We start from the raw sequence: 42,175 nt of genomic DNA on the forward strand, positions 1-42,175 counted from the left end.
CTATTCACTGCATTTGTTTGGGGTAAATATATATCTCTATAAGACCCACCCCGGGCATATGTCTGGATGGCTACGCGCATACTTTGTCGAGTCGCTTGCAGTCGGCATATTGATCGGTTTCAGCGCGGACAAAAGTAGCATGATCTATTCAATTGCGAATGGGTTGACAGGGGGTGTGATAATAGCCCTGTCTCTTCGGGTTAAACTACCCAGCCGTCCGTCAATGAATACAAAGGCTCTGTTGATTGGTGTGGTGTTTGCTGCGGTCGCTGTCGTCTTAACCCGGTACTGACCCAAGGACACTGGGTGTACTATTGGCCTTGGCTTTTGGTTGCGGCGCACGATGATTCTCGGCCATTTCTTGACTTAACCACCAAGACTTGGGCTGGCCCAACATTCTCCTCAATGGCCGCTGTAATTCAGTTGGTCAGCGCATCCAGTGCATCAGCGGTAACGGCTATGGGCTCGAAACTGCCCTCGGAGCGAGCACAGCATTGCCCCTAACGCTTTTTTGTTGATCCAACTGACGGCCCAATCCTGTCGTTGCTTAAGCAGCGCTCCGCTGCGCTGCTGCTTCCCCATTGCGGTCCTTCGGCAACCCTTGTCTTATGCCCCCTCTTCATAGCGCTTTCGTTCTGCATCCGTGGCATTACGCCACTCCGCGCGAAGTAGGTCCATTCGCCGAGGAATACTGTTTTCGAGAACCTCCGCCTCAATGATCCGTTCTGTCCGAAAGTAACGAAAGCCTTCTCGCATCTCGCACCATGCAGCGATGATGCGGCTGGTGTCCCGATAACCCAGCAGTATGGGCCAGATCACACGACGAGTTTGTTGGCCTGAGTGGTCCGAATATTTCAGAGCTATTTTTTGGCGGCGTCGAATGGCCAGACGAATGGCCGCGGCGCCGAGTACTTCAACCGGCTGCGCGACGGGCGCAACGCTTACGGCCGGCTGAAGAAACGACGTCCGGTACTTGTCAGGTGCGACAGCTTCCAGCTTGGTGATTAGCTTCTCAGCCGCCAGCGCAAGCTCGGGTTCGCCTCGCGTCTTGACCCACAACACGCCAAGCGTAACGGCCTCGATTTCGTCCGGGGTCAGCATCAGCGGTGGCATATGAAAGCCGGGCTCCAACACATAGCCGACCCCGGCCTCGCCATTGATCGGCACGCCCTGGCCCATCAGCGCAGCAACATCGCGATACACCGTACGCTTGGTCACGCCCAGTTCTTCACCAATAGACTGGGCAGAGATCGGGCCTTTGGCACGCCTCAGGATCTCGATGACTTCAAATAGCCTGTCGCCGCGCCTCATGTGATCTCCTTTCGATGAAACAGAGCATACTGACAGTATGCTGACAACACGCTGTCAGCATAGGCGCGGTAGAAGCAGGAAAAACATTATAAAATGGAGATCAGAAGATGGGACATTTCATTGCTCTAACCCTCGCCGCTGTTATGCCAACAGCACTCGTTGCGGAGTCGGCGGAGCAGCGGGGAACTGCGCCGATCATGGCCATGGGCGCCTATGTGCCGACCGACAACATGGAGGAATCGGAGGCCTTCTACCGCGCCCTGTTCGACAGTGAACCGACAATCGGGCTACCCGAATTCGTGGCGTTCGATGTGGCTGGTGGCTGGTTCGCAATCGTGTCACGGGACAAGTACGCACCGGGGTCCGAGGCAGGTTCGGGTGCGGTTCCCTACCTGCAATCCGCCGATCTGGAGGTCTTGCACGCCCGCGCCACCTCTGCCGGTGTGACCGCGCCGGAGATCATCGAAGAGCCGGGCATCCACTTGCTTAAGATCACCGACCCCAACGGTCAGTTGATCGAGTTTTTCAGACTGACCGGTCAGTGACGCTCACAAGACTCAGCACAATCTCAAAGGACATCCCACCATGCAAATGAACTACTTCGTCGTCGGTACCAACGACATGGCCGCCGCAACGCACTTCTATGACCAGCTTTTTGGTCAATTAGGCCTAAAGCGCGTCTCGCCCACCGACAGAATGACTTACTGGCTCGGACCTAATTTTGCCTTTGCAGCTGCCATCCCGTTCGACGAAAAACCCGCCACGAATGGCAACGGAACCATGGTCGGCTTCAGCGTCGGGTCGGCTGAAGAGGTCGTAAGGCTGCACGCATTGGCCATCGAGCTTGGTGGCACGAGCGAAGGCGAACCGAACCAACGTGGACCGCGCTTCTCGGCCTACGTCAGGGATCTTGACAGCAACAAGATTTGCCTCTCCGCCTAATGCAGGTCGCAAACGCACTTTCCGATTGAATGGAGAAGACTTTGAAACTCGTTCTTTTGGGCGCGAATGGGCGGACAGATAAGCTTGTGCTCGTAGCTGTGCACGCACGGGACATGGAGGTCACAGCGGTCGTTCGTTCTGCAGTCAAAACGACCGATCTACGACACCCAAGATTGCACGTGGTGGTCGGTGATCACTATGATCCTGAGTTTCTCGCATCAGTGTTTCGCGACCACGGCGCCGCTGTTTCGGCCATGGGCGGTGAGCTGCCAACAAAAGCCGCCACTTCTGTGTATTTCCGATCTTCTTACGCCATCGTCGAAGCGGCGTCGGCGACCAGACTCAAGCGGGTCTTGGTGACTTCAACGGCTTTGCTATTTCCAGACCAAACGCTGCTCGGAAAGCTCCTTCGTTTCGTTGTGCCGAACGTTGTACGCAGCGCCGATCGCATGGAGGATATCTTGAAGAACTCTGGCCTAAACTGGACCTCGGCCCGCGCGGGATTTCTCAAAAACCCGGTGTGACGGCATACCGTGCCCAAAGAGATGCTTTTCCCGAAAACAGAACAGCAGTTTCCCTGTTGGCACTTGAACAATTCCTGATTGATGCCATCTCGGACCCTGAGACCCAAGGGGCGGCATACGGCGTGGGTTCTGTCGCAAACTTTTCAGATGGCAGAGCATTAGTGGAATTGGTGAGCGGTTTACCCTGCCAGTTGGGCGAACTGCTGAAACGGACGGAGGCCGGGTGTGAATTGGCCTTTGCGGATCATGTTGACCATTTCTATGCCTGCCAGGACAGATGCGGCTGAAGCGAAAGATTTGAATCCCAGCATGGGTCTGATCCTTCGTTTGATGAAACGGTGATCTTGTTCAATGATGTTAATGAGGTATTTCTGCCTGAACATTTCGATCGGGATCGGGCAGCCATAGCTCTTGAGCATCTTGTTGATCGCCTTGATACCAGCTGTATTGGCTCCACTTTTGTCGATGACGATCTTGCGCGGTAGACCGTTCACCTCACCCGCACCATCTGCGGTTGCTGCCAGGAGATTGTCACCGACGCGCAGGCAAGTTTTGCCACCGAATTTGATAAGTGTACCTGCACATGCGGTGCCAACTTCAAAGATGACGCTGCCAATGGTGCGTGGAACAAAGAAGTCCTTGATAAAGAAAAAGGAACGGATTCTACAGCCTAACGGCCCGGATCAAGGGACTGGGTCAAGGGCCGTTAGCTTGTTGCAGGTTTTAAGAACATTTTTATTGCGAACTCACGTGCTTCCTCATCTGTTTCTGCCTCATAAACCTCACCAACATCAGGGTGGTTCAATATTTCCATCCAAGAAAAGCTGGGGGCTTCAAAGGAACTAATGATTTCGAGTCTCAAAGCTGAGTGACGCTCTGTCTCACGCTTAACAAGACCTTTCAGCTCGTTCTCTGTTATGCCGATAGAAGCTACATCAAGTAGGTGTGTCAGATTAGGAAACTTTTGCGAGTAATTCATCATGGTAGCGATGGGAACATTGTTATTGTTTCCCATTCCCCTGTTGTTGGATTTCGTTCCACTGCGACTTGGACGTGCGTTAGTCCATCAACCCTTTCCGGCGGCCCATTTCGCCCGACATTGTTTGGGTTAGCTGATCCAATGCGTCGATACCCTCTGCCAACGTCCTCGCCAACGTCAAATGTAAACCTATGAGTATTAGCGGTCGGGTTTGCGGCTATTGCGTCTTGAAGTGGTTGCCCTCTCATAACGGTATCCGCACGCAACATTGCATCTTCCGAGTGGAACGCGGACGAAAGCGGTGATCAACACTGCAATGACCAAGCCGATGATATGACGCAACTGGCCGAACATACTCAATTTTTTGGGGGGCAAGAAAATTCCATCTTTGTGGATCGATCTTCATGCTTTCACCAATCTCGCAGATTGTTTGAAATTCCTGCTCGTCTGCCAAAACGTCGAATTCAAACAGCTGCTCACACAGGTTTTCGAATGCTACGCCCCATTCGCCGTGTTCAGCAGTCGATTGATAGTCGTCCAGCCATTCATCGTCTAGCCGACCTATAAACTGCTGAATGAGGGATACAGTTGCTCTTTGAATTGCGTTTTCCATGTCAATACTTCGGATATGCTCTGATGGTACCATCGGCATAGCCGCCGCACTCAAAATCGAGAGCAGCATCGTAGTAATCAAGCCAATAATTTGGCGAAGAATACTCAAGCCTCAGGTTTACACCCTTTAATTGTCTCGACGCATGGCTTTCCATTCGGCAATCAGTTCGAGCACACGCTCGTCCATATCTGCTGTGGTCAGGCCGTGAGTAGTAGTTGCACCTGGCCGAATCCATCGGGATACAAAAGTCCCTGCATGCCTGTAAATGCCTGGAAATTCTTCCATCATAAACCCAGCAAGTTGGCCTCCTGATAAACTAGGGTCAATTTCCAGTACTTCTAACAAAAGCTCCGACGGTTTAGCGCCATCGTCAACTCTACTTGCCCAGTTCCGTTTCATACTACGGCCTCACGAACTCAAAATCGATAACGTTACTACCAGGCCTGGTCGTCTCAACAACTTCCGAATAGCCATGGCTGGCTGCGATGCGTCCAGTCCATGTATTCCTCGCTGCGTCAGTTCGAGTCATACCTGAATTCACATTATTGATGAACTGCGAATAGTTATCGCTGCCCGTACCTGGAATCCACACACCTTGCACTCTATCAACCTTTACCCCATCACGTTGTAGGCGAAGCATTGCACTATTGAACATGTCTGTCCCTGACCCGAGCGCCGCCGCATCACCACCCGCTGCGACATTGAATTCCAAGGAGCCATTTTTAAGCGTAATCTCGATTCCATGACCAGCATCAGGGTCTCGGTAGAGGTATTGAGCATCAACATCAGATCGATTGATACGATTTAGGTCATCAGAAATATCGACACGCGGTGGCAACGGTCCCTTATTTGTGGCAATTGTGGAGTGGAAAAACGCTGATACTTCCTCTGCAACACTCCAGCGGTGCAGCGCGCCTTTACTGCTCACGTTCGTTAGATGAGCACCTGCGATCGAAACATCCAACGCCACAGCGTGATAGTTTACTGAGTTCAGTGCGCCGGTAGGCGCTATATTAGGCCCGGCGAGCCGGGTCAAATGGCCGAGGTTGATCGATTGATTGGCCGTACCAAAAGCATGGCCGAACCAACCTACTGCTGCAGGATCAAAAATGGCGGGAGAGCTCGCGCTCACGTGATTTAGCTCTTGGGGAGGTGCTCTGGCCGCAAATGCAAGATCACCTGGTCGACTATCGTCGTAGCTGACAGCGACCGGATAGTAGATTTCGGACCAGCCGTCAGGCATAGCCCAAGCCGAACTTGCTCCAAAGACTGTAAACAGCAAAATCAGGAAAGCTTGAACTAGGCGAAAGAGCACATTCACTCCACCTCTAGCCATACAAGACCCTCGTATTCAGTCGCGCCTAAGCCCGCTGCCTCCATCAGATTATTGAGATAACAGTAATGACCTTGCTTCGGAACTTCCGACCAAGGGCTTGGCATAATGTCTTCCTCTGACAACCAAGTCTCTTCAGATTCTTCGCATACATAGACGATCTGCCCAGTAGATTTTATTCGAACTGGCACAACCCAACCTTGATCACAGTTTGGACACCAATGTTTCTTTAGGGCCATGGATAAGCTGTCCTGATTTCGCTGCCGTTTCTGGTCATAGTAACAATCCGAATATTGGTTTCGCCAGCCGATCCTATCGTCCGACCCATTGGGACCACATATGCTAATGGATCATTTGGATCAGGTGCTCCGCGTTTTTTCCAAGCTTCATCGACCAAAGCTAGCGCATCATCACCCTGAGCATTAAACACACTATGCTTTCTCTTGCTGGGGTTACCGCCTCCGCCGTTGTGGCGAACATCGGTGATGCTAAGCAATTCAGGACCGGCCGCGACCTTGCAGCCTGGCTGGGGCTGACCCCGCTCAACAAATCCAGCGGCGGAAAGGAAAAGTTAGGCAAGATCACTAAGAAAGGCGACCGATACATCCGAAAACTCCTGATCACCGGCATGACGTCACGGGCGCTGATGGGCAGGAAGCATCCGGAGAGCCTGGATAATCTGGGTGATGCTGACAAAACAACAGGAATACCGGCAGCCGACCGCCTGACAAGGCCGACCTGCCCAGAGATGCAAGACGTTTGAAGTGATGATGCGGACTTCAGTCAACCAAAAGCCAGGACGCTCCGACCAACGTCGCGGCCCCAATCGAGGTCGATTAGCCGATAGGAACCTTGCTTGCGGAACTCATCATGGCCGGCGGCCAAATACACTGGCTGCGTGAACAGGCCGAACACACGACAGTACTGACGGACCGCCGCCATCAACACAGAAAACACTTGCAATGCAGGTGCCACCCACACACGACCTTGAGCACGGTCATCAAATGCTGCGGTCGCAGCCCGCATTCCGGACTTTAGCTGCAACCGCAAAATCGCAATCAGTTTGGAGCTCGGGACAGCGGACAAAACCCCTGCATGTCTCACCGACGCCTGATCGTTTTCTCTATTACGTCGTAGGGCAATTCACGCTCATCATAAACACCGATAAAAATACCGACATCAGCCGCACTCCCGTCTCGCTTTTTCAGCAACGTGTCATTTGAAACCGTTGTACGTTGCGATGGACGGCGCGCCCATTCTGACAAGCGCTTCATGAACATGTTGATAACCTCGGCATGCCCCAAGTCGGCACCGAGATCATTCAACTCTTTAGGGTCGTTTTTCAGGTCGAACAATAGCGGGCGAAACCCACCATCGGCAAAGATGAATTTCCAATCCTTGTCCGCCAGCATGAACAGGCGTGCTTGTTTGGGGTCAAGGCCCAGAGCCGCGGCTTCGGGCGTGGCAGAATAATCATATTCGCTAACCACATACTCGCGCCATGCCTTGGGGTTTTGGCCATACAGTAACGGCAGTAGCGAGCGGCCTTCGATAACGTGATCCGGGACATCGCTACCTGCCAGATCAACAAATGTTGCCGCCAGATCAATACTTTCGACCAGTGCGCTACAAACAGTGCCGCGTGTTGCGTCTGCTTCTGGTGACGGGTCATAGATGATCAGCGGAACGCGCACCGACGGATCATGGAAGAGATCCTTTTCACCCATCCAATGATCACCGAGGTAGTCCCCATGGTCGGAGGTCACGACGATCATCGTGTCTTCCATGTGGCCACTCTCTTTTAGCCAATTGAACAGGCGACCCATCTGATCATCAGCCTGTTTGATCAGCCCCATATAGGCGGGTATCACCTTTTCACGCACACCCGGCTTGCTAAAGGTTTGACCGATTTCGTTCTGCATGAATTGTTCATAGACAGGGTGAGGATTATGTAACTCGCCATCCGAGCGAACCACCGGCAAAACATCCTCTGCCGTGTACATGTCATGATACGGCGCTGGAACAATGTAAGGCCAATGAGGCTTGATATAAGAAAGGTGGCACATCCATGGGCCAGCGGAATTTGCATCCTGCGTTTTGATAAATTCAATCGCCTGTCCCGTCAGCCACGGCGTTTCGCTATCTTCTTCTTTGATGTTCGCAGGCTTATCAGCGTGCCGCATAAACCAACCCGAAGCGACACCACCATCTTCATCAACCCCGGCATTGGCATTGTGCTGCCAGGGATTTTCAGCCTCATACCCTTGCCCTTTCAGATACTCGTTATAGGGCGAACGTCTTTTGTCATAAAAGCCTTGCGGCCCCTCACCCCATAAGCCGTCATCACGAAGGAAGACATCAAAACCACATTCCGCGACACGTGCTCCGATCACTCCGTCGCGCGAAATGCCCAGACGGTCCATCCCTGCCTGATCCACGCTCATATGCGTCTTTCCGATCAACCAACTATCCATCCCACGTTCGCGCAGATGATCGCCCAGAGTGACCTCTCCGACCTTGAGCGGGAAATTATTCCAGGCGGCGCCGTGGCTGTGCACGTAACGCCCAGTGTAAAAGCTCATCCTTGAGGCACCGCAGATGGGCGATTGAACATAGCAATGGGAGAACCGCACTCCCTTGCCCGCAAGCGCATCCAGATGAGGCGTGTTCAAACTTGGATGCCCAGTGCAACTCAGGTAGTCGAACCGAAGCTGATCGAACATGATAAACAGGATGTTCTTGGCTTTTTTGGTCATGTCGTCTTAACCACCCCTTCATTCATCCATTTATCGAACTGTTTGAGTACAGCATCGCAGAATGCGTCGTCATTGATATGGGCGTCAATTTCCGTAGTTGGTGCAACTGCAGGCATCACGCTGCGGGCCTCGTCAACCATTTCGGCAAGCGCTTCCGGGTCATGCGCTTCCTGGCCTTCGCGATCCCATTCCTCAACACCGCCGGTGGGCAGGAAAAAATGGGTTGGGCCGGTGGCTTGTTTCAGACGACCGGCCATTTCTCGAATAGCGGCCCGTCGCTCTTTTGCATTGAACACCGCACTTTTGATCAGGCGATTATGTTCGTGGAAAGGACGGTCGGCATATTGGTCGGGAATGTCCTGCCAACCCGCAAAATCCAAGAGATCCAGCGCGCCTGGGGCCACCATTTGCGGCACGCTTGCGCGCCCGGCATTTGTCAGCCGGTCCTGCCCTGAGGACACCAACGAACCTGCAAGCATGTTGGCAAATTCCTGCATGCAGAAATCCATTACGCAGCAGAACGCGCCCTCACCCGCAAGCTTCTCGAAGGCCATACCGCCCATGCCCGTTGAATGGAACACAGCCACTTCGTATCCCCGTTCTTCCAACGCGGGTTTCAGGGTTTTCATGTACCGCAGGCAGGATGAGCCCAACGAGGTCATTCCGATCATCGGGCGATCGCGCCGGGGGCGTTGGACGGCGCGGGCTGCGCCTAAAACAGCGCCTGCGGCCTGACTTAGCGATGAGCGGCAAACCGAGTTCATACCATAAAGCCCGCCCGCCCAAAGGATCATCTGAATATCCGGCGCCAAACGGTGTGGCGGAATCAGCGGTGAAAAACTGACGGTGGAGACAATGAATTTCGGCACACCCATTGGCAAAGCCTGCGCACAATCCAGCGCCAGGTCGGTGCCCATCGTGCCACCGGTTGCGAGCATCCCATCAAATTTTCCCTCGGCGTAGACCTGTGCCACAAGCGTCGCTGCGCCCTGCGACATCACGCGAAAAGCCTTGTTTTCGTCACCGAGCGCGATCACCTCATCTATGGTCATACCACCGGCCGCGGCCACATCATGTTTGGAAATGTCTGTGGGCGTGGTTGGATCCCCAAGAACCGAGACGTCCATGGTCAGCACGTTGCCACCCTGCGCAGAGATGCACTCTTCGATGTAGCGCATCTCGGGGTCTTTGGTGTCATAGGTGCCGATCAGCAAGATAGTCTTTTCGCCCATGGTAATCTTCTCCTCGCAGGCTATCGTCTTACAGCTGAATCCAGGCTGTTTTTAGATCGAAGTACTTTTCCATTGCGTGCAATGACTTGTCGTGGCCGTTGCCAGACTGTTTTACACCACCCAAAGGCACAGTGGCGTCAGCACCGCCGTAAGTATTGACGTGAACGACGCCAGAGCGGATGCCCGCCACCATGCGATGTGCACGGCTCAGGTTTGCAGTCCACACGCCCGAGGCCAATCCATAAACGCTGTCATTTGCCAGTCGCAGTGCCTCATCTTCGTCCCTGAACGGTGTCACGGCCAAAACCGGACCAAAGACCTCATTGCGGAACAGATTGTCGGTGGGTTTGACCCCGTTCATTACAGTGGGTGCCATAAAATAACCGCCCGTTTCCGTCAGAATTCGGTCACCGCCGGCACGGCGCTCAGCACCTTCCGCTTCGGCTTGGGCGACGAAATCCAGATTGCTTTCCAATTCCGGCAATGAGTGCACTGCCCCGATCTGTGTGTTCAAATTCAGCGGGTCGCCGACGCGGAAGGCCTGCGCGTGTTTAACGATCTCGGCGACGAAGTCTTCGTGAATATCCTCCTGCACCAGCAAGCGCGATCCCGCGACGCAAATCTGACCTGAATTTCGGAAAATACCTGCGGCGGAGACCTTGGCCGCCTGCGCGAGATCCGGGGCATCGTTGAACACGATGTTGGGGGACTTTCCGCCAAGCTCCAAGTAGCAGCGTTTCAAGTTCGAGCGCGCGGAATATTCCAGAAGCCGCCGCCCTGTCGCACCCGAGCCGGTAAAAACCATGATGTCGACATCCATCGACAGGGCCAGTGTTTCACCAACCACGCTGCCTTTGCCTGTGACAACGTTCAGGACACCGTCCGGCACACCTGCCTCAAGCGCCAATTCGGCTAATCGCAAAAGTGATAGCGAGGCCGATTCCGCAGGTTTCAACACCACCGAGTTACCCGCCGCCAGCGCCGGCGCGATCTTCCACGCACCGATCATCATCGGCATGTTCCAAGGCACAATCGCCCCTACAACGCCGACAGGCGCGTGATGCACAAGACCCAGCACATTTTCAGCTGTGGGCGCAATCTGACCATAGATCTTGTCTATGGCCTCGCCATAATAGCGGAACGTGCCCGCAGCCGACATCGGCTCGGCCTTCATGGCCATGTTGATCTCAGTGCCGTTGTCCCGCACGCCCAGAACGGCCAGTTCCAAAGCGTGTTCTTCAATCAGATCGGCCAGTTTCAACAACACCTTCTTGCGTACAGAAGGTGCAGCCCGCGACCAGCGTCCGTCTTCAAACGCCGTGCGGGCCGCCGCAATAGCCCGCTCCATATCCTCGGGGGTGCCCTCGGCAATTTGAGTTAGAACCTGACCGTCAATTGGAGAAATGACATCCAGTTGCCCTCCTGCCGCTGCGGCCTCGTGACGCCCATCAATCAGAAGGCTCCGGGCCGGTACGGGCTGACCACGTAGCGCGTCAATGGCAAGTTGATCCATAGGTCGCTTATCCTTGCTGGTTCGGATTATCGGAATCCACGGGTTGCATCGTAGGTTCCGGCCGCAGTTTGTTTTTGAATTCGAAATACAGCGTTCGGCAGTGCAGGATCAGGATCAGAACGATCAGGCCAAACAGAATGGCCGCGATGGGCCGGTCGATAAAGTCGAGCGGCGTCTTGACCCGTGCCATTGCGCTGCGCAGCTTGGTTTCCATAATCCCGCCAAGAACCATGCCCAAAATGATTGGAACAATCGGCAGGTCCAGCCGTTTTAGGATCAGCCCAAAAACCCCGAACCCGGCAGCAATGGCACAATCTGTGATCGAGTTGCGCAGGCTATAGACCCCCACGAAGGCAAGTATCAGGATCATGACACCAAGGAACCGGGTCGGGATCTGGATAATCTTCAGCAGCAGGTTCGTCGAAAATAACAAGAACACAAGAACGATCACGTTAAGCAGGATCAGCGCCATATACAGGGCCAATACGAAATCCATCTGGTTTTCGAACAGCTGCGGTCCGGGGATCACGTTGTGGACATAAAACACCGACAGCATCATCGCCGTCAGCGCCTCGCCAGGAATACCCAGAGCCAGCAGAGGAATCATCGCAGCGCCTGGAACGGCGTTGTTCGCTGCCTCGGACGCCACAAGTCCCTCGGGTGAGCCGTCACCAAACTTTTCTGGGTTCTTTGACGTCTTTTGAGCATAGGTGTAGGACAAAAATTGCGATGTAAACTCGCCCGTGCCCGGCACCATGCCCATGAAAACACCGATACTTGAGGACACGGTAGCAACGCGTTTCACGCCCAGAAGTTCTTTGAGGCCGGCAAAGATATTGCCACTTACATGGGTGTCGCCTGGCGCGTGGTTCTTTTCCAATAGCAGCAGAAATGCCTGGCTGATCGCAAACAGACCCAGCACGACCACAATGAGATCAATGCCCGAAGCCAGCCAACTTTGATCGAAGGTGAACCGGCGGGTGTATTTCACGGGCTCCAGACCCACCGAATTCAGGAAAATGCCGAAGGCCGCCAGCATACCAGCGGCAAAAATCTGCCCCCGATGGGCCAGCACAACCAGAATGATGCCCAATAGCGCGGCCAGGAAAATCTCGCGGCTGCCAAAATGTGGGGCGACAAGGGCCAGAACCGGTGACAACACCATCAGACAGATGATCGCAAACACGCCCCCGAAGAACGAGGCCGAATACGCCAGAGACAGCGCACGGTGGCCCTGCCCCCGTTTGGTCATGGGATATCCGTCATAAGTGGTCAGCGCGTTTACCGCTGTGCCGGGGGTGTTGATCAGAATCGCGGGAATGGCTCCGCCATACATGGATGAGCCATAGATGCCCAATAATAGGGTTAGTCCTACGATGGGCTCGAACGCAAAGGTGGCAGGCAACAGGATTGCAATGGCCACGGCCGCACCCACGCCGGGCAATGCACCGATGATGACGCCGCCGATCGAACCGATCAGCAGGGCGACGATTACCTGCCATTGTAGCAGGATTGAAATACCGGAAAGAAGCGTTTCCATAGTGGCCCCTTACAGATAGGTCAGCGCAAAGGCGCGCACGGAATCCGGAAGGTATTCATAGACCGCTCCGGCGGGGATTTTGACCTGAAGAAAGCCACGGAAAACGATGGTGACCACAAAGCCGAACAACGCAGCTATTCCGATAGCATTTGCACCACGAAACCCCACGCGAAGGGTCAGGAAGACTGCGAACAACATGGTTGAGGGCAGATATCCCAGCTGCGGAACCACCAGCACATAGATCAGGAAATAGGCAACATATTCGAACGACCGAACCCAGAACCCGACCTCGGTCCAGCGGCCGCTGATCCGGTCTGACAAGGCCGAGCTAAGCCAATGCAGAAACCCGAACACCACCATGCACCAGATTGCAATTGTGGGCCAAAGACCCGGCTGCGCGAACCATTTGGTTCGTTTGACGACCTTGGTCTGATCACCCAGCTGGGACAAAAGAAACACCGCGAATGCCAAAAACAGTACGGCGAAAACGACATCGCCGGGTCGGCGATATCTTTTGAACATGTCCTGTAAAGTCTTTGCAATCATCGTTTCCTCCCAACCTGAAAGAGGCGTGAGGCAGTGCCCCACGCCCAATCTGGATCTTACTCGCCCAGAATTTCTTCAATCTTGGCGAAAGAGGATTTGTCTTGCTCAATCTGAGCGTTGGATGCGTCTGGGTCCTGCCAGTAGATCAAAGCACCGGTTTCCTCAGCAAGCTGCTTGGCCTTGTCCGACTGCACTGCCTTTTGTGCTGCTGCGGTGATTTTTTCGCGTGCCTCGGGTGGAGTATCCTTGTGAACGAACAGGCCGTTCCACAATGCCAGCGGCAGATCCGGGTTGAGCTCGACGATCGTCGGCGTATCTGGGATCAGCGAAATCCGCTCGCCACCTATGCTCGCCAGAATGTTCACGTCATCCAGGCAAGGTAGTACAAGTTGCAACGTGGTGTTGATGACGTCCACGTCACCCGATGCCAGCGTGTTGCAATCCAACGCGTCAAAGGCTGCTTCACTTGCAAAATCAAATCCGCTGCTTACAGCAGCAGCAAAGGTGACCTGCGTGGGCGGCAAGACCGAGCCGAAGTGACCAAGCGCCAAATCGTTATCCTTGCCGTGTTCTGCCAGTTCTTCCCAGTTCGAGAACGGCGCATCCTTGCTGGATGCGATTACGAATGGGTAAGTCAGAAAAATACCGATCGGATCAAACGGGTTCGGGTTCAGTTCAGGGATACCGATTTCCGGTCCAATGACGGGAACGCCAATGACGAAAGAACCAATAGTGTATCCGTCTGCTGGCGCGGTGGCGACTTCGACTGCACCTGGGAACGGACCGCCGCCGCCGCCGGGCTTGTTCACGACCGCAGCCGGGACGTCGTACATGGCTTGAAATTCGTCCGCGATCATTCGCGTCAGCACGTCTTCAAGATCGCCCGGAGGCCATGGAACCACGAAAGTTACCGGTTTCTCTGGATACTCTGCCAGTGCAGCGGTTGCTGACGCTACAAATGCGGCGGTTGCTAGAAATTTCTTCATTGACACCTCCCGTTAGTGGTTCAATAAATGAACCGCGTTAACAATAATAATGTTGCGTTGTTAAGTTAATTCTGTCAAGTATAACCTGACCGGGAGGAGGCAAAACACATGGGCACCGCACTTAATGCCTTGAAAATGCTAGAGTACTTTTCAAGCTCTCAGCCGGAAATCGGGCTGAGTCACATTGCGCGCCTGGCTGGATTGAACAAGGCAACCGCCCTCCGCCACTTACGAGCACTGGAAGAGTTCGGCCTAATTGAGCAGAATCCGCAGACGAAATCATATGCCATCGGACCAGCTGCTCTTCGGTTGGCCGCCCTGCGCGAGATTGCCAAGCCTGGCCTTGATGGTGCACGCCAGAAAATGCAGGCCGCGATGCATGAGGTTGGCGAAAGCCTGCACCTTACGCTGCTTGAAAAAGACACTCTGCAAACTGCGCTGGTGGTCGAAACCACGCAGCACAGCGTTCGCGTAAGTCTGGACCCTAGCGAAATTATTCCGGTGAACGCGACTGCTTCGGGATTATGTATGCTGAGCTTCGGTCCCGCTTTCCTTCTGGAACGCTTGGAATCCGACACACTCACCCGATTTACCGAAGCAACAATGACGGACCCAAAGATTATTCGTGACCGGGTTGCACAAATCGGCCGGGCGGGCTGGGCCAATAGTAATGGCAGCTTTGAAGATGGTGTCTTCGGATATGCGGCGCCTATCTTCGGTATTGATCAGATCGCGATTGGAACCATTGCGATTGCCGTTCCCGAAATTCGTGCAACCCGCGCGCGACAGCCGCTGATTTTGACCTCACTCCACACCCTTTCGAAAGAACTGACCGCAAACTTTGGCGGCCAGATGCCCGAAAATTTTCCAACCGAATTCCACCCATGATTGACGGGCGGACTAAATCTCCGGAGACACGTTACATGAAAGACTCCAACTTTCTGAAGGAAAACAACGCCCGACATTTCTGGCAACCAATGGCGCACCCGGCCGACAGCCAGAAAAACCCGCCGACCATTCTGACCGGAGGTGAAGGGGTCAGCATCATTGATGTAGATGGTCACAAGGCGCTGGATGCAGTGGGTGGCTTATGGAACGTCAATCTGGGCTATTCCTGTGATCCGGTAAAGCAGGCCATCACCGATCAACTGAACGCGCTACCCTATTATTCAACCTTTCGCGGCACCAGCAACGACAAGGCGATCGAATTGTCTTATGAGTTGGCGCAGTTCTTTGCGCCTGACGGATTGACCCGTGCATTCTTTACTTCGGGTGGATCGGATTCGGTTGAGATCGCGCTGAAACTTGCACGTCAGTTTCACAAAGTTCGAGGCGAGGCCGGCCGTACCAAGTTCATCAGCCTGAAACAGGGCTATCACGGCACCCACTTCGCGGCTGCCTCGGTCAATGGCAATCAGAAGTTCCGTGCGGCTTATGAGCCGATGATGCCGGGCTGTTTCCACGTGCCCGCGCCCTGGACCTATCGCAACCCGTTCGATGAGACGGACCCCGAGCGTCTTGCGCAACTTTGCGTAAAAGCGCTGGAGGCCGAAATCGCATTCCAGGGTGCAAACACCGTCGCCGCATTTATTATGGAGCCAATCTTGGGCGCAGGCGGAGTGATCCCGCCGCACAAGAGCTTTATGCCCATGGTGCGTGAGGTCTGCTCAAAGCACGGAATTCTGCTGATTTCGGACGAAATCATTACTGCCTTTGGGCGTACAGGCAGCGAAAGTGGCGCGAGACATTGGGGGGTGCAGCCCGATATCATGACAACGGCCAAAGCCATCACAAACGGCTATTTCCCATTCGGCGCGGCAATGATCTCAGGCGCGGTTGCGGAGGTGTTCGAAAGCGACACTACCGGCAGAGCTTCTGTCGATCAGGGCTACACCTATTCCGGGCACCCGGTTGGCGCGGCCGCAGCCTTGGCCACGCTTGCCGAGATCAACCGCCTGCGAGTTTGGGAAAACGCAGCTGCACGGGGGGATGAGTTGTTTGCCGGGTTGAAAAAACTGGCCGACAAATACGACGTAGTCGGTGACGTGCGAGGGGGTGAAGGCCTGATGTGTGCGCTCGAGCTGGTTTCGGACCGTGCGACCAAGGCGCCAATTGCCAAACATCTTCCGCTGCAGGTTCAAAAAGCAACTTATGAAGATGGCGTTATGGTCCGTGTATCTGGAAACAACATCATATTGTCTCCGCCGCTGGTCATCACGTCTGATGACGTAGCCAAGATCCTGTCAGCCCTGGATACAGGACTAGCGAGACTGTAGTGATCACGCTGGCCCCGGTCTTCAAGGTCGGGGTCAAACCTTTACGGCCTGCAATTCCTCAAGTAGATCCAGTAGGTTGTCGATTTTTTCCTGCCCCATTTGCGCCTCGATCGTATTGTGAATCGCCAGCGAGGTCGCAAGGTTCTCTTCAAGAATTTGACGCCCCTCATCGGTGATCTTCACCATGGTGCGGCGCTTATCCGTGCTGCCCTGACGGCGGGATATCTGCCCATCAGTCTCCATCGTGCGTAGAATTCGCGTCAGGCTGGGAAGCAAAAGGCAGGCCTCATTTGCAATAGTGCTTTGTTCCACTTCGCCCATTTCGTCCAGAACACGAAGGATACGCCACTTTTGCTCAGTCAGCTGTATACCCTGCAGCATATCCCGAATTGGGGCCATAACGGTTTCGCGTGCGCGCAGCAGGGCGATCGGAAGAGCGCGAGAGGTTCTCGTGGTATGGCTTTGTCGGTTCATTCCAGCCTTCTAGAACGCCATTTCAGGAATTGCAAAGATTAACAAAGCAAGTTCTTGACGGTCGCGATAAAATTTACTAAACATGTTAAGTAGTAAAGGAGAGGTCATGCCACACTTCCACGTCGAATACTCCGGCAATCTGGACGATCGGGTCGACATCGGTGGCTTGTGCGAATGCATACGAGACACCGCTGCGGGGATTGAGGCTTTTCCAATGCCGGGAATTCGCGTCCGCGCCACGCGTGTTGACTATTTTGCCATTGCGGATGGAGATCCCAAGCATGGCTTTGTGGACATCTCAATCCGCCTGCGCGCTGGCCGTCCTGACGACGTTAAGAAGGACGCCACACAGCGTATCTTTGACGCGGTTGAGGCGTATCTGGAACAGGCCTTCTCGAAACACTCTATCGCGCTTTCACTAGAGATGCGTGACATCGACCCAGACCTTTCGCCCAAGACCGGCACAATCCGGAATCATTTGGCTGCGACAAAGCAGGAGACCTGACGCATGAGCGTACTGGATACGAATATTGAGAAACTGGCAGGCTTTCTGGCCCGGTTCAAAGAAACAGGCATCAAGAACCGTATCGCAGGCGAAGACCGGGATGGCGCAGCGGGTGTTTTCCAATCCTCCTCTCCCGTGGATAAATCGGTGATCTGCGACGTTGCGCACGGTACGTCCGACGATATCGACGCAGCGGTCAAAGCGGCCCATGCTGCCTTTACTGAATGGCGCGACATGCCCGCCACCGAACGCCGCCGGATCCTGTTGAACGTTGCCGATGCGATCGAAGCCCGGGCCGAAGAAATTGCGCTGTGTGAATGTTGGGATACGGGCCAAACATTACGGTTCATGTCCAAGGCCGCGCTGCGCGGAGCCGAGAATTTTCGCTACTTTGCGGATCAGGTCGTGCAGGCTCGCGACGGGCAGCACCTGAAATCGCCGACGTTGATGAATATCACCACCCGTGTACCTATCGGCCCGGTTGGTGTGATCACTCCGTGGAACACACCTTTCATGCTGTCGACTTGGAAAATCGCGCCCGCTCTGGCTGCGGGCTGCTCCGTGGTCCACAAACCAGCCGAAGACTCTCCTTTGTCTGCCCGTCTGTTGGTGGAAATTGCTGAAGAGGCAGGGCTGCCCAAGGGCGTGCTGAATACTGTGAACGGGTTTGGCCCTGATGCCGGCAAGGCGCTGACAGAGCACCCCTTGATCAAAGCCATCGCTTTTGTCGGAGAAAGCCGGACAGGCAGCATCATCACAAAGCAGGGTGCCGATACGCTAAAGCGGATGCACCTGGAACTTGGCGGTAAGAACCCCGTTATCGTGTTTGATGACGCCGATCTGGACCGGGCTCTGGATGCGGTGATTTTCATGATCTACTCGATCAACGGTGAGCGCTGCACCTCGTCCTCGCGGCTGCTGGTGCAGGACACTATCAAGGAAGAGTTCGAGGCCAAACTGGTCGAGCGTGTGAACAACATCAAAGTCGGGCACCCCCTGGACCCTGCGACCGAGATCGGCCCGCTGGTCACTGAGGAGCATTACAACAAGGTGACCTCATACTTTGACATCGCAAAAGAGGATGGCGCCACCGTCGCGGCCGGTGGCGTCAAGGTTGGTGACGACGGGTATTTCGTACGCCCGACATTGTTTACAAATGCCAATAACGACATGCGCATCGCGCGTGAGGAAATATTTGGCCCTGTGCTAACTTCCATTCCATTCTCGACCGAAGAAGAAGCGCTGCAGATCGCCAATGACACGCCCTATGGGTTAACCGGCTATGTCTGGACCAACGACCTTACACGTGCCCTGCGCTTTACCGATAAGTTGGAAGCTGGGATGATCTGGGTGAACTCGGAAAATGTTCGCCACCTGCCCACGCCCTTTGGCGGGGTAAAGGCGTCGGGTATCGGTCGCGACGGCGGTGATTGGAGCTTTGACTTCTATATGGAGCAGAAACACGTGGGCTTTGCCACTGGTCAGCACAAGATTATGCAGTTGGGAAAGTAACGCCTTCCGAGCGACGTCTGGACAAGGTGCCGCTCGTAAAAAGTTAGGATACGCGCGCACATCTATGGTCCAAAAACTCTTTGAGAGTCGGACCAAACGACGTCTGGTCGTCCGCTCTCCCTTACAAAGCGGTCAGACGCCACCTTATATGAGGAGGAACTGTCATGGGAAAGATTGTACAGGCTGCTAAGATCACACATGTGCCCAGCATCTGGATGTCCCACACGATGCCGAAATACAAAGGTATCCGGCAACCTGCGATAGATGGTTACGCACGTCTGCGTCAGGACGCGATTGACCGCGAGGTCGACACCTTCATCATCTTCGATACGCATTGGATCACCAATCAGGGTTTTCACCTGAACACAAAAGAGCGCCACAAGGGCCGTTTTATTAGCCATGAACTGCCGCACATGCTGGCGGATATGGAGTTCGACTATCGCGGTGATCACGATCTTGGTGAAACTATCCTCGACGTTCTGAGAGAACGTGGGGAACGGGCATTGGGTCATTCGCATCCCGACATGGGCATGGAATACGGTACCCTTTTGCCAATGCATTTCATCAATGACGGTGTGAATGCCCGGGTACTGCCGGTTGCGGTCAACCAGTTCTCATCCATCGCCGAGAACCGCGTTTGGGGCGAAGCCATCGCAGAAGGCATTCGGCGCTCGGACCGCAATGTTTCTATTCTGGCCTCCGGGTCTCTAAGTCATGACTTCACGCCGAATGAGCGCTCGGTCGAGGGTCTGAACGCAGTGAATGGCGAGTTCAATCGCCAGATGGATATGCGCGTTCTCGAATTGTGGGAACAGGGCCGGTTCGAAGAATTCTTGGACCTTTTGCCTGACTACGCCAAGAAATGTACGGGCGAGTGTGCGATGAACGACACTGCGCTGCTGTTCGGTGCGTTGGGATGGGGCAGTTACAAAGGCGAGATCGACATCTACACCCCGTATTTCGGTAGTTCCGGAACGGGTCAGGCAAATATCAGCTTTTCGGTCTGAGGCCGAGACACGGGAATCCTGCAAATGACAGACTTACGTCTCAACGACCCCACGTTGCTTATCGAAGCGGCGCGGGTTGGCTCCAAGTGGGTCGGTGCCACTGAAGTATCCACCACCTTGGAAGTGACCAACCCGGCAACTGGTGATCTAATCGGACGAGTCCCCAATCTTGGGGCGGCCGAAACGTCCGAAGCAATCGCCGAAGCGCACCGTGCACAGAAGGGCTGGGCCAATCGCACAGCGAAGGACCGCAGCCAAATCCTGCGCCGCTGGTATGAGCTGATGATCGAAAACCAGGATGATCTTGGCGCTATCCTGACCGCAGAGCAGGGCAAGCCGTTGGCTGAGGCCAAGGGTGAAATCGCTTATGGCGCCAGCTTCATCGAATGGTTCGCTGAAGAGGCCCGCCGCGCCTATGGCGACGTCACCCCCGGCCACGCGCCGGACAAGCGGATCATCACAATCAAACAACCGATCGGGGTTGTTGCCGCGATCACGCCGTGGAATTTCCCCAATGCCATGATCACGCGAAAGGCGGGACCGGCACTGGCGGCAGGCTGTTCCATGGTGCTCAAACCTGCCAGCCAGACGCCGTTCTCGGCTATCGCGCTGGCAGTTCTGGCCGAGCGAGCCGGGTTGCCTGCGGGATTGTTCTCGGTCATCACTGGATCAGCGCGCGCCATCGGAGGTGAGATGACCTCGAGCAAAATCGTGCAGAAACTGACCTTTACCGGGTCCACCGAAATCGGCGCGATGCTTTATGCGCAATGCGCACCTACGATCAAGAAACTAGGTTTGGAATTGGGCGGCAACGCGCCGTTCATCGTGTTTGACGACGCAGATTTGGACGCGGCAGTCGAAGGGGCGGTGATCGCCAAGTTTCGAAACAACGGCCAGACCTGCGTCTGTGCCAACCGCATCTATGTCCAGTCTGGGGTCTACGACGCGTTCGCCGAAAAACTGGCCGCTAAGCTCGCAAAACTGCCGACTGGAAACGGCTTTGACGAAGGCACCGTCTTTGGCCCACTAATCGATCAGGCCGCAATCGCGAAAGTGTCTGAGCATATCAAAGACGCGACCGACAAGGGTGCAACAGTCACACTGGGCGGCAAACCGCGCGCCCTTGGCGGCACATTCTTCGAGCCAACCATCCTGACTGGCGTGACCGCAGACATGGCGGTGGCGACCGAGGAAACCTTCGGCCCAGTCGCGCCTTTGTTCAAATTCGACAGAGAAAGCCAAGTTATCGCAGCAGCCAACGATACCGATTTCGGCCTCGCCTCGTATTTCTATTCGCGCGACATGGCCCGTGTCTGGCGCGTATCTGAGGCATTGGAATATGGCATGGTCGGGATCAACACCGGCCTGATCTCAACTGCCGAAGCGCCCTTTGGAGGCGTTAAGATGTCAGGTCTGGGGCGCGAGGGGTCGCGCCATGGGCTGGATGACTTCATGGAACTCAAATATTTGTGCATGGGTGGCATTGACGCCGCCGAGGAGGCCTGATGCGCTTTGCAACTTTCACCGCAAACGGAGCAACATTTTTCGGCGCAATCACCAAGGACGGTGCAATTGCGCTGAACGACGCCTTTCCCGATCAGGCTAGCCTTTACGAGGTGATCGCCGCGGGCGGGTTTGAACAGTTGACCAAGGCCGCAGCAGGCCGCGAAGTGACCCACAAGGAATTCACTTACGAAATGGTGATGCCGGATGTCCGCCGCATCCTCTGCGTCGGAGTGAACTTTCCCGACCGCAACGCAGAATACAAAGACGGCAGCGAACAGCCGAAATACATGTCGTTGTTTCCGCGCTTTGCCAGCGGTTTCACCGGGCACGACCGCCCGCTGATCCGCCCGCCGGAAAACCACACGCTGGATTACGAGGGCGAGATCGTTATCGTGATTGGCAAATCCGGTCGGCGAATTTCGCAGGAAGATGCCTATGACCACATCGCAGCCCTGACCTTGTGTAACGAAGGCACAATCCGCGACTGGGTCCGCCATGCCAAGTTCAACGTCACACAGGGAAAGAACTGGGACAATTCCGGTGCCATCGGTCCGTGGCTAGTGCCATTCACCGACGCGGCCCAGTTAGACGATGCCCGAATTCAGACCCATGTGAATGGTGAGTTGCGCCAGGACGATACGCTGAATCGCATGATGTTCCCGATAAGGCGCGAGATCGAATATATTTCGACCTTCATGACGCTTCTGCCCGGTGACATCATCGTCACCGGCACCCCGACGGGTGCGGGTGCGCGGTTTGATCCACCAAAATACCTGGAACCGGGTGACGTAGTGGAAATCTCAGTCGAGGGCATTGGAACGCTGCGCAACACAGTCGAGGACGAACAGGTATGACCCCCGAAGATCATGCCCGTGCCGCAGCCGACTTGTTGCAGGCTGAATGTTCGCACGAACAGATTGGCCTTCTGACACTGCGCCATCCCGAAATGGGGATGAGCGACGCCTATGAGATCCAGAACGCCATTTATCGAAAAAAATTGGCCGAAGGGCACAAGGTGATCGGCTGGAAAATCGGGTTGACCTCGAAAGCGATGCAATATGCGCTGAACATCGACATCCCCGACAGCGGAATTTTGTTCGATGATATGAAGTTCGATCACGGCGGAACCGTTCCTGCGGGCCGGTTTATCCAGCCCCGGATCGAGGTTGAGATTGCTTTTGTCATGAAATCTGCGGTAGGCGGAAAGAACGTAACCCGTGACGACATCATTGCCGCCACGGATTACGTCGCGCCTTCGATTGAAATCCTCGACACGCGTATTCAGCGTGTCGACCTCGCGACCGGACAAACACGTACCGTCTATGACACAATAAGCGACAACGCCGCCAATGCGGGCATCGTGTTGGGCCCTGAGCGTCACGCGATAGAAGCATTTGATTTGCGTTGGGTTGGGGCACTGACGTTCCGCAATGGTGAGATCGAGGAAACCGGTCTGGGCGCGGGTGTTCTGAACGACCCGGTCGAAAGCGTCGTCTGGCTGGCCCGTCGCATGGCGCAGTACGACCAGAGCATAGAACCGGGCCAGGTGGTCTTGTCCGGTAGCTTTATTCGACCTGTCGAATGCGCACCGAGCACCGAAATTCATGCTGATTTCGGGCCATTTGGCTCAGTCGATATCAGCTTTGCCTAAAGGAGGCCAGGATGCCTGCGCCACTAAACGCTTTCAAGGCCGCGCTGCAGGCTGGTCAGCCGCAGATCGGCTGCTGGATTGGAATGGCCGACACCTATGCCGCCGAAATCGCGGCAACGTCCCATTTCGACTGGTTGCTTGTTGACGGGGAACACGCCCCAAACGATCTTCGCTCAATCCTGGAACAGGTGCGGGTCATCGAAGGAAGCGGCAGCCAACCGGTCGCACGTTTGCCGATCGGTGAAACCTGGATGATCAAGCAATACCTCGATGCCGGCGTTCAGAATATTCTGGTTCCGATGGTCGAAAGCGGAGATCAGGCGCGGGATTTGGTGCGGGCTGTGCGATACCCACCCTACGGGGTTCGGGGCGTGGGATCGGCGTTGGCAAAGGCCTCGCGATTTGCGGCGATCCCGGACTATCTGAAAACGGCGGATGAACAAATCTGCCTGCTTGTTCAGGTGGAAAACCGCGCCGGGTTAGAGGCACTAGATGATATTCTTGCCTCTGACGTTGATGGGGTCTTTCTCGGTCCCTCCGATCTGGCCGCTGACATGGGCCATATTGGTGATGCTGGTCATACAGAAGTGGTAGAGGCTGTGTTGGACGCGATAACGCGAGTCGTCGCGGGAGGCAAATTTGCCGGGATACTGACACTTGATCCGGCCATGCAGCGTAAATGTCTGGATCTGGGGGCGACCTTCCTGGCCACAAACATCGACGTAACTTTGTTTGCGCAGGCGGTGCGCCGGGCCGCCGATGAAGCCTTGGCGTTGCTACCTGACCAAAGCGTTTCGGGTGTTGCCAAAACGAAAGCGGCCAGCAAGTACCTGCAGCAATTGTGCAAGCACTGGTCCCACAAGGCCCAGGTGGCTTTCGACGACACCCACGGCAGCGTGGAATTTCCGGGCGGAAATCGGCTGACCTTGGTCGCAGGTGAAACCAGCCTTTCGCTGACGGCTAAGACCGGCCCTCGCGGAGATCTGAACCGCTCGCAGGAAGTCATCGAAGCGCATCTGGTACGGTTTGCTTTTCGCGAAGACATTAGCATTGACTGGGTGGGCTGATCCCAAATCAACTACCGCCTGAAGACGACTACAAGGAACACTCATGTCAGATCCGGTTTATGTAATTGGCGATATCCATGGCCAACTGGGGATGCTTGAAGACGCACTGGACCGGATCGAACGGGATGGAGGACCAGACGCCAAGATAGTGTTTCTTGGCGATTATACGGACAGGGGTGCGCAAAGTTGCGGGGTTTTGGATCTGCTGGTCCGAGGGAACGCCGACGGTAAGAACTGGGTCTTTCTACGTGGCAATCATGACCAGATGTGCGCAATGTTTCTGGAGGACTATCCGCGCAATGATGCGCGCCTGCTGGTCGGGTATCACTGGCTTCATCCTCGGATCGGCGGGATCGAAACGCTGCAGTCCTATGGGGTTGAAGCCACCAACGTGGACAGAATCTATCAAGTTCACGCCAAAGCCAAAGAGGCCGTCCCTCAGGCTCATATCGATTTTCTGAACGGGCTAAAGCCGTTCCATCAGGACGGAGCATTGCTGTTCGTGCATGCAGGTATTCGACCAGGAGTGAAACTGGATCAGCAAGACCACGACGATCTGATATGGATTCGTGAGGAATTCCTGAACCATAAAAACCCATATCCATGGCTAGTTGTCCACGGCCACAGCCACGTCGCGGCACCTGAACATCATGGAAACCGTATCAATCTGGATACAGGTGCAGGCTATGGCCACGCCCTAACCACCGCCGTGTTCGAAGGCACCAAATGCTGGGTACTGGATGATGGTGGGCGGAAACTTGTGACTCACTGAGACAGTCTCCGGCTCACATGGCGTAAAAATGTGGAGTCGCCGATGTCGTTTCTGTTTCAGAAGCTTCTCAACCATGATCGCCGTCAGCGCTAAGCCTTGAACCACCACATTGGGTCCATCAGACGCTTATTTGAACAGCAGTTCTTTACGGCGGTCGGCATGATTGGCTGAAAAAATTGCGGGAATGGACAACATTTTTCTACGCCGGCAACTTCGCAAAAAGTCTTCGAACGCACTCAGCAACAATAGTTCAAACACGTAACTCCAAACGAAACGGCATTGACTTTAGTTTCATTTGTAACGATATTCGTTGCAAATGAAACAAAACGAGTCACGCGAGCGACATACTTCGGGAGAACACAATGGCTAAGGCATTCGCATCTCAGGGAGATTTGGGTGAGAAGACGATTAGCTTCACCGAAGTGGGTGAAGGGCTTTGGGCCTTTACTGCTGAAGGTGATCCCAATTCCGGCGTGATCATCGGCGATGATAGTGTCATGATTGTCGAGGCGCAGGCCACACCACGTCTGGCTGGCAAGGTGATTGAGAAGGTCAGAGAAGTTACCGACAAACCGATCACACATCTGGCGCTAACTCACTATCACGCGGTTCGTGTTCTGGGCGCTTCAGCATATGGCGCAGATCAGGTTCTCATGTCCGAAACAACCCGAGCGCAGGTTGTCGAACGCGGTCAGGAAGATTGGGACAGTGAGTTTCAGCGTTTTCCACGTCTGTTCGAAGGCCATGAGAGCATTCCCGGACTGACCTGGCCCACCACGACCTTCAAGGATCGCATGAGCGTCTACCTTGGAAGTCGACGCGTCGATCTTATGCATCTTGGTCGCGCTCATACTGCCGGTGACATCGTCATTCACGTCCCCGACCAGAACGTCATGTTTACCGGTGACATCGTCGAGTACCACTCGGCCTGCTATTGCGGCGACGGCCATTTCAACGATTGGGGCGGCACTCTGGACAATATCGCCGCATTTGACGTCGATGCTATCGCCCCCGGACGCGGTGATGCTCTGCTCGGAAAAGACATGGTTGAAGCAGCAATCGAGTCCACCCGGGGTTTTGTCGAAAGCACCTATCGCCCGGCTGCTCGTGTCGCCGCTAGCGGCGGCACCCTGAAAGATGCCTGGGACGCTGTACGCGACGCGTGCGACCCGAAATTCACTGACTACGCGATCTACGAACACTGCCTGCCGTTCAATGTTGCGCGCGCCTATGACGAAGCCCGCGGCATCGACACACCACGTATCTGGACGGCGCAGCGGGATCTGGAAATGTGGGAGCAACTGCAAGGCTGAAAGCCTGAAGGGAGGGGATTTTCCAATGTTTGATGACCGTTACACGCTCGCCTACAAGAGCTATCCATACGAGAAGTCGCCCGATCAGGATATTGACGCACCGGTGCGTCACCCGGTTGTGGTCATGGGCGGCGGGCCGATCGGAGTCGCCACAGCCCTGGACCTCGGCCGCCAGGGTATTCCGGTGGTTGTGCTTGATGATCATGAGGGCATCGGCATGGGCAGTCGGGCGATTTGTTTCGCAAAGCGCTGTCTGGAAGTGGCCGACCGCTATGGCTGCGGCGAACCGATGCTCGAAAAAGGCGTTGTCTGGAATCTCGGTAAGGTATTCCATCGCGATGACAAGGTATTCGAATTTAACCTGTTGCCGGAAGACGGGCATAAATACCCCGCCTTCATCAATCTACAACAGCCATATTTCGAGCAATACATGATCGATCGCCTGCGCGAGCTGCAGGACAAGGGTGCCCCGATCCAGTTGCGTGGCAAGAACCGTGTGGACAGCGTTGAAGTACACGACGATCACGTCACCCTGAAGGTGATGACACCGGATGGACCTTACACGCTTGAAGCGGACTGGCTTATTGGTTGCGACGGCGCCAATTCACCACTGCGCGGGATGCTTGGTCTCGATTTCAGCGGTCGAGTCTTTCAGGACAGCTTCCTGATTGCTGATATCAAATTGAAAGGCGATCTGAATTTCCCTACTGAGCGCTGGTTCTGGTTTGAACCGACCCACGGCTCCGGCGCCTCAGCTTTGTTGCACAAGCAACCTGATGATGTCTGGCGGATCGACTTCCAGATCGGCTGGGATGTTGACCGCAAAGAAGAACTTAAGGAAGAGAATATCCGTCGCCGATTGGACGCAATGCTGGGGGATGTGGACTACGAAATGGTCTGGTCCTCTATCTACACCTTCCAGTGCAAGCGGATGGACAGTTTCCGCTCGGGGCGGGTGTTTTTTGCTGGTGATGCGGCGCACCAAGTCTCGCCCTTTGGTGCGCGTGGTGCCAATTCCGGCATGCAGGACGTGGACAATCTTGGCTGGAAACTAGGTCTGGTAATTCAAGGCAAAGCGCCTCAAAGCCTGCTTGACACCTACGATGCCGAACGGGTTCATGGCGCGGACGAAAACATCATGAACTCTACACGGTCCACCGATTTCATCACGCCGAAATCAGAAACCAGCCGGATCTTCCGCGATGCTGTGCTCAGCCTGAGCGGAACGTATGAGTTCGCACGACCGATGGTCAACTCGGGTCGGCTCTCGGTTCCATGCGTGTACAGTGGATCGGGACTCAATTCCGCCGACGCGCTGGCAGGCGGTCCCGAAAGGACGCAGCCCGGTGCCCCCTGCCCCGATGCACCGCTGAGCGATGAATACCTGTTGTCGAAGCTGGGTGATGAGTTCATTCTTTTGACAATCGATGCAGAAGCACCTGAAATTCTGGAAGAGGACGGGATTACGGCACGCCGCCTGGCTCTTTCAACCCGCGACGATCCGACCGGTCAGCTCAGGAAACGCTATCTCGGCGAAGCCAATTCGGCGGTCTACCTAATCCGCCCAGATCAGCATGTCGCTGCCCGCCGAGCGGAATACAACGAAACCCTGATGCGCACCGCCTTGCGCCGTGCGGCCGGTAAGGAAGTAAGCCAATGAGCGATCTGACCCTGACACCGAATATCGACGGAACCGACGATTTCTACGCCGACCTGCTGGCAACGCATGAGGGCAAGACCAAGGCCGAGAGCGATACAATCAACGCGAGGTTAATTCTGATCCTGGCCAACCACATCGGCGACCGGAACGTCCTGAGCCAGGCGCTCAATGCCGCCGACATCACATAATCCAAGGGAGGATATCATGAATATCAAACTGAAGGGCAACAGCCTGCTGCTCGCCGGCATTGCAACCGCTGCAATGTCTATCGCAACGACTACTGTGGCAGAGACCAAACTGGCGCTTTCGAGCTGGCTGCCGCCGCGCCATCCGATCGTAGTTGAAGCAATCAAACCCTGGGCCAAGCAGGTGGAGGAAGTCACCGATGGCCGCGTGACTGTACGTGTGCTTGCAAAGCCCATGGGCCCACCCCCGGCACATTACGACATGGCTGCCGAAGGTATCGCTGACATCACCTATGGCTTGCATTCCTTTACCACAGATGACCGGTTCACCCGCTCTCGGATCGGTCAGTTCTCGTTCATTGGTGACGATGCCGTTGCCGGTTCCAAAGCATTCTGGAATGTCTATTCCGGCCCGCTGGAGGCGCAAAAAGAACATGAGGGCACCAAGCTTCTCGGGCTATTCGTGCATGGCCCCGGTATGCTGCACAACAACGTCCGCAAGATCGAGACAACGGACGATTTCGCAGGCCTGAAAATCCGCGTGCCCGGCGGCTATATCTCGGATCTGATGTCCGGTCTCGGCTCCACAACGCTCTTCATGTCTTCCGGTGAGGTGTATGAAAAGCTCTCGCGCGGAGTAATCGACGGTGTGACGTTCCCCTACGATGCTCTGGCTGCGTTCAAGCTGACCGAAGACGTCAAGTACACGATGCAAGTCCCCGGCGGCATCTACAACACCACTTGGTTCATGGTCATGAACGAAGACAAATGGAACGAGATCTCTGAAGAGGATCAGGCGGCCATTGAGGCGATTTCCGGTGAAGCCTTTGCTGCACTGGTTGGCGAAGCTTGGGTTGGTGCAGACGAGAAAGGCAGCGCCGCGGCCGAAAAGGCCGGGATCGAAATCTACGAAGCGCCAGCCGAAGTCGTTGACGCGATCAAATCCCAGGCAGCAGATGCCGAAACAGCGTGGTCCGAAGCCATCTCGGCGGACGGCTACGACGGCGCGGCGGCACTGGAAGAAATGCGCAAGCAAGCTGGCGTGGACTTCTGATCCATGGAGCGGCTTCGCCATCGTTTCCCCGACCAGCCCCCTGATGAGGGGCTGGACATCGGGCTGCTGCTCGACAGATCTCTGGGTGTCGGGGCCGCACTGATCCTGTTCAGCCTCGTCCTCATCACCTGTGTGGATGTGGTTGGGCGTTACCTGTTCAACGCACCGCTTTCCGGCGCCTTTGAACTCACTGAAATACTGCTGGCAGCGCTCGTTTTCCTTGCCTTGCCACTGACGACAGAGCGCCGTGAACATGTCGAGGTCGACCTGCTGAATCTGGCGCTGGGACGCAAGACGCAACGTCTTTTGTCCGCGTTTGCAGGCCTGTTCTCTGCAGCCCTGTTAGCCACCTTTTCTTGGCGGCTTTTCACCCATGCGGCCAAGGCCGCACATGACGGCGCGGTGACCAACGCGCTTGAGATTCCACTGGCACCATTCGGCTATCTGGCTGGGGTCTCCTGCATGGTTTCGGCGTTCATCGCATTCCTGCGCGGATTACAACCCCCCATCGAACACGACACCGATCAAGATCACCTAGAGGGCGCCCCATGATTGAATCTCTGATCGGCTTTGCGATCCTTCTGGGACTTATTCTACTGCGCGTGCCCATCGCGTTCGCAATGGCGGCTGTAGGCGGCTTTGGGTTTGCCTATATGCGTGGTTGGGAGCCTGCCTGGGCTATGACAGGGCAAGTGGCCTTTGACACTTCTTTGTCTTACTCCCTTTCGGTCATCCCTCTGTTCATCTTCATGGGCAATGTGTTGGCCGGTTCAGGCGTGGCACACGGGCTGTTCGCCGGTGCCGATCGGCTTTTTGGCAGGCTGCGCGGCGGACTTGCCATGGCTTCAGTCTTTTCTTGCGGCGGTTTCTCCGCGGTGTGCGGCTCGTCCCTGGCCACTGCTGCCACGATGTCAAAAGTTGCCATGCCTTCAATGCGTCGTTTTGGCTATGATGACCGGCTGGCGACAGGCTCTATCGCCGCGGGTGGAACACTAGGCATTTTGATCCCGCCGTCGGTGATCCTGATCATCTACGGCCTGTTGACCGAAACCAATATTGCCAAGCTTTTTATCGCGGGAATTGTGCCAGGTATCATTGGTGTGCTGTTTTATCTTGGCGCGGTCATGGTTGCGGTACGGTTGAACCCATCTCTGGCTCCGGAGGAGGAAAACACCGAACCCATGAGTCGGGCTGACGTCATAGGCGTGATCTGTGTGCTGGGCCTTTTTCTCTTCATCATGGTTGGCATCTATGGTGGGTTCTTCACACCGACTGAGGCGGCCGGAATGGGTGCAGGTGCTTCGATCCTGATCGCCATTGCCCTCAGGACGATGACCTGGCGCAGCTTTTTTGCAGCTACGCTGGATTCGATCCGGGCTACTGCCATGATCTTTGCTGTGATCATCGGTGCCGAGCTGTTCACCAACTTCATAAACTACGCCGGACTGCCGGATGCCCTATCAGGCTTTGTTGTCGACAATGAATTGCCGGTCTGGGCAGTCATTGTGTTCATCATGCTGACCTACATGGTGCTTGGTTGTGTGCTTGAAAGCCTGTCGATGATCTTGCTAACAGTGCCGGTCTTTTACCCACTGATGTTTGAGCTTGAGTTTGCCAATGAACTCCTGCTCGATCCCGAAAACGCCCTGATCTGGTTCGCCATCGTCGTTGTTGTGGCCACTGAAATCAGCCTGATCACACCCCCGGTCGGTATGAATGTCTTCGTGCTGAAGGGCGTGTTGCAAGATGTCTCACTTGGAACGATCTTTCGCGGCGTGCTGCCATTCTGGATCGCGGACATCCTGCGGCTGACCCTGCTCATCCTTGTACCCTCACTGTCACTCTGGCTGGTGGGGTTGATGTAACCGCCTGAGGCGGCCGTAGGTCGCCTTGGCCTTGAAAACTGCACCCTCGGAAAGGAAAAATCGATGAAAATCGAGAAGATCCATCACGTCGCTTACCGCTGCAAAGACGCAAAAGAGACGGTCGATTGGTATGGAAAAATGCTGAACATGGACTTCATCCTGGCCATCGCCGAGGATCATGTCCCATCGACGCATGAGCCGGACCCCTACATGCATCTGTTTTTGGACGCCGGGAATGGGAATGTTCTGGCCTTCTTCGAGCTGCCCACGAAGCCGGAAATGGGCCGGGATCCCAACACTCCGATCTGGGTGCAGCACATCGCCTTCAAGGTGAAGGATCGTGAAACGCTGCTTCAGTTCAAGGACCATCTGGAAGCTAATGGCGTCGAAGTACTCGGCGTGACCGACCATTCGATTTTCCACTCTATCTACTTCTTTGATCCTTCCGGCCATCGTATCGAACTGGCCTGCCCGGACCCGGAAGAAGTAGCGCTGCTGGAGCGCATGGACGAAGTGAAGTGGCTTATGTTGGACGAGTGGTCGAAGACCAAGAAAGCTCCGAAACATGCCGATTGGCTGCATGCCAAAGAACTCAACAAGTCTGCCTGACAGGCTTCTCGTGCCAGAAGACTTTCTGGCACGAGAACCGAACTTTGGCAAAATCCAAGACGGCTGACCACAAAACAAGGAAGTCATGAAACTATACGGCTATTGGCGCTCGACGACCTCTTTCCGGGTCCGGATCGCACTGAATCTCAAGGGTGTTTCCTATGAAACAGTTCCGGTCAACCTTGTTGCCGGAGAGCAGCGCGCGCCGGACTATGTCGCGCTGAACCCCGGAAAGGGCGTTCCTACGCTGATCCTTGAGGACGGTCGTGTACTCACCCAATCGCTTGCGATCATCGATTATCTCGACGCCACCATACCCGAACCTCCGTTCCTGCCGGAGGACCCGTTCGAGCGTGCGCGGGTACAGTCTGCGGCCCATACCATCGCGATGGACATTCATCCGGTTAACAACCTTAGGGTCACTGCGCATCTGAAGTCCCAGTACGGGCTTACGGCTGAGGATGGGATCGAGTGGTTCCGGCATTGGATGACCGAAGGTTTCCATGCCTACCAAGCGCTTTTGCCAGCTAACACCATCTTCAGTTTTGGGGATAAGCCGGACCTCGCCGATATCTGCCTTGTCGCACAGCTTTACAATGCACATCGCTGGGGCGTCGATATGGCTCCATTCGAACGGTTACTTGAGATCGAAGAACGCGCATTTACCCTGCCCGCATTTGACGCCGCCCGACCTGAATACCAGCCCGACGCCTCCTGAGAGAAACACACTGGCAAACCTCTTTCTCTTCTAGGTCGACGGCGTCAACTCGGCCGAGATGGCAATGCCCTTCCGCGTCACTGATTACACGGATTTCTACGCCGGTCGGCAGCCAGCTCTCCAGATGGCTTGAGTTACGCAGATTGGCTTATGTACCTATGTAACCGACGCGGCCTTAAGCAGCGCAGTCACGCCTCGGTCCAGAGCTGCACGGTCCTCAGCCGACATGGAATTAAGCATCCCTTGCGCGCAAGCATCGACTTGTGGCAGCAACTGTTCGAAACATCGATGGCCTTCCGGCGTACAATGATAAACCCTTATCCGGCGATCTTCTTCGGAAATTGCTCTGGTTATCAATCCTTTATCGTCAAGCCTCTGCGCGGCCCGGCTGACTTGAACCTTATCCAGAGTGGTGCGTTGCGAGAGCTCAAGAGAGGTCAGGCTTTTGGCATTGGCAAGTAGAAAAAGCAGGCGCCATTCCTCCCGTGATAGCCCGAATTCGCGCTGGTATACTTCCGTGAGTTTTCGTGAGAACGCTTCGGACGCCACGGCGAGGCGATAGGGAAAGAAGGAATCTAGTTGCATACGAAACTATAATCCCGCTTTGTTTCACATGCAACGACATTTGCCTGCATTGATCTTCGCCACCCTTATGCAGGTTGTTTTGCAAACTATAAGCCGAAGTTTACGAAATCGCGGCTCCCAGTGCTTTGATTTTGTTACGAAGATTTTTTCTGCTTGCCGGAAAACTGCGGATCCGCTGGATCAAGGTTCCGGATCGGCAATTTGCTGAAACAGACAGATTCCCAGCGTGAACCGACCTTTGCAAAAATTAGCAGTTCTGCAACGCAAAATCCCAAAAGCGAAAGTTGATCGTCATGTCGGCTTCAGCTGCCAAGAAAGATCAACACACGCCTTGGTTATTAGCACGCTCCGAGACTAGCGGAAACACTGGGTCCGGAAGTGCCGCAAAAACTATTAGCATTCTTGAAGAATACTTTTTACCATGCGGTCAAATTTGGGGGAGTTGGATGCTCGATTTAATCATCAGACAGGCCAGCCTGCCGGATGGCAGCGGGCCGGTGGATATCGCGATAAAGGCAGACCGCGTTGCGGAAATTGCGCCTGATATCAAGGCTGAGGCGCATGAAGAGATTCAGGCGGCTGGGCGCTTGGTTTCCCCTCCTTTTACGGACCCGCACTTCCATATGGACGCGACCCTGAGCCTAGGGTTGCCGCGCATGAATGTCTCGGGCACACTTTTGGAGGGTATCGCGCTTTGGGGGGAATTGAAGCCCCTGCTGACACCCGAAGCCGTGATTGAACGGGCCATGCGGTATTGCGATCTGGCCGTGTCGCAGGGGCTGCTCGCCATCCGTTCGCACGTGGATGTTTCATCCGCCCCGTTGGTGGGTGTTGAAGCGCTCTTGGAGGTACGTAAACAGGTCGCCCCCTATATCGATCTGCAACTGGTGGCATTCCCGCAAGATGGCCTTTACCGATCAGAAAACGCAGAGAGAAACCTGATCCAGGCGCTCGATATGGGTGTCGATGTCGTGGGCGGGATCCCGCATTTTGAACGCACGATGTCGGAAGGGGCTCGATCGGTCACAAGACTGGCCGAGATAGCGGCGGACCGCGGCCTGATGCTGGACCTGCACTGCGATGAAAGCGACGATCCGATGTCTCGCCACGTAGAAACGTTGGCCTTTGAGACCACGCGCCTTGGGCTTGGGGGCCGTGTAACTGCAAGCCACGTCACTGCGATGCATTCTTATGACAATTACTATGCATCGAAGCTAATCCCGCTCATCGCAGAAAGCGGTATGAACGTGGTACCCAACCCTCTGATCAATATCACGCTGCAAGGGCGTTCGGACACCTATCCGCGCCGCCGAGGTCTGACCCGCGTGCCAGAGCTGCGCGCGGCTGGTGTAAACGTTGCCTTCGGGCAGGATTGCACAATGGACCCGTGGTATTCGCTCGGGTCCGCCGACATGCTGGAAGTGGCTCATATGGGTGTGCACGCGGTACCGATGACATCCCGAGAAGCGATGGAATGGGCATTCACATCGGTAACCCAAAATGGCGCCAAAGCCATGGGCCTGCCCGACCCGACAATCCGCGAGGGCGGCCCTGCCAGTATGGTTGTACTGCAGGCGCGTGATCCGATTGAAGCTGTTCGCATGAAACCCACCCGCCTTGCCGTGATCAAAAACGGCAAGGTGTTGGCCCGTACAGAGCCCCGAATGGCCGCGCTTTCGTTGCCCGGCCGCCCCACGACCCTGGATCCCGCAGATTACGCTCCCAGGCCCAATACTCAGGAAGCTTAAGAACAAGAACAATCGCCACCAACAGAAGAGGATCTACCAATGAAACTCACCACAACCCGCCGTCAACTGATGGTCGGCGCTGCGGCCACGCTGGCCCTGCCGGCTTATGTCCGCCGCGCGAACGCACAATCTGCGACCCGAGTCGCTGGCGTACATATGTCTCCGGTCGAAAACGCCTGGAACAGCCGTATCCACGTGGCGATGCAGGAGGCCGCCGACGCTGGTCTGATCGAATACGAGTTTTCGGAAGGTGTGGCTCCGACCGACTATCCCCGCGCGATGCGCGAGTATGCCGAAGGTGGTGCGCAAATCATTTGGGGCGAATCCTACGCCGTGGAACGCGAAGCACGCGAAGTGGCGGGCGATTACCCGGATACCGCTTTCCTCATGGGCTCTTCCGGTGGGCCGGAAGGGGACAATTTCGGCGTCTTCGGCACCCGCAACCACGAAGCCGCCTATTTGGCCGGGATGCTTGCGGGCCAAATGTCAGAAAGCAATGTCTTTGGTTCGGTCGGCGGTTATCCGATCCCTGAAGTGAACCTGTTGATCAATGCCTTCCGAATGGGGGTGACCGAGGTGAACCCGGATGCCACCTTCGTCAACGGCTTTATCGGAGCATGGTTTGATCCGGCCCGCGCGCAAGAAGCTGCGATTGCCCAGATCGATGCGGGCGCGGATGTCCTGTTTGGCGAACGCATTGGCACCGCGGATGCCGCCCAAGCGCGTGGCGTGAAGGCCATTGGTTCTCTTATCGACTATACACCGCGCTACCCTGGTACGGTCTTTGCCAATGCGATCTGGAATTACGGTCCTACTATCGAGGCCATCGTAGCGGACGTTCAAGCCGGTAATCCAACGGGGCGCAACTACACGGAATATTCCTTCATGGCCCATGGCGGCAATGAGTTGATCTATGTCGCCAACGAAGTGCCTGCTGACGCCATCCCGGCCATGGAGGCCAAACAGGCCGCGATCCAATCCGGCGAATGGGATGTTCCGATCGACGAAAGCGAGCCCTCCTGATCCCGCGGGCTTTGACGTGACCGATGCTACGGCTCTTGCAGCTGCCATTGCGGCAGGGCAGATCTATGCCGTCGACGTGATGGAGGCAAGTCTTTCTGCCTGCCATGCGCAGGCGGATTTGGGGGCCGTGGCATTTCTGGACGAAGACATGGCTCTCGCCGCGGCGAGGGCAGCAGACGCATTGCCATCTGACCAACGCGGTCCGTTTCATGGGGTTCCGTTTTTGGTGAAAGACCTCGGTGGTTTCGCAAAAGGACTACCCGCTGCGGCCGGATCCGCAGCAATCCGCGCACAAGCGCGTAAACCTGAAAGTGACAGTCGCCTGTTACAGTATTTGCGCCAAACCGGCTTGATCCCATTTGGCTTGACTACAACACCCGCATTCGGCCTTTCCCTGACATGCGAACCAGATGGCATGGCTGCGACCCGAAATCCATGGAATCCCGCGTTGACACCCGGTGGTTCATCTGGCGGCGCTGCGGCTGCGGTTGCAGCCGGTATCGTTGCAATTGCTCATGCCACGGATGCAGCCGGATCCATCAGAGTACCTGCTGCGTGTTGCGGTTTGACCGGGCTCAAGCCGTCTCGTGGTGCGGTGCCCGGAGGCCCTGATTTTGCCAATCACCTGATGGGCATAGCATCTGAGCTGGTCTTGGCGCGCTCGGTTCGCGACGTGGAGACCGCCCTTCAATCTGTAGTCCGGCCAATGGCCCCAGTGCACTTCCCAAAACGTCCCCGTGTCGCGGTGGCATTGCCGGATCGTTGTGGACCTGATCAGCGCAAAGCTGCAGAAGGTGCTGCCGACGCGCTGCGCGACGCAGGCTGTGAAGTGTATAATGTTCGTGCCCCCGACCGGATTGGGGCTGAAGCTCATGAAATCGCCCGAACCATACTGGCTGTTTCGTTGGCTGAATGGCTGACCGCACTCAAAATCTCCGATGATCAGGTCCCCCCGCTCGCAGCCGCCTTGGCTACTGAGGGTCGTGCGACACCTGCCACCGCGCTTTTTGCGGCCTCGCGACAACTGGCACGCCTGACAAATCGCTCCCGCAAGCTTTTCAAATCCGCCGATGCCATCCTGATGCCGGTCCTATCGTCTGCACCACCCGTCGTCGGCACTTTGGATCTGTCTGGCACTTCCCCCGATGAACACATGGCGCGGCTGGAAGCTTTTGCCCCAAACGCCGCGCTTGCCAATGTTGCTGGCTTGCCAGCCCTGGCGCTGCCTTTTGGCATGGCAAATGACCTTCCTCTCGGTGTACAACTGATTGGTCCCACCGGCGCCGATTTCGCACTGCTAAAACTCGGTGCACTTATCGAGACCCGCGCGCCCGCACTTTCCTTTCCGTCCCCAATCGCAGGCCTACCCACATGACCAAGGTTCTGGAGCTTCACGGCGTCACCAAGCGTTTTGGAACGCTTACCGCAAATGATGATGTGACCCTGACACTGGCGGAGGGGGAAATCCTTGCGCTTCTGGGTGAAAACGGCGCAGGCAAGACGACGCTGATGAATATCCTGTTTGGCCACTACGCAGCCGACGCAGGTACTGTCAGGGTGTTCGGCGAAGAACTGCCTCCGGGCCTTCCACGCGCAGCGATCGAGGTGGGTGTGGGAATGGTTCACCAGCACTTCACGCTTGCGGGCAACCTCACCGTTCTTGAAAACGTCATGCTTGGCTCCGAACCCTTGACTCGCGCGCGTTCCGCTCGTGGTGAGGCGCGCGAAAAGCTGTTGCAGATCGCAGAGCGGTTTGGCCTGCCCGTGAACCCCGAGGCCAAGGTTCGGTCGCTTTCCGTAGGAGAACGCCAGCGTGTTGAAATTCTTAAAGCGCTCTACCGCGACGCGCGCATATTGATCCTGGATGAACCTACCGCCGTTCTGGCCCGGCCCGAGGCGATGCGCCTGTTCGAGACCCTGCGCGACATGACGAAGGAGGGTCTTTCGCTTATCTTCATCAGCCACAAACTGCATGAGGTCATGGCTGCCTCTGACCGTGTGGCAGTGCTACGCGGCGGCAAAATGGTTGCAGAACGCAAAACCTCTGAAACCAACCCCGGAGAGCTGGCGGAACTGATGGTTGGCCGCAAAGTGGAACGGCCCGTACGCCATGACCATAAGATTGGCGCGCCAGTTTTGATTGCAAAAAATGTGCGCGTGGAAGAGGACGGTGAGTTGCGTCTGGATGACGTGTCATTCACCGTCCATACTGGTGAAATCCTTGGTATCGTTGGCGTTTCAGGCAATGGTCAGGCTTCGCTCGGCGGGTTGCTTTCTGGGCTGCTTCACCCAAGCGCCGGGCAGCTGACACTTCTGGACGAAGATATCGGTCATCTGGGGCCGCGCGGCATGATCCGTGCGGGGGCTGGTAGAGTACCGGAAGACCGACACGCGGAAGGCGTAGTAGGCGAGTTGAGCCTGTGGGAAAATGCGGTGCTCGAACGGCTGCGTACACCAGAGTTTTCGCGCCGCGGCTTTGTCCGGCAAGGCGCCGCTCGCGATTACACCTCAGGGCTGATCGAACGTTTTGATATCCGTGGTGCCAGTCCCGACACGCGAACAAGGCTGTTGTCTGGCGGCAATATGCAAAAGCTTATCCTCGGTCGGGTCCTGACCAACGGACCGCGTTTTGTGCTCGCCAACCAGCCGACGCGCGGCCTTGATGAAGGGGCAATTGCCGCCGTTCATGCCGAGCTTTTGGCTGCCCGGGCCGAAGGCGCAGCAATCTTGCTCATCTCTGAAGAACTGGAAGAAGCCGTGGCCCTGTCAGACCGTATACAGGCCATCGTTAAAGGGCGCTTGTCGGAGCCCATATCCGCCAACGAGGCTGACCCGCAACGTCTTGGCCTGATGATGGCGGGTGTTTGGAAGGAAAATGATGATGCGGCTTGAACGACGCACACATGTGCCACTGCACCTTGTGATCATTGCGCCGCTGGCCGCGATCTTTACTGCGTTACTTCTCGCTGCGGGTCTCATCGCAGCTGCGGGTGTAAACCCACTCACGGCGTATGGCGAAATGCTGACTGGTGCGCTTGGCTCCCGCCTTTCGATCACCGAGATGCTGACCCGCGCCACACCGCTCATTTTCACAGGGCTTGCTGCGGCAGTCGCCTTCCGCGCGCGACTTTGGAACATCGGAGGTGAGGGGCAGTTCTTTGTTGGTGCGCTGGTCACCGCTTGGATCGGGCATTCGCTCGGGGTTCCGGGATGGATTGGTATTCCACTTTTGATGCTAGCAGGCATGACTGCGGGCGCGGCTCTTTTGGCGGGACCTGCCTATTTGCGCCTGCGTTTCGGGGTGGATGAGGTGGTGACGACCCTTCTGCTCAACTTCATCGTAATCCTTTTTGTGGGCCTCATGATTGAAGGCCCGATGCGCGATCCGTTGGCCTTTGGGTGGCCCTCTTCAGTGCCCGTAGACGGAGATTTTCGGCTCCCGGATCTGATCCCGCGCACGCGTCTGCATATCGGGCTGCTTTTTGCCATCGCAGCAGCAGGCGCCGTTTGGCTGATCCTGGCGCGCACGGTTTTTGGCGCTGAAACGCGCGCCGCAGGTTTGAACGCCAGTGCCGCTGCCTTTGCCGGAATATCCCTACCCCGAACGATCATGGGCGTAGCTCTGCTTTCGGGCGCCCTGGCGGGGCTCGCCGGGTCTGTCGAAGTCATGGGTGTAACGGCAGGGGTCACCACCACCATGAGCCCCGGTTTTGGCTATGCAGGCATCGTTGTCGCCATGCTCGCCGCCTTGCATCCGGCCGGCGTCGTTGCTGCCGCTGTTTTCGTTGCCACAGTCTTCGTCGGGGCCGACGCTATGAGCCGCGCAACCGGTGTTCCCAGTTTCATCGCTGATGTGATTGTAGCGCTCTGTTTGCTTACCATGATCGTGGCCCTTCTTTTCACAACCTACCGGGTGCGCCGATGAGTGATGCAATTGATCTGCTGCTGAATACCAGCTTGTGGGCTTCCGTGTTGCGTATTGCCACGCCACTCATATTCGGCGTCCTTGGCGCATTGCTCTGCGAACGTTCGGGCGTGCTCAATCTGGGAATCGAGGGGATCATGACCATGGGCGCGATGAGCGGATGGCTTGCCGTCTACATGGGTGCACCGTTGCTCGTGGGCCTGATGATTGCGGCCCTTTGCGGCGCCGTGATGGGCTTGCTGCATGCCATGCTGACGGTTCCGCTTGGGCTTTCGCAACATGTATCGGGGCTTGGTATTACGCTGTTTGCATCTGCTTTGGCCTACTACCTCTACAGGCTACTTGTCGAAGTGGGTGACTTGCCCCCAACGATAGAGCCTTTCCAGCCACTCAATGTTCCTGGGCTTTCCGACATACCTGTTCTAGGTCCGATCCTGTTTTCCCAGGCCCTGCCGACTTATCTGGCGCTCTTTGCTGTGGCTGCAATGGCGTATGTCCTTGCCCGAACACCGTTAGGGCTGGCCATTCGGATGACCGGTGAAAACCCGCATGCGGTCGAGGCGCAGGGGTTGAACCCCATCCGCATCCGCATCGGCGCAGTTGTTGTCGGATCGGCTTTGATGGCGGTGGGCGGGGCTTTCCTGACGACAACGGCGTTTAACAGCTTTTTCCCGGGTATGGTTCAGGGGCGGGGCTGGATTTGCATTGCGCTGGTCGTCTTCGCCAGCTGGCGGCCCGGCAAGGCGCTGATTGGCGCGGTATTATTCGCATTCTTTGATGCATACCAGCTGCGGCTGCAGACTGCGATTGAAGGCGTACCCTACCAGCTCTTCCTGATGGCGCCTTACGTACTTTCCATCGTCGCGCTCGTCCTTGTCGCCCGCAGAGCCGAAATACCTGCCGCGTTGATGGCACCCTACCGGCGCGGAGAACGTTAGCGGCATTCGTTCGCGCATATTGGCCGGAATTGAACAAGAAAAAAGAATTCGCACTGCAAGACTGAACGGGTGTTGTCGCGATAACTTGCGGCGCACCAAGGAATGCTGATACCCGGATCTCAAGCGGCTTAGTTTGCGGCATTCCTAGCGTCAAATGGCCGAAACGGTGATTTCGGATTGTTTAGGCTGAGCGACGACGTGCTGGGACACAGAAGCAATTCCGAACGGCTGAATGGGTTGCCACGAACCTCTGAAAGCCGCCTGGAGACAGATGGCCTTGCATCGTCCGTTCCCGTTTTCGGAATGCGAGATGGCTGTTTTCAGCGCGGTTATTGAGACCCGTGTGCGACCAATGCTTCAGATCTTGAGCGACCTCGCGCCCAGCGGCGCCATATGAGCGCAGCTTGTCTGTGATGGCTTGCTTGGGAATGAAGCCGAGGCGTTTTTTTCAGGTGGCGTAAAAGGCGTTTTGCAGCCCGTTTGCCCCAATTCGGTTGGAGGACTTCGCCCAGCACAACGCCATGCTGATCGACTGCGCGCCAAAGCCAATACTTGCGACCAGAGATGCTCACGACAACTTCATCAAGGAGCCAGACGTCGCCTTGTCGACCCTGTTTCCAAAACCCCGGACGAGATGCATAAACAGACAAACTGCATATCCAGAAGAGATCATCAATGTTTTCACGCGAGGTTCTGTCGCAAACTTTTCAGATGGCAGAGCATTAGTGGAATTGGTGAGCGGTTTACCCTGCCAGTTGGGCGAACTGCTGAAACGGACGGAGGCCGGTTGTGAATTGGCCTTTGCGGATCATGTTGACCATTTCTATGCCTGCCAGGACGGATGCGGCTGAAGCGAAAGATTTGAATCCCAGCATGGGTCTGATCCTTCGTTTGATGAAACGGTGATCTTGTTCAATGATGTTATTGAGGTATTTCTGCCTGACCATTTCGATCGGGATCGGGCAGCCATAGCTTTTGAGCATCTTGCTGATCGCCTTGATACCAGCTGTATTGGCTCCACTTTTGTCGATGACGATCTTGCGCGGTAGACCGTTCACCTCAAGCGCGCGGGCGAAGAACTTCGTCGCTGCGGCTTTATTTCGGCGATGGGACAACATGAAATCCAGGGTTTTCCGTGTTTGTCGTTCACTCGGCAAAGAAAAACCCACACGCCTTTCACTATCACATTGGTTTCATCCATTCGCCACGAACGGTCGGCGGGGCGCTTTCTATACCGTGCTGCCTCGGCAATGGGACCAGTATATCGACTGACCCAACGGTTCAGCGTAGCATGATCCAGATCAACGCCGCGTTCCGCCATGATTTCTTCCAGATCCCGGTATGACACGCCGTAGCGCAGGCAGAAGAAAACCGCGTGCAAAATCACGTCTTTCGGAAAATGCGTGCCCTTAAATGAGATCGCCACGGGTTGCTCCTGTCATGTCCCGGCACGCGTTAACAGAACTGCGTTCAATCTGACAGGTGCGGTAGAGTTTGCGACAGAACC

The 42,175-nt window shown here is 55.7% G+C and carries 42 protein-coding genes and 3 pseudogenes; 29 read left to right on the forward strand and 16 right to left on the reverse strand.

Annotated features, from left to right (window positions below):
* Positions 1-292: hypothetical protein (locus tag AC2FI8_RS22335; protein ID WP_496781011.1), on the forward strand; the 292-nt coding region annotated here is incomplete at its 5' end.
* 314 nt (positions 293-606) lie between these two features.
* On the opposite strand, the gene AC2FI8_RS22340 is transcribed toward AC2FI8_RS22335, so the two are convergent.
* On the reverse strand, positions 607-1,311 hold the full coding sequence (locus AC2FI8_RS22340; protein WP_496727552.1) for a helix-turn-helix transcriptional regulator: 705 nt from the start codon (positions 1,309-1,311) through the stop codon (positions 607-609).
* Between the two features lie 107 nt (positions 1,312-1,418).
* Here AC2FI8_RS22340 and AC2FI8_RS22345 point away from each other — a divergent pair, with 107 nt between their 5' ends.
* Genes AC2FI8_RS22345 through AC2FI8_RS22355 form a run of 3 tightly spaced genes read left to right on the forward strand, consistent with a single transcriptional unit; the run spans position 1,419 to position 2,777 of the window.
* A complete protein-coding gene (locus AC2FI8_RS22345; protein ID WP_496727551.1) occupies positions 1,419-1,856 on the forward strand; it encodes a VOC family protein in 438 nt (145 codons plus the stop codon).
* A gap of 40 nt (positions 1,857-1,896) precedes the next feature.
* Complete coding sequence (locus tag AC2FI8_RS22350; RefSeq protein WP_496727550.1) at positions 1,897-2,253, forward strand: VOC family protein; 357 nt, start codon at positions 1,897-1,899, stop codon at positions 2,251-2,253.
* A 41-nt stretch (positions 2,254-2,294) separates the two neighbouring features.
* The gene (locus tag AC2FI8_RS22355) at positions 2,295-2,777 is read left to right on the forward strand and encodes an NAD(P)-dependent oxidoreductase (RefSeq protein ID WP_496781012.1); all 483 of its coding nucleotides are present in this window, start codon (positions 2,295-2,297) and stop codon (positions 2,775-2,777) included.
* Positions 2,778-2,956: 179 nt separating this feature from the next.
* On the opposite strand, the pseudogene AC2FI8_RS22360 reads toward AC2FI8_RS22355, so the two are convergent.
* From AC2FI8_RS22360 to AC2FI8_RS22380, 5 genes and pseudogenes are all read right to left on the reverse strand, one after another.
* A pseudogene (locus AC2FI8_RS22360) lies at positions 2,957-3,280 on the reverse strand (DDE-type integrase/transposase/recombinase); the annotation flags it as partial.
* Between the two features lie 203 nt (positions 3,281-3,483).
* A complete protein-coding gene (locus AC2FI8_RS22365; RefSeq protein WP_496727430.1) occupies positions 3,484-3,792 on the reverse strand; it encodes a hypothetical protein in 309 nt (102 codons plus the stop codon).
* A gap of 208 nt (positions 3,793-4,000) precedes the next feature.
* The gene (locus tag AC2FI8_RS22370; protein ID WP_496781013.1) at positions 4,001-4,477 is read right to left on the reverse strand and encodes a MafI family immunity protein; all 477 of its coding nucleotides are present in this window, start codon (positions 4,475-4,477) and stop codon (positions 4,001-4,003) included.
* 18 nt (positions 4,478-4,495) lie between these two features.
* Positions 4,496-4,768, reverse strand: a complete 273-nt coding sequence (locus AC2FI8_RS22375) for a hypothetical protein (RefSeq protein WP_496770483.1) — start codon at positions 4,766-4,768, stop codon at positions 4,496-4,498.
* 1 nt (position 4,769) lies between these two features.
* Entirely contained in the window at positions 4,770-5,705 is a 936-nt protein-coding gene (locus tag AC2FI8_RS22380; protein ID WP_496781014.1) for a hypothetical protein, read from the reverse strand.
* 430 nt (positions 5,706-6,135) lie between these two features.
* On the opposite strand from AC2FI8_RS22380, the pseudogene AC2FI8_RS22385 reads away from it, so the two are divergent.
* Positions 6,136-6,390: pseudogene (locus AC2FI8_RS22385) on the forward strand (transposase); the annotation flags it as partial.
* Positions 6,391-6,802: 412 nt separating this feature from the next.
* Here AC2FI8_RS22385 and AC2FI8_RS22390 read toward each other — a convergent pair.
* The 6 genes from AC2FI8_RS22390 to AC2FI8_RS22415 are packed head-to-tail and all read right to left on the reverse strand — an operon-like array spanning position 6,803 to position 14,275.
* On the reverse strand, positions 6,803-8,458 hold the full coding sequence (locus tag AC2FI8_RS22390) for a sulfatase-like hydrolase/transferase (RefSeq protein ID WP_496781015.1): 1,656 nt from the start codon (positions 8,456-8,458) through the stop codon (positions 6,803-6,805).
* On the reverse strand, positions 8,455-9,690 hold the full coding sequence (locus AC2FI8_RS22395; RefSeq protein ID WP_496781016.1) for a Tm-1-like ATP-binding domain-containing protein: 1,236 nt from the start codon (positions 9,688-9,690) through the stop codon (positions 8,455-8,457). Before AC2FI8_RS22395 ends, AC2FI8_RS22390 begins: the two co-directional genes overlap by 4 nt.
* Positions 9,691-9,718: 28 nt before the next feature.
* The gene (locus AC2FI8_RS22400; RefSeq protein WP_496781017.1) at positions 9,719-11,203 is read right to left on the reverse strand and encodes an aldehyde dehydrogenase; all 1,485 of its coding nucleotides are present in this window, start codon (positions 11,201-11,203) and stop codon (positions 9,719-9,721) included.
* Positions 11,204-11,210: 7 nt separating this feature from the next.
* Complete coding sequence (locus AC2FI8_RS22405) at positions 11,211-12,743, reverse strand: tripartite tricarboxylate transporter permease (RefSeq protein WP_058278613.1); 1,533 nt, start codon at positions 12,741-12,743, stop codon at positions 11,211-11,213.
* 9 nt (positions 12,744-12,752) lie between these two features.
* Positions 12,753-13,289: a tripartite tricarboxylate transporter TctB family protein gene (locus AC2FI8_RS22410; protein ID WP_108859824.1), complete on the reverse strand. Its 537-nt coding sequence runs from the start codon at positions 13,287-13,289 to the stop codon at positions 12,753-12,755.
* Positions 13,290-13,345: 56 nt separating this feature from the next.
* Complete coding sequence (locus tag AC2FI8_RS22415; protein WP_058274540.1) at positions 13,346-14,275, reverse strand: tripartite tricarboxylate transporter substrate binding protein; 930 nt, start codon at positions 14,273-14,275, stop codon at positions 13,346-13,348.
* A 108-nt stretch (positions 14,276-14,383) separates the two neighbouring features.
* Here AC2FI8_RS22415 and AC2FI8_RS22420 point away from each other — a divergent pair, with 108 nt between their 5' ends.
* Complete coding sequence (locus AC2FI8_RS22420; RefSeq protein ID WP_496781018.1) at positions 14,384-15,163, forward strand: IclR family transcriptional regulator; 780 nt, start codon at positions 14,384-14,386, stop codon at positions 15,161-15,163.
* Between the two features lie 35 nt (positions 15,164-15,198).
* The gene (locus tag AC2FI8_RS22425; RefSeq protein ID WP_282120992.1) at positions 15,199-16,551 is read left to right on the forward strand and encodes an aminotransferase class III-fold pyridoxal phosphate-dependent enzyme; all 1,353 of its coding nucleotides are present in this window, start codon (positions 15,199-15,201) and stop codon (positions 16,549-16,551) included.
* Between the two features lie 33 nt (positions 16,552-16,584).
* Here AC2FI8_RS22425 and hpaR read toward each other — a convergent pair whose 3' ends face one another.
* The gene (gene hpaR, locus AC2FI8_RS22430) at positions 16,585-17,025 is read right to left on the reverse strand and encodes a homoprotocatechuate degradation operon regulator HpaR (protein WP_058281156.1); all 441 of its coding nucleotides are present in this window, start codon (positions 17,023-17,025) and stop codon (positions 16,585-16,587) included.
* Between the two features lie 106 nt (positions 17,026-17,131).
* Between hpaR and AC2FI8_RS22435 the strand changes: the two genes are divergently transcribed.
* From AC2FI8_RS22435 to maiA, 16 genes are all read left to right on the forward strand, one after another.
* Entirely contained in the window at positions 17,132-17,530 is a 399-nt protein-coding gene (locus tag AC2FI8_RS22435; RefSeq protein ID WP_058274537.1) for a 5-carboxymethyl-2-hydroxymuconate Delta-isomerase, read from the forward strand.
* A 3-nt stretch (positions 17,531-17,533) separates the two neighbouring features.
* Positions 17,534-19,042, forward strand: a complete 1,509-nt coding sequence (gene hpaE, locus AC2FI8_RS22440; protein WP_496781019.1) for a 5-carboxymethyl-2-hydroxymuconate semialdehyde dehydrogenase — start codon at positions 17,534-17,536, stop codon at positions 19,040-19,042.
* A gap of 164 nt (positions 19,043-19,206) precedes the next feature.
* On the forward strand, positions 19,207-20,049 hold the full coding sequence (gene hpaD / locus AC2FI8_RS22445; protein ID WP_058274535.1) for a 3,4-dihydroxyphenylacetate 2,3-dioxygenase: 843 nt from the start codon (positions 19,207-19,209) through the stop codon (positions 20,047-20,049).
* A 24-nt stretch (positions 20,050-20,073) separates the two neighbouring features.
* Entirely contained in the window at positions 20,074-21,555 is a 1,482-nt protein-coding gene (locus tag AC2FI8_RS22450) for an NAD-dependent succinate-semialdehyde dehydrogenase (RefSeq protein ID WP_496781020.1), read from the forward strand.
* Positions 21,555-22,409: a fumarylacetoacetate hydrolase family protein gene (locus AC2FI8_RS22455; RefSeq protein WP_496781021.1), complete on the forward strand. Its 855-nt coding sequence runs from the start codon at positions 21,555-21,557 to the stop codon at positions 22,407-22,409. The genes AC2FI8_RS22450 and AC2FI8_RS22455 overlap by 1 nt, the downstream gene beginning before the upstream one ends.
* On the forward strand, positions 22,406-23,206 hold the full coding sequence (gene hpaH, locus AC2FI8_RS22460) for a 2-oxo-hept-4-ene-1,7-dioate hydratase (RefSeq protein WP_496781022.1): 801 nt from the start codon (positions 22,406-22,408) through the stop codon (positions 23,204-23,206). Before AC2FI8_RS22455 ends, hpaH begins: the two co-directional genes overlap by 4 nt.
* Before the next feature lie 11 nt (positions 23,207-23,217).
* On the forward strand, positions 23,218-24,273 hold the full coding sequence (locus tag AC2FI8_RS22465; protein WP_496781023.1) for an aldolase/citrate lyase family protein: 1,056 nt from the start codon (positions 23,218-23,220) through the stop codon (positions 24,271-24,273).
* Between the two features lie 43 nt (positions 24,274-24,316).
* Positions 24,317-25,045 (forward strand): metallophosphoesterase family protein, encoded by a 729-nt coding sequence (locus AC2FI8_RS22470; RefSeq protein WP_496781024.1) that lies wholly within the window; start codon positions 24,317-24,319, stop codon positions 25,043-25,045.
* A gap of 362 nt (positions 25,046-25,407) precedes the next feature.
* Entirely contained in the window at positions 25,408-26,358 is a 951-nt protein-coding gene (locus tag AC2FI8_RS22475) for an MBL fold metallo-hydrolase (protein WP_496781025.1), read from the forward strand.
* A 25-nt stretch (positions 26,359-26,383) separates the two neighbouring features.
* Positions 26,384-28,018: an FAD-dependent oxidoreductase gene (locus AC2FI8_RS22480; protein WP_496781026.1), complete on the forward strand. Its 1,635-nt coding sequence runs from the start codon at positions 26,384-26,386 to the stop codon at positions 28,016-28,018.
* The gene (locus tag AC2FI8_RS22485) at positions 28,015-28,206 is read left to right on the forward strand and encodes a DUF2783 domain-containing protein (protein ID WP_496781027.1); all 192 of its coding nucleotides are present in this window, start codon (positions 28,015-28,017) and stop codon (positions 28,204-28,206) included. Before AC2FI8_RS22480 ends, AC2FI8_RS22485 begins: the two co-directional genes overlap by 4 nt.
* Before the next feature lie 16 nt (positions 28,207-28,222).
* A complete protein-coding gene (locus tag AC2FI8_RS22490; RefSeq protein WP_496781028.1) occupies positions 28,223-29,257 on the forward strand; it encodes a TRAP transporter substrate-binding protein in 1,035 nt (344 codons plus the stop codon).
* Between the two features lie 3 nt (positions 29,258-29,260).
* A complete protein-coding gene (locus AC2FI8_RS22495; RefSeq protein WP_082637164.1) occupies positions 29,261-29,809 on the forward strand; it encodes a TRAP transporter small permease in 549 nt (182 codons plus the stop codon).
* A complete protein-coding gene (locus tag AC2FI8_RS22500) occupies positions 29,806-31,122 on the forward strand; it encodes a TRAP transporter large permease (protein WP_058278629.1) in 1,317 nt (438 codons plus the stop codon). Before AC2FI8_RS22495 ends, AC2FI8_RS22500 begins: the two co-directional genes overlap by 4 nt.
* 63 nt (positions 31,123-31,185) lie before the next feature.
* Positions 31,186-31,731 carry a VOC family protein gene (locus AC2FI8_RS22505; protein ID WP_496781029.1) on the forward strand — a complete coding sequence of 182 codons (546 nt, stop codon included), beginning with the start codon at positions 31,186-31,188 and terminating at the stop codon, positions 31,729-31,731.
* Positions 31,732-31,816: 85 nt separating this feature from the next.
* Positions 31,817-32,449 (forward strand): maleylacetoacetate isomerase, encoded by a 633-nt coding sequence (gene maiA / locus AC2FI8_RS22510; RefSeq protein WP_496781030.1) that lies wholly within the window; start codon positions 31,817-31,819, stop codon positions 32,447-32,449.
* A gap of 156 nt (positions 32,450-32,605) precedes the next feature.
* On the opposite strand, the gene AC2FI8_RS22515 is transcribed toward maiA, so the two are convergent.
* Complete coding sequence (locus tag AC2FI8_RS22515) at positions 32,606-33,034, reverse strand: MarR family winged helix-turn-helix transcriptional regulator (RefSeq protein ID WP_496727452.1); 429 nt, start codon at positions 33,032-33,034, stop codon at positions 32,606-32,608.
* A 446-nt stretch (positions 33,035-33,480) separates the two neighbouring features.
* Here AC2FI8_RS22515 and AC2FI8_RS22520 point away from each other — a divergent pair, with 446 nt between their 5' ends.
* The 6 genes from AC2FI8_RS22520 to AC2FI8_RS22545 are packed head-to-tail and all read left to right on the forward strand — an operon-like array spanning position 33,481 to position 40,668.
* Complete coding sequence (locus tag AC2FI8_RS22520; protein ID WP_496781031.1) at positions 33,481-34,782, forward strand: amidohydrolase family protein; 1,302 nt, start codon at positions 33,481-33,483, stop codon at positions 34,780-34,782.
* Positions 34,783-34,821: 39 nt separating this feature from the next.
* Positions 34,822-35,805: a BMP family protein gene (locus tag AC2FI8_RS22525; RefSeq protein ID WP_496781032.1), complete on the forward strand. Its 984-nt coding sequence runs from the start codon at positions 34,822-34,824 to the stop codon at positions 35,803-35,805.
* Complete coding sequence (locus AC2FI8_RS22530; protein WP_496781033.1) at positions 35,774-37,180, forward strand: amidase; 1,407 nt, start codon at positions 35,774-35,776, stop codon at positions 37,178-37,180. Before AC2FI8_RS22525 ends, AC2FI8_RS22530 begins: the two co-directional genes overlap by 32 nt.
* Entirely contained in the window at positions 37,177-38,697 is a 1,521-nt protein-coding gene (locus tag AC2FI8_RS22535; protein WP_496781034.1) for an ABC transporter ATP-binding protein, read from the forward strand. The genes AC2FI8_RS22530 and AC2FI8_RS22535 overlap by 4 nt, the downstream gene beginning before the upstream one ends.
* Positions 38,687-39,730, forward strand: a complete 1,044-nt coding sequence (locus AC2FI8_RS22540; protein ID WP_496781035.1) for an ABC transporter permease — start codon at positions 38,687-38,689, stop codon at positions 39,728-39,730. Before AC2FI8_RS22535 ends, AC2FI8_RS22540 begins: the two co-directional genes overlap by 11 nt.
* Positions 39,727-40,668, forward strand: a complete 942-nt coding sequence (locus tag AC2FI8_RS22545; RefSeq protein WP_496770426.1) for an ABC transporter permease — start codon at positions 39,727-39,729, stop codon at positions 40,666-40,668. The genes AC2FI8_RS22540 and AC2FI8_RS22545 overlap by 4 nt, the downstream gene beginning before the upstream one ends.
* Before the next feature lie 184 nt (positions 40,669-40,852).
* Here AC2FI8_RS22545 and AC2FI8_RS22550 read toward each other — a convergent pair.
* Together AC2FI8_RS22550 and AC2FI8_RS22555 are read right to left on the reverse strand one after the other, a co-directional pair.
* A pseudogene (locus AC2FI8_RS22550) lies at positions 40,853-41,285 on the reverse strand (IS6 family transposase); the annotation flags it as partial.
* Positions 41,286-41,411: 126 nt separating this feature from the next.
* A protein-coding gene (locus AC2FI8_RS22555; protein WP_496781036.1) for an IS6 family transposase occupies positions 41,412-42,094 on the reverse strand; the annotation gives its coding sequence in 2 pieces (ribosomal slippage) (positions 41,412-41,809 and positions 41,809-42,094; 684 coding nt in all).
* Positions 42,095-42,175 lie beyond the last annotated feature (81 nt).

Source organism: Ruegeria sp. CDSB029 (assembly GCF_059611125.1).

Bases quoted from the DNA above. Each gene is read 5' to 3' on its own strand.
- AC2FI8_RS22340 (WP_496727552.1), bottom strand. From the start codon at position 1,311: ATGAGGCGCGGCGACAGGCTATTTGAAGTCATCGAGATCCTGAGGCGT.
- AC2FI8_RS22345 (WP_496727551.1), top strand. From the start codon at position 1,419: ATGGGACATTTCATTGCTCTAACCCTCGCCGCTGTTATGCCAACAGCA.
- AC2FI8_RS22350 (WP_496727550.1), top strand. From the start codon at position 1,897: ATGCAAATGAACTACTTCGTCGTCGGTACCAACGACATGGCCGCCGCA.
- AC2FI8_RS22365 (WP_496727430.1), bottom strand. From the start codon at position 3,792: ATGGGAAACAATAACAATGTTCCCATCGCTACCATGATGAATTACTCG.
- AC2FI8_RS22375 (WP_496770483.1), bottom strand. From the start codon at position 4,768: ATGAAACGGAACTGGGCAAGTAGAGTTGACGATGGCGCTAAACCGTCG.
- AC2FI8_RS22380 (WP_496781014.1), bottom strand. From the start codon at position 5,705: ATGGCTAGAGGTGGAGTGAATGTGCTCTTTCGCCTAGTTCAAGCTTTC.
- AC2FI8_RS22390 (WP_496781015.1), bottom strand. From the start codon at position 8,458: ATGACCAAAAAAGCCAAGAACATCCTGTTTATCATGTTCGATCAGCTT.
- AC2FI8_RS22395 (WP_496781016.1), bottom strand. From the start codon at position 9,690: ATGGGCGAAAAGACTATCTTGCTGATCGGCACCTATGACACCAAAGAC.
- AC2FI8_RS22400 (WP_496781017.1), bottom strand. From the start codon at position 11,203: ATGGATCAACTTGCCATTGACGCGCTACGTGGTCAGCCCGTACCGGCC.
- AC2FI8_RS22405 (WP_058278613.1), bottom strand. From the start codon at position 12,743: ATGGAAACGCTTCTTTCCGGTATTTCAATCCTGCTACAATGGCAGGTA.
- AC2FI8_RS22410 (WP_108859824.1), bottom strand. From the start codon at position 13,289: ATGATTGCAAAGACTTTACAGGACATGTTCAAAAGATATCGCCGACCC.
- AC2FI8_RS22415 (WP_058274540.1), bottom strand. From the start codon at position 14,275: ATGAAGAAATTTCTAGCAACCGCCGCATTTGTAGCGTCAGCAACCGCT.
- AC2FI8_RS22420 (WP_496781018.1), top strand. From the start codon at position 14,384: ATGGGCACCGCACTTAATGCCTTGAAAATGCTAGAGTACTTTTCAAGC.
- AC2FI8_RS22425 (WP_282120992.1), top strand. From the start codon at position 15,199: ATGAAAGACTCCAACTTTCTGAAGGAAAACAACGCCCGACATTTCTGG.
- hpaR (WP_058281156.1), bottom strand. From the start codon at position 17,025: ATGAACCGACAAAGCCATACCACGAGAACCTCTCGCGCTCTTCCGATC.
- AC2FI8_RS22435 (WP_058274537.1), top strand. From the start codon at position 17,132: ATGCCACACTTCCACGTCGAATACTCCGGCAATCTGGACGATCGGGTC.
- hpaE (WP_496781019.1), top strand. From the start codon at position 17,534: ATGAGCGTACTGGATACGAATATTGAGAAACTGGCAGGCTTTCTGGCC.
- hpaD (WP_058274535.1), top strand. From the start codon at position 19,207: ATGGGAAAGATTGTACAGGCTGCTAAGATCACACATGTGCCCAGCATC.
- AC2FI8_RS22450 (WP_496781020.1), top strand. From the start codon at position 20,074: ATGACAGACTTACGTCTCAACGACCCCACGTTGCTTATCGAAGCGGCG.
- AC2FI8_RS22455 (WP_496781021.1), top strand. From the start codon at position 21,555: ATGCGCTTTGCAACTTTCACCGCAAACGGAGCAACATTTTTCGGCGCA.
- hpaH (WP_496781022.1), top strand. From the start codon at position 22,406: ATGACCCCCGAAGATCATGCCCGTGCCGCAGCCGACTTGTTGCAGGCT.
- AC2FI8_RS22465 (WP_496781023.1), top strand. From the start codon at position 23,218: ATGCCTGCGCCACTAAACGCTTTCAAGGCCGCGCTGCAGGCTGGTCAG.
- AC2FI8_RS22470 (WP_496781024.1), top strand. From the start codon at position 24,317: ATGTCAGATCCGGTTTATGTAATTGGCGATATCCATGGCCAACTGGGG.
- AC2FI8_RS22475 (WP_496781025.1), top strand. From the start codon at position 25,408: ATGGCTAAGGCATTCGCATCTCAGGGAGATTTGGGTGAGAAGACGATT.
- AC2FI8_RS22480 (WP_496781026.1), top strand. From the start codon at position 26,384: ATGTTTGATGACCGTTACACGCTCGCCTACAAGAGCTATCCATACGAG.
- AC2FI8_RS22485 (WP_496781027.1), top strand. From the start codon at position 28,015: ATGAGCGATCTGACCCTGACACCGAATATCGACGGAACCGACGATTTC.
- AC2FI8_RS22490 (WP_496781028.1), top strand. From the start codon at position 28,223: ATGAATATCAAACTGAAGGGCAACAGCCTGCTGCTCGCCGGCATTGCA.
- AC2FI8_RS22495 (WP_082637164.1), top strand. From the start codon at position 29,261: ATGGAGCGGCTTCGCCATCGTTTCCCCGACCAGCCCCCTGATGAGGGG.
- AC2FI8_RS22500 (WP_058278629.1), top strand. From the start codon at position 29,806: ATGATTGAATCTCTGATCGGCTTTGCGATCCTTCTGGGACTTATTCTA.
- AC2FI8_RS22505 (WP_496781029.1), top strand. From the start codon at position 31,186: ATGAAAATCGAGAAGATCCATCACGTCGCTTACCGCTGCAAAGACGCA.
- maiA (WP_496781030.1), top strand. From the start codon at position 31,817: ATGAAACTATACGGCTATTGGCGCTCGACGACCTCTTTCCGGGTCCGG.
- AC2FI8_RS22515 (WP_496727452.1), bottom strand. From the start codon at position 33,034: ATGCAACTAGATTCCTTCTTTCCCTATCGCCTCGCCGTGGCGTCCGAA.
- AC2FI8_RS22520 (WP_496781031.1), top strand. From the start codon at position 33,481: ATGCTCGATTTAATCATCAGACAGGCCAGCCTGCCGGATGGCAGCGGG.
- AC2FI8_RS22525 (WP_496781032.1), top strand. From the start codon at position 34,822: ATGAAACTCACCACAACCCGCCGTCAACTGATGGTCGGCGCTGCGGCC.
- AC2FI8_RS22530 (WP_496781033.1), top strand. From the start codon at position 35,774: ATGTTCCGATCGACGAAAGCGAGCCCTCCTGATCCCGCGGGCTTTGAC.
- AC2FI8_RS22535 (WP_496781034.1), top strand. From the start codon at position 37,177: ATGACCAAGGTTCTGGAGCTTCACGGCGTCACCAAGCGTTTTGGAACG.
- AC2FI8_RS22540 (WP_496781035.1), top strand. From the start codon at position 38,687: ATGCGGCTTGAACGACGCACACATGTGCCACTGCACCTTGTGATCATT.
- AC2FI8_RS22545 (WP_496770426.1), top strand. From the start codon at position 39,727: ATGAGTGATGCAATTGATCTGCTGCTGAATACCAGCTTGTGGGCTTCC.